Annotated in this window: 51 protein-coding genes and 3 pseudogenes (1 of these 54 running past the window's edge); 24 read left to right on the forward strand and 30 right to left on the reverse strand. The window is 63.4% G+C overall.

Going from position 1 to position 56,306, the window contains the following annotated elements:
* The 9 genes from DGA31_RS03100 to DGA31_RS03140 form a co-directional block, all read right to left on the reverse strand.
* On the reverse strand, window positions 1–1,271 hold a 1,271-nt coding region (locus DGA31_RS03100; RefSeq protein WP_109511516.1), incomplete at its 3' end, for a methyl-accepting chemotaxis protein.
* A 163-nt stretch (window positions 1,272–1,434) separates the two neighbouring features.
* The gene (locus DGA31_RS03105) at window positions 1,435–2,208 is read right to left on the reverse strand and encodes an IclR family transcriptional regulator (protein ID WP_109511517.1); all 774 of its coding nucleotides are present in this window, start codon (window positions 2,206–2,208) and stop codon (window positions 1,435–1,437) included.
* A gap of 165 nt (window positions 2,209–2,373) precedes the next feature.
* A complete protein-coding gene (locus DGA31_RS03110) occupies window positions 2,374–2,949 on the reverse strand; it encodes a sarcosine oxidase subunit gamma (RefSeq protein ID WP_109511518.1) in 576 nt (191 codons plus the stop codon).
* Between the two features lie 2 nt (window positions 2,950–2,951).
* Window positions 2,952–5,858: a 2Fe-2S iron-sulfur cluster-binding protein gene (locus tag DGA31_RS03115; protein ID WP_109511519.1), complete on the reverse strand. Its 2,907-nt coding sequence runs from the start codon at window positions 5,856–5,858 to the stop codon at window positions 2,952–2,954.
* Window positions 5,855–6,157: a sarcosine oxidase subunit delta gene (locus DGA31_RS03120; protein ID WP_056839707.1), complete on the reverse strand. Its 303-nt coding sequence runs from the start codon at window positions 6,155–6,157 to the stop codon at window positions 5,855–5,857. The genes DGA31_RS03115 and DGA31_RS03120 overlap by 4 nt, the downstream gene beginning before the upstream one ends.
* Before the next feature lie 23 nt (window positions 6,158–6,180).
* A complete protein-coding gene (locus DGA31_RS03125; protein ID WP_056839708.1) occupies window positions 6,181–7,422 on the reverse strand; it encodes an FAD-dependent oxidoreductase in 1,242 nt (413 codons plus the stop codon).
* On the reverse strand, window positions 7,404–8,321 hold the full coding sequence (folD, locus tag DGA31_RS03130) for a bifunctional methylenetetrahydrofolate dehydrogenase/methenyltetrahydrofolate cyclohydrolase FolD (protein WP_109511520.1): 918 nt from the start codon (window positions 8,319–8,321) through the stop codon (window positions 7,404–7,406). The genes DGA31_RS03125 and folD overlap by 19 nt, the downstream gene beginning before the upstream one ends.
* Window positions 8,318–9,184: a formyltetrahydrofolate deformylase gene (gene purU / locus DGA31_RS03135; protein WP_056839710.1), complete on the reverse strand. Its 867-nt coding sequence runs from the start codon at window positions 9,182–9,184 to the stop codon at window positions 8,318–8,320. The genes folD and purU overlap by 4 nt, the downstream gene beginning before the upstream one ends.
* Before the next feature lie 352 nt (window positions 9,185–9,536).
* On the reverse strand, window positions 9,537–10,130 hold the full coding sequence (locus DGA31_RS03140; RefSeq protein WP_056839711.1) for a helix-turn-helix domain-containing protein: 594 nt from the start codon (window positions 10,128–10,130) through the stop codon (window positions 9,537–9,539).
* A gap of 289 nt (window positions 10,131–10,419) precedes the next feature.
* Here DGA31_RS03140 and glnT point away from each other — a divergent pair, with 289 nt between their 5' ends.
* The 5 genes from glnT (at window position 10,420) to DGA31_RS03165 (ending at window position 15,489) form a co-directional block, all read left to right on the forward strand.
* Window positions 10,420–11,754: a type III glutamate--ammonia ligase gene (gene glnT, locus DGA31_RS03145; protein WP_056839712.1), complete on the forward strand. Its 1,335-nt coding sequence runs from the start codon at window positions 10,420–10,422 to the stop codon at window positions 11,752–11,754.
* Between the two features lie 128 nt (window positions 11,755–11,882).
* Complete coding sequence (locus tag DGA31_RS03150) at window positions 11,883–12,788, forward strand: class II glutamine amidotransferase (protein WP_056840160.1); 906 nt, start codon at window positions 11,883–11,885, stop codon at window positions 12,786–12,788.
* A 12-nt stretch (window positions 12,789–12,800) separates the two neighbouring features.
* Complete coding sequence (locus DGA31_RS03155; RefSeq protein ID WP_056839713.1) at window positions 12,801–13,484, forward strand: GltB/FmdC/FwdC-like GXGXG domain-containing protein; 684 nt, start codon at window positions 12,801–12,803, stop codon at window positions 13,482–13,484.
* Window positions 13,485–13,499: 15 nt separating this feature from the next.
* Window positions 13,500–14,831 carry an FMN-binding glutamate synthase family protein gene (locus tag DGA31_RS03160; protein WP_056839714.1) on the forward strand — a complete coding sequence of 444 codons (1,332 nt, stop codon included), beginning with the start codon at window positions 13,500–13,502 and terminating at the stop codon, window positions 14,829–14,831.
* Window positions 14,832–15,030: 199 nt separating this feature from the next.
* Window positions 15,031–15,489, forward strand: coding sequence for an REP-associated tyrosine transposase (locus DGA31_RS03165; protein ID WP_109511825.1), 459 nt, complete (start codon window positions 15,031–15,033; stop codon window positions 15,487–15,489).
* Window positions 15,490–15,628: 139 nt separating this feature from the next.
* On the opposite strand, the gene DGA31_RS03170 is transcribed toward DGA31_RS03165, so the two are convergent.
* Window positions 15,629–16,666 carry an LLM class flavin-dependent oxidoreductase gene (locus DGA31_RS03170; protein WP_056839715.1) on the reverse strand — a complete coding sequence of 346 codons (1,038 nt, stop codon included), beginning with the start codon at window positions 16,664–16,666 and terminating at the stop codon, window positions 15,629–15,631.
* Between the two features lie 86 nt (window positions 16,667–16,752).
* The gene (locus DGA31_RS03175; protein WP_109511521.1) at window positions 16,753–17,238 is read right to left on the reverse strand and encodes a flavin reductase family protein; all 486 of its coding nucleotides are present in this window, start codon (window positions 17,236–17,238) and stop codon (window positions 16,753–16,755) included.
* A 619-nt stretch (window positions 17,239–17,857) separates the two neighbouring features.
* Here DGA31_RS03175 and DGA31_RS03180 point away from each other — a divergent pair.
* The 5 genes and pseudogenes from DGA31_RS03180 to DGA31_RS03205 all read left to right on the forward strand — a co-directional run.
* Complete coding sequence (locus tag DGA31_RS03180; RefSeq protein ID WP_056839717.1) at window positions 17,858–19,264, forward strand: purine-cytosine permease family protein; 1,407 nt, start codon at window positions 17,858–17,860, stop codon at window positions 19,262–19,264.
* A 143-nt stretch (window positions 19,265–19,407) separates the two neighbouring features.
* The gene (locus DGA31_RS03185) at window positions 19,408–19,695 is read left to right on the forward strand and encodes a CopG family ribbon-helix-helix protein (protein WP_109511826.1); all 288 of its coding nucleotides are present in this window, start codon (window positions 19,408–19,410) and stop codon (window positions 19,693–19,695) included.
* A 24-nt stretch (window positions 19,696–19,719) separates the two neighbouring features.
* Window positions 19,720–19,968 (forward strand): annotated as a pseudogene (locus DGA31_RS03190) (type II toxin-antitoxin system RelE/ParE family toxin); the annotation flags it as partial.
* A 113-nt stretch (window positions 19,969–20,081) separates the two neighbouring features.
* Window positions 20,082–21,272 (forward strand): CaiB/BaiF CoA transferase family protein, encoded by a 1,191-nt coding sequence (locus tag DGA31_RS03195; RefSeq protein WP_109511523.1) that lies wholly within the window; start codon window positions 20,082–20,084, stop codon window positions 21,270–21,272.
* A 358-nt stretch (window positions 21,273–21,630) separates the two neighbouring features.
* Window positions 21,631–21,951 (forward strand): annotated as a pseudogene (locus tag DGA31_RS03205) (VOC family protein); the annotation flags it as partial.
* Here DGA31_RS03205 and DGA31_RS03210 read toward each other — a convergent pair.
* Window positions 21,917–22,339, reverse strand: coding sequence for a RidA family protein (locus DGA31_RS03210; RefSeq protein ID WP_109511524.1), 423 nt, complete (start codon window positions 22,337–22,339; stop codon window positions 21,917–21,919). The pseudogene DGA31_RS03205 and the gene DGA31_RS03210 sit on opposite strands and share 35 nt — an antisense overlap.
* Window positions 22,340–22,452: 113 nt before the next feature.
* On the opposite strand from DGA31_RS03210, the gene DGA31_RS03215 reads away from it, so the two are divergent.
* Together DGA31_RS03215 and dapA are read left to right on the forward strand one after the other, a co-directional pair.
* The gene (locus tag DGA31_RS03215) at window positions 22,453–23,373 is read left to right on the forward strand and encodes a LysR family transcriptional regulator (RefSeq protein WP_109511525.1); all 921 of its coding nucleotides are present in this window, start codon (window positions 22,453–22,455) and stop codon (window positions 23,371–23,373) included.
* Window positions 23,374–23,660: 287 nt separating this feature from the next.
* Window positions 23,661–24,539 (forward strand): 4-hydroxy-tetrahydrodipicolinate synthase, encoded by an 879-nt coding sequence (gene dapA, locus DGA31_RS03220; protein ID WP_109511526.1) that lies wholly within the window; start codon window positions 23,661–23,663, stop codon window positions 24,537–24,539.
* Between the two features lie 19 nt (window positions 24,540–24,558).
* Here dapA and DGA31_RS30130 read toward each other — a convergent pair.
* Window positions 24,559–25,044, reverse strand: a pseudogene (locus DGA31_RS30130) (GrpB family protein); the annotation flags it as partial.
* A gap of 214 nt (window positions 25,045–25,258) precedes the next feature.
* Between DGA31_RS30130 and DGA31_RS03230 the strand changes: the two are divergent.
* Window positions 25,259–25,843 (forward strand): histidine phosphatase family protein, encoded by a 585-nt coding sequence (locus tag DGA31_RS03230; RefSeq protein WP_109511528.1) that lies wholly within the window; start codon window positions 25,259–25,261, stop codon window positions 25,841–25,843.
* On the opposite strand, the gene DGA31_RS03235 is transcribed toward DGA31_RS03230, so the two are convergent.
* Together DGA31_RS03235 and DGA31_RS03240 are read right to left on the reverse strand one after the other, a co-directional pair.
* Entirely contained in the window at window positions 25,804–26,379 is a 576-nt protein-coding gene (locus DGA31_RS03235) for a P-loop nucleotide/nucleoside kinase family protein (RefSeq protein WP_274604953.1), read from the reverse strand. The genes DGA31_RS03230 and DGA31_RS03235 overlap by 40 nt on opposite strands.
* Window positions 26,380–26,384: 5 nt before the next feature.
* Window positions 26,385–27,890: a methylenetetrahydrofolate reductase C-terminal domain-containing protein gene (locus tag DGA31_RS03240; RefSeq protein ID WP_109511530.1), complete on the reverse strand. Its 1,506-nt coding sequence runs from the start codon at window positions 27,888–27,890 to the stop codon at window positions 26,385–26,387.
* 403 nt (window positions 27,891–28,293) lie between these two features.
* Here DGA31_RS03240 and metE point away from each other — a divergent pair, with 403 nt between their 5' ends.
* Complete coding sequence (gene metE / locus DGA31_RS03245) at window positions 28,294–30,600, forward strand: 5-methyltetrahydropteroyltriglutamate--homocysteine S-methyltransferase (protein WP_109511531.1); 2,307 nt, start codon at window positions 28,294–28,296, stop codon at window positions 30,598–30,600.
* Between the two features lie 235 nt (window positions 30,601–30,835).
* Here the strand turns inward: metE and DGA31_RS03250 are convergent, their stop codons facing one another.
* Window positions 30,836–31,702: a LysR substrate-binding domain-containing protein gene (locus DGA31_RS03250; protein ID WP_109511532.1), complete on the reverse strand. Its 867-nt coding sequence runs from the start codon at window positions 31,700–31,702 to the stop codon at window positions 30,836–30,838.
* A 92-nt stretch (window positions 31,703–31,794) separates the two neighbouring features.
* Here DGA31_RS03250 and DGA31_RS03255 point away from each other — a divergent pair, with 92 nt between their 5' ends.
* Together DGA31_RS03255 and thpR are read left to right on the forward strand one after the other, a co-directional pair.
* Complete coding sequence (locus tag DGA31_RS03255) at window positions 31,795–32,850, forward strand: NAD(P)H-dependent flavin oxidoreductase (RefSeq protein WP_109511533.1); 1,056 nt, start codon at window positions 31,795–31,797, stop codon at window positions 32,848–32,850.
* A gap of 58 nt (window positions 32,851–32,908) precedes the next feature.
* On the forward strand, window positions 32,909–33,526 hold the full coding sequence (thpR, locus tag DGA31_RS03260) for an RNA 2',3'-cyclic phosphodiesterase (RefSeq protein WP_082481628.1): 618 nt from the start codon (window positions 32,909–32,911) through the stop codon (window positions 33,524–33,526).
* Here the strand turns inward: thpR and DGA31_RS03265 are convergent, their stop codons facing one another.
* The gene (locus tag DGA31_RS03265) at window positions 33,527–34,420 is read right to left on the reverse strand and encodes a LysR family transcriptional regulator (protein WP_056839730.1); all 894 of its coding nucleotides are present in this window, start codon (window positions 34,418–34,420) and stop codon (window positions 33,527–33,529) included.
* A 175-nt stretch (window positions 34,421–34,595) separates the two neighbouring features.
* On the opposite strand from DGA31_RS03265, the gene DGA31_RS03270 reads away from it, so the two are divergent.
* Both DGA31_RS03270 and dctA read left to right on the forward strand, forming a co-directional pair.
* The gene (locus tag DGA31_RS03270; RefSeq protein ID WP_056839731.1) at window positions 34,596–35,765 is read left to right on the forward strand and encodes a mandelate racemase/muconate lactonizing enzyme family protein; all 1,170 of its coding nucleotides are present in this window, start codon (window positions 34,596–34,598) and stop codon (window positions 35,763–35,765) included.
* A 77-nt stretch (window positions 35,766–35,842) separates the two neighbouring features.
* Window positions 35,843–37,168, forward strand: coding sequence for a C4-dicarboxylate transporter DctA (gene dctA, locus DGA31_RS03275; RefSeq protein WP_109511534.1), 1,326 nt, complete (start codon window positions 35,843–35,845; stop codon window positions 37,166–37,168).
* Window positions 37,169–37,315: 147 nt separating this feature from the next.
* Here the strand turns inward: dctA and DGA31_RS03280 are convergent, their stop codons facing one another.
* Together DGA31_RS03280 and DGA31_RS03285 are read right to left on the reverse strand one after the other, a co-directional pair.
* Window positions 37,316–37,960, reverse strand: a complete 645-nt coding sequence (locus tag DGA31_RS03280) for a DUF2238 domain-containing protein (protein ID WP_109511535.1) — start codon at window positions 37,958–37,960, stop codon at window positions 37,316–37,318.
* A gap of 126 nt (window positions 37,961–38,086) precedes the next feature.
* Complete coding sequence (locus DGA31_RS03285; protein WP_109511536.1) at window positions 38,087–38,305, reverse strand: hypothetical protein; 219 nt, start codon at window positions 38,303–38,305, stop codon at window positions 38,087–38,089.
* A 273-nt stretch (window positions 38,306–38,578) separates the two neighbouring features.
* On the opposite strand from DGA31_RS03285, the gene DGA31_RS03290 reads away from it, so the two are divergent.
* Window positions 38,579–42,373, forward strand: coding sequence for a response regulator (locus tag DGA31_RS03290; RefSeq protein WP_241509517.1), 3,795 nt, complete (start codon window positions 38,579–38,581; stop codon window positions 42,371–42,373).
* Window positions 42,374–42,571: 198 nt separating this feature from the next.
* On the opposite strand, the gene DGA31_RS03295 is transcribed toward DGA31_RS03290, so the two are convergent.
* Complete coding sequence (locus DGA31_RS03295) at window positions 42,572–43,570, reverse strand: ribonuclease Z (RefSeq protein WP_109511538.1); 999 nt, start codon at window positions 43,568–43,570, stop codon at window positions 42,572–42,574.
* 51 nt (window positions 43,571–43,621) lie between these two features.
* Window positions 43,622–44,020, reverse strand: a complete 399-nt coding sequence (locus tag DGA31_RS03300) for a nuclear transport factor 2 family protein (protein ID WP_056839737.1) — start codon at window positions 44,018–44,020, stop codon at window positions 43,622–43,624.
* A 111-nt stretch (window positions 44,021–44,131) separates the two neighbouring features.
* On the opposite strand from DGA31_RS03300, the gene DGA31_RS03305 reads away from it, so the two are divergent.
* Window positions 44,132–44,725 (forward strand): GNAT family N-acetyltransferase, encoded by a 594-nt coding sequence (locus tag DGA31_RS03305; protein WP_109511539.1) that lies wholly within the window; start codon window positions 44,132–44,134, stop codon window positions 44,723–44,725.
* Complete coding sequence (locus tag DGA31_RS03310; RefSeq protein ID WP_109511540.1) at window positions 44,722–45,603, forward strand: carbon-nitrogen hydrolase family protein; 882 nt, start codon at window positions 44,722–44,724, stop codon at window positions 45,601–45,603. Before DGA31_RS03305 ends, DGA31_RS03310 begins: the two co-directional genes overlap by 4 nt.
* Here DGA31_RS03310 and DGA31_RS03315 read toward each other — a convergent pair.
* The 8 genes from DGA31_RS03315 to DGA31_RS03350 all read right to left on the reverse strand — a co-directional run bounded on the left by DGA31_RS03315 (window position 45,585) and on the right by DGA31_RS03350 (window position 52,927).
* Window positions 45,585–46,022, reverse strand: a complete 438-nt coding sequence (locus tag DGA31_RS03315; protein WP_109511541.1) for a DUF1810 domain-containing protein — start codon at window positions 46,020–46,022, stop codon at window positions 45,585–45,587. The two genes, DGA31_RS03310 and DGA31_RS03315, sit on opposite strands and share 19 nt — an antisense overlap.
* Window positions 46,023–46,434: 412 nt before the next feature.
* Window positions 46,435–47,463 (reverse strand): ABC transporter substrate-binding protein, encoded by a 1,029-nt coding sequence (locus DGA31_RS03320; protein WP_056839741.1) that lies wholly within the window; start codon window positions 47,461–47,463, stop codon window positions 46,435–46,437.
* Window positions 47,460–48,596: an NAD(P)/FAD-dependent oxidoreductase gene (locus DGA31_RS03325; RefSeq protein WP_109511542.1), complete on the reverse strand. Its 1,137-nt coding sequence runs from the start codon at window positions 48,594–48,596 to the stop codon at window positions 47,460–47,462. Before DGA31_RS03325 ends, DGA31_RS03320 begins: the two co-directional genes overlap by 4 nt.
* Window positions 48,593–49,951: an FAD/NAD(P)-dependent oxidoreductase gene (locus DGA31_RS03330; RefSeq protein ID WP_056839743.1), complete on the reverse strand. Its 1,359-nt coding sequence runs from the start codon at window positions 49,949–49,951 to the stop codon at window positions 48,593–48,595. The genes DGA31_RS03325 and DGA31_RS03330 overlap by 4 nt, the downstream gene beginning before the upstream one ends.
* Window positions 49,948–50,247 carry a (2Fe-2S)-binding protein gene (locus tag DGA31_RS03335; RefSeq protein ID WP_056839744.1) on the reverse strand — a complete coding sequence of 100 codons (300 nt, stop codon included), beginning with the start codon at window positions 50,245–50,247 and terminating at the stop codon, window positions 49,948–49,950. The genes DGA31_RS03330 and DGA31_RS03335 overlap by 4 nt, the downstream gene beginning before the upstream one ends.
* The gene (locus DGA31_RS03340) at window positions 50,244–51,038 is read right to left on the reverse strand and encodes an ABC transporter permease (RefSeq protein ID WP_056839745.1); all 795 of its coding nucleotides are present in this window, start codon (window positions 51,036–51,038) and stop codon (window positions 50,244–50,246) included. The genes DGA31_RS03335 and DGA31_RS03340 overlap by 4 nt, the downstream gene beginning before the upstream one ends.
* A 3-nt stretch (window positions 51,039–51,041) precedes the next feature.
* Window positions 51,042–51,911 (reverse strand): ABC transporter permease, encoded by an 870-nt coding sequence (locus DGA31_RS03345; protein WP_056839746.1) that lies wholly within the window; start codon window positions 51,909–51,911, stop codon window positions 51,042–51,044.
* Window positions 51,908–52,927 (reverse strand): ABC transporter ATP-binding protein, encoded by a 1,020-nt coding sequence (locus DGA31_RS03350; protein ID WP_109511543.1) that lies wholly within the window; start codon window positions 52,925–52,927, stop codon window positions 51,908–51,910. The genes DGA31_RS03345 and DGA31_RS03350 overlap by 4 nt, the downstream gene beginning before the upstream one ends.
* Before the next feature lie 248 nt (window positions 52,928–53,175).
* Between DGA31_RS03350 and DGA31_RS03355 the strand changes: the two genes are divergently transcribed.
* Entirely contained in the window at window positions 53,176–54,003 is an 828-nt protein-coding gene (locus tag DGA31_RS03355; RefSeq protein WP_109511544.1) for an IclR family transcriptional regulator, read from the forward strand.
* A gap of 277 nt (window positions 54,004–54,280) precedes the next feature.
* Here DGA31_RS03355 and DGA31_RS03360 read toward each other — a convergent pair whose 3' ends face one another.
* Window positions 54,281–55,180 carry a LysR family transcriptional regulator gene (locus DGA31_RS03360; protein WP_109511545.1) on the reverse strand — a complete coding sequence of 300 codons (900 nt, stop codon included), beginning with the start codon at window positions 55,178–55,180 and terminating at the stop codon, window positions 54,281–54,283.
* Between the two features lie 118 nt (window positions 55,181–55,298).
* On the opposite strand from DGA31_RS03360, the gene DGA31_RS03365 reads away from it, so the two are divergent.
* Window positions 55,299–55,739 carry a VOC family protein gene (locus DGA31_RS03365; RefSeq protein ID WP_421957944.1) on the forward strand — a complete coding sequence of 147 codons (441 nt, stop codon included), beginning with the start codon at window positions 55,299–55,301 and terminating at the stop codon, window positions 55,737–55,739.
* Window positions 55,736–56,306 carry the 5' portion of a glutathione S-transferase family protein gene (locus tag DGA31_RS03370; protein WP_056839750.1) on the forward strand. It continues 17 nt past the right edge of the window, so 571 of the gene's 588 nt are visible here — the first part of the coding sequence; its start codon is at window positions 55,736–55,738; its stop codon lies off the right edge, out of view. The genes DGA31_RS03365 and DGA31_RS03370 overlap by 4 nt, the downstream gene beginning before the upstream one ends.

The following is a 56,306-nucleotide window of genomic DNA, read 5'->3' on the forward strand; positions in this document are numbered from 1 at the left end:
CGGGCGACCTCGTTGGCGGTGGCGACCATTTCATGGAACGCCGTGGAGACCATGTCCACCGCTTCGCGCTGGCGGTTGGCCGCTTCGGCCATGTCACCGGACACGCGGGTGGCGCTCTGCGACGAATCAAGAATGCGCGTGGCGGCCTGGCCGATGTGCTGGATCAGGCTGCGGATGGCGCTCAGGAACTGGTTGAACCAGCCTGCCAGTTGCGCGGTTTCGTCGTTACCGCGCACCGCCAGGGTCACGGTCAGGTCGCCTTCACCCTGGGCAATGCCTTCAAGGCCGGTGGACACGCTGTTGATCGGGCGCACGATCAGGCTGGCAAAACTGGCACCGACCAGGGCAAAGACTACGGCCAGCACGGCGGCGATAATGCCGATCAGCCAGGTCAGATGATTGGCCGAGGCCATGACTTCGTCCTGCCGGATCAGGCCGATGAAGCTCCAGCCCAGTTTGTCGGCAGGGTAGACATTGGCCATGTAGCGCTCGCCATCAAGCTCGACTTCCATCAGGCCTTTTTGGGTTTTGGCCAGTTCATTGAAGCCACCGCCCAGTTCACCGAGCTTCTTGAAGTTATGCTCGGGGTTCTTGGGGTCGACCAGCACGTTGCCGGTGTTTTCCATCAGCATCAGGTAGCCGGTCTCGCCCAGCTTGATCTGCTTGACGATGTTGGTCAGTTGCTTGAGCGTCACATCAATACTCACCACGCCACCTGGATTACCCAAGGCATTGGGAATGGCGCGCACGGTAGCGACCATCACCGCATCGTCCGGCGCCCAGTAATAAGCATCGGTGCGCAGGGTCTTGCCCTGGTTGGCCAGCGCGGTCTTGTACCAAGGCCGTACGCGCGGGTCGTAGTTGCTGAATTTCTGGTCGACCGGCCATGGCACGTAAGTACCGTTGGACAGGCCGTAGGAAATATATGAATAGGAAGGGTGGCTCTTGCCCAGGCCGTCAAAGAGCGCAAGGATGTTCTTGTCGGCCTCGGAGTCCGGCAGGCCTTGCTGCTCAGGCGTCATATAGCTTTTCAGGCCGTTGCCGGCGTTGGTCAGCAGCGGGTTGGCCGCCAGGTATTCGATGTTCTGGCTGATGCCATCGAAGAACAACTGCATGGCGTTCTCGACCTGGCGGATCTCACGACCGCTGTTGTCGACGAAATCTTCCGTGGCCTCGTTACGCAGGTTGACGATCACAATGCTGGCGACAACGACGATCGGCAGGCACGCGATGACCGCGAAGGCCCCTGTCAGCTTTTGCTTGATATTCATTTAGGCTCCGGAATTCTTTTTATACATCGCAAGTCACCACTGCTGATGCACGTCGCGTGCCGGTCTCGGCAAGGCCTTGGGCTGTAACGTACATCTTAGAATTTCGGCGCGACACGTTGATTCTTTAACCGATAAAGACAACTTGACGATTTAAGTCTGAAAATCATTCCCGGTAACCCAGCGACTCACTGATGCGTTCACGACACGCCATCAGCAGATCCTGAAAACGTGCCTGCGCGCCTTGCGAGTCCATGACTGCGTCAGGGCCGGAGAGATTGATTGCCGCCGTGACCGCACCGGTATGATCCTTGATCGAGGTGGCGATAGCCGTCGAGTAATCGGAGCGGTGCAGCACCCAGCCGCGCTCGCGGTCCTCGCTGATCGTGGCTTGCAGTTCGGGCAGGGTGCGCGGTGCCGGCGCCGGGTAATCGTCCAGGCGAATGTGCTGGTACAGCGCGGCCAGGCGGCGGTCATCCAGCTCGGTGAGCAGCATGCGCCCCATGGCGGTGCAATGGCAGGCGATGCGGGTGCCGACCGGAATGTTCACCGACAAGCGCTGGGCGGCGAAGGCCCGGTACAGGTACAGGCTGTCGGTGTGCTCGCGAATGCTCAGGTGGCACGATAACGAGGTCTTGTCGCGCAATTCGTTGAGGTGTGCCATGGCCACCTCGACGATATCGCGGCTGGCCAGGTAGCTGAAACCGTCGCTGATCACCCGTGCACCGAGTTCGTACTGGGTGTTGCGTTTGTTCAGGTAACCCATATGCGTGAGGGTGAACAGGATGCGGTAGATCGCCGAGGTACTGACCCCCAGTTGCTCGGCGATGTCCTGAATGCCCAGCGAGCGCACCTGCGCATTGAACAGCCCCAGCACGCTCAGGCCCCGGGCCAGGGCCGGGACGCTGTAGTCGGTGTCTTTGTCCGCGGTTTCCATCATGTATAACCCCCGTATATACCCCACGTAGGAGCGACCAACGGTCGCGAAGGCCACAGTGGATCATGCCAAGTCTTTTTGCGACCGTTGGTCGCTCCCACAGATCGGGCATCTACTGCGCCGCCCTGGCGGGCCAAGGCGAGGGGTGTTGTTCTGATGATTCAGGTATTAGCTGAACTCGGCCATCGCATCGCTCAGCGCAGCCTTGAAATACGTACGCGAACAGCGGTCGAACAGGATCTGGAAACACGGCGTCAATTGCGCGCCGACATTGATCACGATCACGTTGATCCGCGCCGCCGAGGTCTGCGCCACTGCGCCCGGCCCGAAGGCATGGGGCCGCAGGTCGACACCGCACAGCTTGGCCATGACCTCGCTGATGGCCACACCCGACAGTTGCAGCCAGGCATGACTGTCCTGGCGCGGCAGCAGGTAGTTGGCCAAGTGATCCATTTCCCAGCGCGCTTCTTCGTCGGCGATGCGCATGCCCTGGTCGGCCGCGCTGCCCAGAATGAAGTACTCGGTCTGCGACAGCCGTGCGACATGGCTGCCGTCGGCCTGGGTCACGGCGCGGTTGGGCGCCTCGGGCAACTGGAAGCCGCGCCTGAGCAGGTACTCGGCGCTTTGCGCGCCACGAAAGCCGACCCGGGCGAGGTCAGTCAGGTCCAGCAGGGTGCACAAGGGCTGTGCGCCGGTCTCGACAAGGCGTTGTGGCGCCGGTGTTTCAGTGACAAGGCTGGACATGGTCAAAGCTCCTGACGCAGGTTTTCAGGGTCGAAGAAAGGCAAGGGCACCACGGTGGCCTGGACCACCACGCCGTCCTCGACGCGGATCGGAATCTGCTGGCCGGGCTGGCTCTGGTCGAAGGCCGCATAAGCCAGGCCGATGATTTTGCCCAGGGTCTGCGAGTACTCGCACGAGGTGACGTTGCCGCTGATGTCCGGGCCTTGCAGCACCAGATGGCCTTCCAGTGGTTGCGGGCTGTTCCGGGGCAGGGTGAAGCCCACCAGCTTGCGCTTTTGCGGCTGGGCTTCGAGGATGTCCACCGAGCGACGGCCGACAAAGAACGGCTTGTTGCGGCTGACCGCCCAGCCCATGTCGATTTCGGCCGGGTGGGTCATGCCATCGGTGTCCTGGCTGATGATCACATGGCCTTTTTCCAGGCGCAGCAGGCGCTGGGTCTCGACGCCGAAGGGCTTGATGTCAAAGGCCTTGCCGGCCTCGATCAACGCATCCCACAGCTGCACGGCATGCCGGGCCGGCACGTGGATCTCGTAGCCTAGCTCACCGACGAAGCCGACCCGCAGCAGGCGCGCCTTGATCCCGGCAACCGTGCCCTGGCGCACGCCCAGGTACGGGAAGCCTGCCGCGGACAGGTCCAGGTCGGTGCAGAGCTGTTCCAGCACCTTGCGCGAATCGGGCCCGGCCAGGTTGACCGCCGAGATGGCGGCGGTGACGTTGGCGATGTCGACGTTCAGGCGCCACTGGGCGTTCCACTTGAGCATCTGCTGGTAGATGCGGTCGACGCCGCTGGTGGTGGCGGTCACGTAGAAGTGGTTGTCGGCAAAGCGTGCGCACACGCCGTCGTCGATCACCACGCCGTGCTCGTTGGTCATCAGCGCATAGCGCGAGCGACCCACCGGCTGCTTGAGAAAGGCGAAGGTGTACATACGATTGAGCAGCTCGGCCGCGTCCGGGCCGCGCACGTCCAGGCCACCGAGGGTCGAGACGTCGATCAGGCCGACCCGGGTGCGCACATGGTGGGCTTCGGCCTGCATGCAGGCATCGCGTTCGGTGGCCTTGCCGTAGTAGGCCGGGCGTTGCCAGATGCCGGCGGGCATCATTTTCGCCCCGGCCTGCACATGGCGGCTGTGCATCGGCGTCTGCCGGTACGGGTCGAACGCGCGACCGGCCACATGCGCCAGTTTCTCGGCCTCGAAGGGCGGGCGCGCGGTGGTCACGCCGGTTTCGCTGACGCTGCGCTGGGTCGCGGCGGCCACCAGGCGGGCGGTCGGCAAGGCCGAATGACGTCCCTGCGAAGGGCCCATGCCGACGGTGGAATAGCGCTTGACCAGTTGCACGTCACGGTAGCCGATGCGCGTGGCGTTGATGATGTCCTGCACTTGCAGGTCTTCGTCGAAGTCGACGAAATCCTTGCCCTTGGGGTGCGGGAAGATCGGCCAGGGAAAGTTGACCGGCGCCTCGCCGGCCAGCGGCAGCGGCCGGGTGACGTTGTCCAGGCCCAGGCTGGCAACGATTTCGGCGCTGGCATGAATGGCATCGGCCAACACGTTGTCCAGCGCGTAGTAACCATGCACGGAACCGGCAATGCGCAGGTTGGCCGGCAGACCGCTGAGGGTGAACCCGGCGTTCTGGTCGTTGTAGGCCAGCTTGCCACCGGCCTGGCACAGCAACTGATAGGCCGGCATGTAGCCGCCGGACATGCACAGCAGGTCGCAGTCGACCACCGAGCCGGCGCTGGCCACCTGGCCCTGGCCGGTAATCTTGCGCAACTCGACGCCGCTGACGTGGCGCATGCCTTTTTCGTGCAGGGCTTCATAAACGGTGGTGCTGGTGTGGCAGGTAATGCCGCGCTTTTCCAGCTCGACCAGCAGGGCGCGGTCCGAAGGCTGGTTGCGCATGTCGGCCAGCGCCGCCACCTGTACGCCCTGGTCGTGCAGGTCCAGGGCCGCCAGGTAGCCGTCATCGTTGCCGGTCAGCACCACGGCGCGCTGGCCGGGCTTGACCGCGTACAGCTTCATCAGGCGCTGGGCGGCGCTGGTCAGCATGACGCCGGGCAAGTCGTTGTTGCGAAAGATCACCGGCTGGTCGAACGCGCCGCTGCACACCAGGCACTGGGTGGCGCGCACCTTGTACATGCGCTTGCCCTGAATCACCGGCAGGTAGTTGTCGGTGAACCAGGCGTTGCAGGTGGCCGTTTTAAGCACCTGGATATTGGCGTGGCTTTCCACGGCCGTGACCAGCTCGCGGCGCAGCTGTTCGGCGCGCTGGCCGTGCAGGTCGAAGCGGGCGTAGGTCAGCGAGCCGCCGAGGATCGGCTGCTGCTCGATCAACAGCACCTTGGCCCCGGCATTGGCGGCAGTCAATGCGGCCTGCAAACCCGCAGGGCCGGCGCCGATCACGGCCAGGTCAGTGAACAGGTAGGCCTTGTCGTAATACTCTGGCTGAAAAGTCAGGTCCAGCACGCCCAAGCCCGCTTTCTTGCGGATCACCGGTTCCCAGACCTTCCACATGCCCTTGGGCTTGTAAAAGGAGCGGTAGTAGAAGCCCACTGGCATGAATCTGGAGAACTTGCCGAGCAAGGCGTCCTTGTCGTTGTCCAGCGAGCCGTTGAAGTTCTGCCCGGTCACCTGCAGGCCTGCCTGCAAGGCGAAAGTATCGGCCAGCACGTTGGGTTCGCGGGGCAGTTGCACCAGGGTATTGGCGTCTTGCCCGGCCATGCTCAGCGGACCGCGCGGGCGGTGGTACTTGAACGAGCGCGACAGCAGGTAGCGGCCGTTGGCGAGCAGGGCGCTGGCGATGGTATCGCCTTGCAGGCCCTGGTAGGTCTTGCCGTCGAAACTGAAGGCCAGTGGCTGATCACGGTCGATCAGCAGGCCCATGGGCGCAGGCAGGCGGTTGGCAGTACTCATCCTGCGATCTCCTTGGCAGCGGTGGTGAACTCGACCCGGCGGTCGAACAGTTCGCGAGGGTCGAAGGTGCGCAGGATTTCATCGCTGCCGGTGTGGCGCTCGGCCAGGAACCAGTAGCTGGACGGGGTGTGCATCCACCATTCGCGAACCACTCCCAGGGTGTCTTCGCTGTTGAATACATAGTCGGCCCACTCGGCATCGCTGCAGGTCTGCGGGTCGGGCATGACCTTGAACTCGCCACCGTAGGTGAACTCGCTGATATTGCGCGGCCCGTTGAGGGGGCATGTCATGACTTTCATCGGTTGCTCCTGCTCAAAGGCGGTTAGTGGCTGGCCGCCGTGGCGCCCATTTCATTGACCTGCTGGAAGGTTGAAAACCGCTCCAGGCCGAACGGCTTGATCAACGCCGGCACCTGGCCGCCGCTGGCTACCAGTTCAGCCATGGTCTTGCCGCAGATCGGCGTGGCCTTGAAGCCCCAGGTGCCCCAGCCGGCGTCCAGGTAATAGTTCTTGACCGGCGACAGGCCCATGATCGGGCTGTAGTCCGGGGTCATGTCGGTGATCCCGGCCCACTGGCGCATCAGCTTGGCATTGGCCAGGAACGGGAACATCTCGATGGCGTGGGCCAGCAGGCTTTCCTTAAGATCCAGGGTCGAGCGGGTGTTGAACAGCGGGTACGGATCGGAGCCGCCACCGAACACCACCTCGCCACGGCTGGTCTGCTGCACGTAGCAGTGCAGCGCCGAGGAACTCACCAGCGGATCGAGAAACGGCTTGAACGGCTGGGTGACCATCGCCTGCAACGGAAAGGTCTGGATCGGCGAGCGGATGCCGGCTTTTTTCATCATTTGCGAACTCATGCCCGCCACGGCCTGCACCGCACAGCCGCACTTGATCGTGCCGCGATTGGTCTTGACTGCGGTGATGGTGCCGTTGTCGATGACCAGCTCCTGCACTTCAGTGAGCTGGTGGATCTCCACCCCGCGCTTGGCCGCCTGCTTGGCGTAGCCCCAGGCCACGGCGTCATGCCGGGCGGTGGCGCCGTCGATGTGCCAGAGACCGGCGATCACCGGCAGGTGGCCGGGGTCCAGGTTCAGGCTTGGCACCAGCTCGCGGATCTGCTGGCGGTCGAGCATCTCGGTTCGCCCGCCAAAATGCTTGTTGACCTCGGCGCGCTGGCGGAATGAGCGTACGGTGGCATCGGTGTGCGCCAGGGTCAGCTGGCCGCGATGCGAGTACATGATGTTGAAGTCGAATTCGTTCGACAGGCCCTCGAACATGCGCACCGACTCGGCATAAAAACGCACGCCTTCGCTGGTTAAGTAGTTCGAACGGATCACCGCCGTGTTGCGCGCGGTGTTGCCGCCGCCCAGGTAGCCCTTTTCCAGCACCGCAATGTTGGTGATGCCGTGGTACTTGGACAGGTAATAGGCGGTGGCCAGGCCGTGGCCGCCGCCGCCAATGATCACCACGTCATAGGACGGCTTGAGGTCCTTGGGTGCCGGCAGGTCGACGTCGACCGGATATTCCGAGCTGAGCCCGTATTTCAATAGGCTGAAAGGCATGCGGCCTCCGACGGGCTGTTATGCGGCTGAACCTGGGCCTGCGCCTGCTGGCGGGCGGCGGTCACGGTGTTGTGCATCAGAAAGGCGATGGTCATGGGGCCTACGCCACCGGGCACCGGGGTGATGGCCGATGCCTGGGGCAGGGCGCTGTCGAAATCGACATCGCCCACCAGCCGGCTGCGGTCACCGTCCTGGATGCGGTTGATGCCGACATCGATGACCACCGCGCCCGGCTTGAGCCAGCTGGCGTCGATCATGCGTGGGCGGCCCACGGCGGCCACGACGATGTCGGCCAGTTGGCACAGGGCCCGGGCATCGGTGCTGCGCGAGTGCACCACGGTCACCGAGCAGTGCGCCTTGAGCAGCAGTGCGGCCATGGGCTTGCCGACGATGTTCGAACGACCGATCACCACGGCATGCTTGCCGGTCAGGTCGCCCAGGGTCTGCTCCAGCAGGTACATGCAGCCGGTGGGGGTGCAGGGTGCCAGCACATCGCGACCCTGGCTCAGGCCGCCGACGTTCTCGCTGTGAAAGCCGTCGACGTCCTTGCGCGGGTCGATGGCTTGCAGGGCGCGGGTTTCTTCGATGTGTGCCGGCAGTGGCAACTGCAAGAGGATGCCGCTGACCGCCGGGTCCGCATTGAGCGTGGCGATCAGCGCCAGCAGCCGGTCTTGCGGACAATCGGCGTCCAGGCGATGTTCGATCGAGCGAATGCCGCATTCCTCGGCGCGCAGGATCTTGTTGCGCACGTACACCTGGCTGGCCGGGTCTTCACCGACCAGAATCACTGCCAGCGCCGGGGTGATGCCTTGCGTTTGCAGGGCCAGTACGTCGTGTTTGACCTGCTGCAACACGCGGGCGGCGGCGGCCTTGCCATCAATCAGCTTGGAAATATTCACCGGAAGATCACCGTTCTGTCGGTATTGAGGAAGACGCGGTGTTCAAGGTGGTACTTGACCGCCTTGGACAGGGCCACGGTTTCGGTATTGCGCCCGGCGACCACCAGGTCACCGGGCAGGTAGACATGGTCGACCCGCTGCACTTCCTGCTCGATGATCGGGCCTTCGTCCAGGTCGCTGGTGACGTAGTGCGCAGTAGCGCCGATCAGCTTCACGCCGCGCTCGTAGGCCTGGTGATAGGGCTTGGCGCCCTTGAAGCCAGGCAGGAACGAATGGTGGATGTTGATGGCGCGGCCTGAAAGTTGCTTGCACAGGTCATCGGAAAGAATCTGCATGTAGCGCGCCAGCACCACCAGTTCGGTGCCAGTGTCGTCGACCACCTGCATCAGCGCCGCTTCCTGGGCGGCCTTGTTGTCCTTGGTCACCGGCAGGTAGATGAAGCGGATGCCTTCACGCTCGGCCATGGGCCGCAGGTCGAGGTGGTTGGAGACGATGGCGGTGATGGTCATGTCCATCTCGCCCTTGTGATAGCGGTACAAGAGGTCGGTCAGGCAATGGTCGAACTTGCTGACCATCAGCAGCACGCGCATCGGCTCACGGGTGTCGTGCAGCTCCCAGTCCATGGCAAAGGCCCCGGCGACCTCGGTGAAGCCGGCCTTGAGCTGCTGGATATCGCCCTGATGACCGTCGTTGAAGCGAAACACTGCACGCATGAAGAACCGACCGCTGAACTCGTCATCGAACTGGGCCATTTCACCGATGTAGCAACCATTGCCGGCCAGGTACGACGTCACCGCCGCGACGATGCCGGAGGTCGCCGGGCAACTGATCTTCAGGATGAAATGGTTCTTTTCGTGTTGCATGGCACGTCCTCGGAAAGTGGCGGCAGCTTGGCGCAGGGCGAAAAATTCAAGGGTAAAAATGATTTTCAGGGGTGAATAAAAATTCCTGATAAGAATTAAATATTCTTGAGATCGGTTTTATAGGTGAAAGCAGCCGGCCCGTCCAGATAAATCTGGAAAGTTTTTTTCTTGAAGGGAATTTTCTGAGTCAGACGTGAGGTGACTGTCTGTAGGAGCGCGCTTGCCCGCGACCGGCTGCGTAGCAGTCGTAAATTTTCAGCGTTTTCGAGATTTTTGCGAGCGCTGCGCACTCGGTCGCGGGCAAGCGCGCTCCTACCGGGCCCCATGTTTGCTGTGCGACAGCGTGCCGCCTTTAGGACTCGCCGTAATTCATGATCGACAACAAGCGGATCGGCACCTGCACCAGTTGCTCCGGCCCGTGCGGGATGTCGCCGTCGAAGGTCAGGCTGTCGCCGGCCTGCATGCGATACAGCTGGTTGCCGTGGCGGTAGATCAGCTCGCCTTCGAGCAAGTGCAGGAATTCGGTGCCGGGGTGGGAGAAGGTCGGGAACTCTTCGCTGGCGTCGTCCATGCTCACCATGTAGGCCTCGAAGCTTTTCTTCGGCCCACGGGTGTGGTTGAGCAGATGATAGGTGTGGCCCTTCTCGGTGCCGCGGCGCACCACCTCCAGCCCTTCATCGGCCTTGACCAGCAGCGCGCTGCTGCCTTGCTGGTCGTACTGGCTGAACAGCTTGGACATGGGCATGCCCAGCACGTCGCACAGGCGGCTGAGGTTGTCCAGGCTGGTCGACACCTGGGCGTTCTCGATCTTGCTCAACATGCCCTGGCTGATCCCGGCAATGCGCGCCACGTCGGCGAGCTTGAGTTCCTGCGCCTGGCGCTGGCGCTTGATCTGGATGCCCAGGTATTGCTCAAGCTTGAGCTTGGGTGGGTCTTGGTCGGTCATAAGGCGTGCACGGTTTCCGTTCAATAATTTTTATTTCGCACTGTGAAAGTGCATTGATCCCTGCGCCGTGATCTCGGCCGCTGGATTATTCGCAGTGGGAAAAAGAGTTTCCCATATATACAGAAGAAAAACCCCTTTCAAACCCGTTTCAAGGGTGGGTGGGCAGATTGGCAAGCACCTTGCATTCCTGATGGGAAAGTAAGTTTCCTGAATGGAATAAGATGATTGCCATGCAGTGAAACCGGGTTCCTACCTTCAAGCCTTTGCTTACGACCAGGAGTCAAGCCTCATGTTGCCACCCGAAACACAGCGTCTGATCCAGGAGCACGGCATCAAGTATGTGCTGGCTCAGTTCGTGGACATCCACGGTTCGTCCAAGACCAAATCGGTGCCGGTCAACGGCCTGGAGATGGTGGCCGAGGCGGGCGCCGGCTTTGCCGGCTTCGCCATCTGCGGCATGGGCATGGAGCCCCATGGCCCGGACTTCATGGCCAAGGGCGATCTGGCGTCCCTGACGCCGGTGCCGTGGCAGCCGGGTTATGGCCGGGTGGTCTGCATCGGTCACGTCGATGGCAAGCCCTGGCCTTATGACAGCCGTTATGTGCTGCAAAAGCAGGTCGAGCGCCTCAGTGACCGGGGCTGGACCCTCAATACCGGTCTGGAGCCGGAATTCAGCCTGTTCAAGCGCGACGTGACCGGCAAGTTGCAACTGGTCGACGCCAGCGATGACCTGGACAAGCCGTGCTACGACTACAAGGGCCTGTCGCGGTCCCGCGAGTTTCTGGAGCGCCTGACCGAAGCGCTGCAACCGGTGGGTTTTGACATCTACCAGATCGATCACGAAGACGCCAACGGCCAGTTCGAGATCAACTACACCTACAGCGACGCCATGGAGTCGGCCGACCGCTTTACTTTCTTCCGCATGGCCGCCGGCGAGATCGCCAACGACATGGGCATGATCTGCTCGTTCATGCCCAAGCCGGACCCCAAGCGCGCCGGCAATGGCATGCACTTCCACTTGTCGATCAGCAGCGCCACCAACAAGAACCTGTTCCACGACGCCAGCGACCCGAGCGGCATGGGCCTGTCGAAGATGGCTTATCACTTTGCCGCCGGTCTGCTGGCCCATGGTCCGGCGTTGTGCGCCTTCGCCGCGCCCACCGTCAACTCCTACAAGCGCCTGGTGGTGGGTAACTCGCTGTCCGGTGCCACTTGGGCGCCAGCCTTTATTGCCTTCGGTTCCAACAACCGCTCGGCCATGGTGCGTGTGCCCTACGGCCGCCTGGAGTTCCGCCTGCCCGACGCCGGTTGCAACCCGTACCTGGTCAGCGCCGCGATCATCGCCGCCGGCCTTGACGGCATCGACCGCCAGTTGCAGGTCGACCAGGTGTGCAACGAGAACCTCTACAAGCTGAGCCTGGAAGAGATCGCCGCCCGCGGCATCAAGACCCTGCCGCAATCGCTCAAGGAAGCCTGCGACGCTCTGGAAGCCGACCCGCTGTTCAGCGAAGTGCTGGGCCCGGAAATCGTCGGCGAGTTCATCAAGCTCAAGCGCATGGAGTGGGTGGAATACAGCCGCCACGTCAGTGACTGGGAAGTGAAGCGCTACACCGAATTCTTCTAAGCCCCAGGCTTCAAGCCACAAGCGGCCAGTAACAGCGGTTCGTGGCGTTGCACCTGTTTTCGTATCAACCCGATCAGCTTGCAGCGTGAAGCGTGCAACTGACCTCTGCCGAACAAAGTGAGGCCCGTATGTGTGGGATTGTTGGTTTGTACCTGAAGAACCCGGCGCTGGAGTCCCAGCTCGGCAAACTGTTCGAGCCGATGCTCGAAGCCATGACCGACCGCGGTCCGGACAGTGCAGGTTTTGCCATCTATGGCGATGAAGTGGCCGATGGCTGGGTCAAGCTGACCTTGCAGGCCACCACCGAAGGCTATGATTTCAAGGCCCTGATCAGCGCCTTGCAGGAGCACATCGAGGCCGAGCTGGACTGGTTCCAGAACGCCAGCGCCATCGTCCTGAAAATCAAGGCCCAAGAAGCCCTGGTGCGTGCAGCGCTCACCGAACTGGCACCGACCGTGCGCATCATGAGCGCCGGCCAGAGCATTGAAATCCTCAAGGGCATGGGCTTGCCCAAGGAAATTTCCGAGCGTTTCGGCCTGGCCTCGATGAAAGGCAGCCACATCATCGGCCACACCCGCATGGCCACCGAAAGCGCCGTGACCATGGAAGGCAGCCACCCGTTCTCGACCGGCGCCGACCTGTGCCTGGTGCACAACGGCTCGTTGTCCAACCATTTTCGCCTGCGCCAGGAACTGCGCCGCGAAGGCATCCAGTTCGAGACCGAGAACGACACTGAAGTGGCCGCCGGTTACCTGGCCTGGCGTCTGCAGCAGGGTGATTCGCTCAAGCAGGCCCTGGACAACTCGCTCGAAGCGCTGGACGGCTTCTTTACCTTCGCCATCGGCACCCGCAACGGCTTTGCGGTGATCCGCGACCCGATTGCCTGCAAGCCGGCGATCCTTGCCGAAACCGACGACTACGTCGCCATGGCCTCCGAATACCAGGCGCTGTCGAGCCTGCCGGGCATCGAGAAGGCCAAAGTCTGGGAACCCGTTCCCGCCACCATGTACATCTGGGAACGCGAGTCGGCCTAAGGAGCACGCAGCATGAAAACCATCGATCTATCCGTAGCCACCGTGCGTGACCTCAACCAGGCGCTGCACGACCAGGTCAACAACGTGCAAGACCGCGAGTGGGTGGTCACCCACGCCAACGGCGCCCATAACCTGGCCGTGGGTGTCAACGAAGCGGTGTCCATCGACATCCAGGGGCATGCCGGCTACTACTGCGCCGGCATGAACCAGAAAGCCTCGATCACCGTGCACGGCAACGTCGGCGTGGGCTGCGCCGAGAACATGATGAGCGGCTATGTGCGGGTCAAGGGCAGCGCCTCCCAGGCCGCCGGCGCCACCGCCCATGGCGGGCTGCTGGTCATCGAAGGCGATGCCGGCGCCCGTTGCGGCATCTCCATGAAAGGCATCGACATCGTCGTCGGCGGCAGCATCGGCCACATGAGCTGCTTCATGGGCCAGGCCGGGCGCCTGGTGGTCTGCGGCGATGCCGGCGATGCGCTGGGCGATTCGCTGTATGAAACCAAAATCTTCGTCAAGGGCAGCGTCGAGTCGCTGGGCTCGGACTGCATCGAAAAAGAGATGCGGCCCGAACACATCGAAGAATTGCAGATGCTGCTCAATCGCGCCGGCTTCAAAGAGAACGCTGCCGATTTCAAACGCTACGGCTCGGCTCGCCAGCTGTACAACTTCAAAGTCGATAACGCCAGCGCGTACTGATCCAGGAGCAAGACCATGAGCGATTCCACCACTCCCAAAGCCCCGGTCCTGCGCGAGTCGGCGACCTTTGATCGCCTGACCATCCAGGAAATCCAGCGGGCCGCCGAAACCGGTATCTATGACATCCGTGGCGGCGGCACCAAGCGCAAGCTGCCGCACTTCGACGACCTGCTGCTGCTCGGCGCCAGCGTGTCGCGCTACCCGCTGGAAGGCTACCGCGAAAAATGCGGCACCGACGTGATCCTCGGTAACCGCTTCGCCAAGAAGCCCTTGCACCTGAAGATTCCGGTGACCATCGCCGGCATGAGCTTCGGTGCGCTGTCGGCCAACGCCAAGGAAGCCCTGGGCCGTGGCGCCAGCATCGCCGGCACCAGCACCACCACCGGCGACGGCGGCATGACCCCGGAAGAGCGTGGCCAGTCGCAGCATCTGGTGTATCAATACCTGCCGTCACGCTACGGCATGAACCCCGATGACCTGCGCAAGGCCGACGCCATCGAGATCGTGCTGGGGCAGGGCGCCAAGCCGGGCGGTGGTGGCATGCTGCTGGGCATGAAGGTCACTGAGCGCGTGGCGGGCATGCGCACCTTGCCGATCGGCGTCGACCAGCGTTCGGCCTGTCGCCATCCGGACTGGACCGGCCCCGACGACCTGGCGATCAAGATCGCCGAGATCCGCGAGATCACCGACTGGGAAAAACCCATCTACGTCAAGATCGGCGCCAGCCGTCCTTACTATGACGTGAAACTGGCCGTGAAGGCCGGCGCCGATGTGATCGTGCTCGACGGCATGCAAGGCGGTACCGCGGCCACCCAGGAAGTGTTCATCGAACACGTGGGCATCCCGATCCTGCCGGCCATTCCACAAGCGGTGCAGGCGCTGCAAGAGATGGGCATGCACCGTAAGGTGCAGTTGATCGTCTCCGGCGGCATCCGCAATGGCGCCGACGTGGCCAAGGCCATGGCCCTGGGGGCCGACGCGGTGGCCATCGGCACCGCCGCCCTGATCGCGCTGGGCGACAACCACCCGCGTCTGGACGAAGAACTGAAAAAGATCGGCTCGGCGGCCGGTTTCTACGACGACTGGCAGAACGGCCGGGATCCTGCCGGCATCACCACCCAGGACCCGGAGCTGTCCAAGCGCCTGGACCCGGTCGAAGGCGGCCGCCGCCTGGCCAACTACCTGCGCGTACTGGTGCTGGAAGCCCAGACCATGGCCCGCGCCTGCGGCAAGTCGCACCTGCACAACCTCGACCCCGAGGACCTGGTGGCCCTGACCGTGGAATCGGCGGCCATGGCCCGTGTCCCGCTGGCGGGGACCAGCTGGATTCCGGGTTCGCAGTACTGAGGTGATTGCAGCCTTCGCAGACGCGAGCAGCGTCTGTGACGGGACTGGCATGAACCGGGCATTCACAGTGCCCGGTTTTCCGCATTCGCGACCGATGGTCGCTCCCACAGGACCTGATGTTCATAAATAGAAACGACTGACCGGGATAAGCCTTGCGATGAAGCGGCAGGATGAGCGCTTTCATGGCGAGGACAAGGGAATGTCGAAGCATGCAATGACAAGGCGCCTGAGGCTCGGGCGCCATTCGCAGGTTGGTCAGGTGTATCTGTTGACTTCAGTGGTCAAGGACCGTCAACCGGTGTTCCAGGATTTTCAGTTGGGGCGTCGGGTCGTCAACGCCTTGCGGTATTACGACGAGCAGGGTTGGACCACTTCACTGGCCTGGGTGGTCATGCCCGATCATCTTCACTGGCTGGTGGAGTTGCGGCAGCATTCGTTGCCGTTATTGATGCAGCAGATGAAGTCGCGAAGTGCCAAGGCAGTCTTTCAGGATCAGCCGACGAAGCGCACATTGTGGCAGGCGGGTTACCACGATCGGGCGATGCGTAATGAACAACAGATAATGGTTTCGGCGCGTTACATCGTTGCCAATCCATTGCGTGCAGGGCTGGTGCAGCGGGTAGGTGATTATCCCTTGTGGGATGCGGTGTGGTTGTAACGGTCGCGATGGGCCAGTCAATTATCAAAAATTGTATTGCCTGAACAGGCGTTCGCGACTGCGGTCGCTCCTACGAGAATGCACCTTACAGGGGTACACCGTGGGAGCGACCAACGGTCGCGAAGCGATCTAAAGCCGATTAACGAAACGCCGGCACCACATGCTGGATGAACAACTCCAGCGATTTCTTTTTCTCGGCGTGCGGCAGGCTGTTGTCGCACCAGAAGCTGAACTCGTCGACGCCCAGTTCCTGGTAATAGCGAATGCGCGCAATGATTTCTTCCGGGGTGCCGATCATGGTGTTCTTGCGGATGTTCTCCAGCTCGAACTCAGGACGCTCGGCGAATTTCGATTCCGGGCTGGGTTCCAGGAAGCCGTTGGCCGGTACGGTCTTGTTGCCGAACCAGGCATCGAAGGTGCGGTAGAAGCGGTTGATGGCCGCTGCGCCGACTTTCCAGCCGTCCGGATCGTCCACGGCGTGTACGTGGGTGTGGCGCAGCACCATCAGTTGCGGGCGTGGCACGTCGGGGTTGTTGTCCAGCGCGGCCTGGAACTTGTTCTTCAGGTCCAGCACTTCCTCGTCGCCCTTCATCAGCGGCGTGACCATCACGTTGCAGCCATTGGCCACGGCAAAGTTGTGCGAGTCCGGGTCACGGGCGGCGATCCACATCGGTGGGGTGCTGACCGGCTTCGGTACGCTGGTGGAGGTGGGGAATTTCCAGATCTCGCCATCGTGGGCGTAGTCGCCGGCCCACAGGGCCTTGACCACCGGGACCATCTCGCGCAGGGCCTTGCCGCCTTCGGAGGCGGGCATGCCGCCGGCCATGCGGTCGAACTCGACCTGGTAGGCGCCACGCGCCAGGCCCACTTCCATGCGCCCGTTGCTGATCACATCGAGCAGGGCGCATTCACCGGCCACACGCAGCGGGTGCCAGAACGGCGCGATGATGGTGCCGGCGCCCAGGTGGATGGTCGTGGTGCGTGCCGCCAGGTAGGCCAGGATCGGCATGGGGCTGGGGGAAATGGTGTATTCCATGGCGTGGTGTTCGCCGACCCAGACCGTGCTGAAGCCCCCTTTTTCGGCCAGCAGGGTCAGCTCGGTCAGGTCGTCGAAGAGTTGACGGTGGCTGACTTGCTCATCCCAGCGTTCCATGTGCACGAACAACGAAAATTTCATGACGTTACCTCGGTCTGTCGTGGCGCCCGGCAGTGAATGGGGCGGGGCCTGTATTTGATGTACCGTTTTTGCGTGGGCGAGGCCGCTTATGCGGCGATCGTCAGGCCGCCCATCTTGCCGCGGCAATACACCATCGGCTCGACAGGCTGCGCGGGCAGGATCAGGTTCTTGACGGCGCCGACCATGATGGCGTGGTCGCCACCTTCATATTCGCGCCACAGCTCGCATTCGATGATGGCCGTGGCTCCGGCCAGCAACGGGTTGCCCAGCTCGCTCAGGGTCCAGTCAAGCCCGTTGGCCTTGTCCTTGCCCTTGCGCGCAAAAGCGTAGGCACAGGCTTGCTGGTCCGCCGAAAGCAGATGAATGGCAAAACGCTTGTTCTTGATCAGCACCGGGTAAGAGTCGGAGCTGTAGTTGGGGCAGAACAGCACCAGGGCCGGTTCCAGCGACAGGGCACTGAAGGCGCTGGCGGTCAGGCCGACCACCTCGCCGTCGTCGTCCAGCGTGGTGATGACGGTAACGCCGGAAGGGAAGGAACCCATGACGTTCTTGTAGACATTCGGGTCGATCATTGAGGACCTCTGGGCAGTGCCGAAGCGATTTCTTGTCTGTCTGATGGTATACCGTAATACTTTCTTGGCAAGGATTTTTTCTGGCCAGGCACCTTCACTCTCTCACTGCTCAATAGGCTTCAGGCCTTGCAGCGTAGGCCTTTCAGCCCGATCGGGTTAGGCGCTGAAACGTTTATGTCAGTCTTGCAGCAGGGCCAAGACATGATGAGCGGGGGTTGCAAAAATTTGGCATACCATAATATGGTGTTATCAGCGCGGTGCATGGCATGTTTGACATGGCCCACTGCGACATACTCATTCCGGCCCCCGAATGGGGCGCTGCATGGTTTGGCTCTGCACAACAACAAATTCAGGCGAGACGATGTTTTTTCATATCAAACAAGGGGTGTCCGGCACCCCGCTGCCCAGTGTCACTCGATTTGGCTTCTCTACTGCCAGACGTCTTGACTGCGTCTGTGCGTAAGGCATCGGGCCTGCCGCTTTTCTGATCCCCGTGAATCCGATTTCTGCCTGTCTGCACCGGCAGTGCATCCGTTCACCCTGGAAAAGCCGCAGCGCCCGGTGGATTCGTCATCCGGTGCCTTTACAGGCGCCCGACCATCGGTTTCGAGATCGTCCTATGTCCCAGAACAGCGCAGCAGCTCCGCTCATTGAAAACCACACTGTCGACTACGTGCCGCCGGCCGAACGCCATGGCAAGGCCCGCGACCTGTTTACCCTGTGGTTCAGCACCAACATTGCACCTTTGCCCATCGTCACCGGGGCGATGGCTGTGCAGGTGTTTCAACTCGATTTCCTCTGGGGCCTGATCGCCATCGTGCTGGGCAACCTGATTGGCGGCGTGGTGATCGGCCTGGCCTCGGCCCAGGGCCCGCAACTGGGCATCCCGCAGATGGTCCAGAGCCGTGGCCAGTTCGGCCGCTACGGCGCCTTGCTGATCGTGTTCATCACCGCGTTGATCTACGTCGGGTTCTTCATTTCCAATATCGTGCTGTCGGGTAAATCCATCCAGGGCCTGGCGCCTTCGGTGCCGCTGCCCACCGGCATTATCATCGGCGCGCTCAGTGCCACCGCCATCGGCGTGATCGGCTACCGCTTCATCCACACCCTGAACCGCATCGGCACCTGGGTGATGGGTGCCGCCTTGCTGGCCGGTTTTACCATGATTTTCATGCAGGACTTGCCGGACGACTTTTTCATTCGCGGCGGCTTCAATGCGGCCGGCTGGATTGCCACCTTGTCGCTGGGGATCATCTGGCAGATCAGCTTTTCGCCCTACACCTCGGACTACTCGCGCTACCTGCCCAAGGCAATCGGCATCGGCAAACCATTCTGGGCCACGTACTTCGGCGCCAGCCTGGGCACCATCGCCTCGTTCAGCTTCGGCATGGTCGCGGCCCTGGCGACCCCTGAAGGCACCGAGGCCATGGTCGCGGTCAAGCAGGCCACGGGCTGGCTGGGGCCGATCCTGATGGTGCTGTTTCTGCTCAATATCATCAGCCACAACGCCCTGAACCTGTATGGCGCGGTCCTGTCCATCGTCACCTCGATCCAGACCTTCGCCGGCCAGTGGACGCCGACCATCAAACTGCGGGTGATCCTCTCGGCCATCGTCCTCACCGGCTGCTGCCTGGTGGCGGTCAGCGCCTCGGGCGACTTCATCGGCAAGTTCATCGGCCTGATCCTGGCGCTGCTGATCGTGCTGGTGCCGTGGGCGGCGATCAACATCATCGACTTCTATGTGATCAAGCGCGGCGTATACGACATCGAGTCGATCTTTCGTAACGACGGCGGCATCTACGGGCGCTTCAACCCGCACGCCATCGTCGCCTACGGCATCGGTATCCTGGTGCAACTGCCGTTCGCCAATACCTCGCTGTATGTCGGGCCCTATGCCCACTATATAGAAGGCGCCGACCTGTCCTGGCTGGTCGGCCTGGTGGTGACAGTGCCGCTGTACTATTGCCTGGCAACCCGCGGCCAGAGCGAAGCCCGCCGTGCGGCGCGGTTGCGGTATGGCGATTGAATGAAGGTTGAACGCAAAACGCCCTGCCAGTGATGGCGGGGCGTTTTGCGTTCAGAGTGGGACAGTTGGTTTTCAAGACATTATTTCTTACTGTCGATGAGTATTATTTTGCACCTCACCTGTAACACATAGGTGTGAACATCATGAGCGAAGCTACTTTTACCTTTCGAGTCGATGAGGCACTTAAAGCTGAGTTCTCATCGGCTGCCAAAGCTCGCGACCGCAGTGGCGCGCAACTTTTACGCGATTTCATGCGCGATTTTGTTCGCCAGCAACAGGATGCAGCCGCGCATGACGCCTGGTTTCGTCAGCAGGTGCAAACCGGCCTTGACTCGGCCAATGCAGGTAACCTCATTCCTGCTGAGGAAGTTGAAGCCAGGTTTGCCGCCAAACGTGCATCGACGCGCCGCCGGCTTGATGCTGCCAAATGAGGAAATTGTTCTCTCGAAGCTGTACAAGACCGTGAAGCTATTTATGGCTACATAGAAAGCAACAACCCGACAGCCGCACTGGCCTTGGACGAATTGTTCGCCATGGCGGCTGAACGCCTCATTGATCATCCTGACAAGGGGCGGGCGGGTCGAGTCACGGGGACACGCGAGTGGGTAGCCCAGCAAAATTACATTCTGATTTATGACGTTACAGGTGAGCAGGTTCGTGTGTTGCGGATATTGCACGCTGCACGTCAATGGCCATCTGAATAGACAGGAAGCGGGTTGCTCTGTTGTCTGCAGGTTCTGCCAGCGATGCCCCCTTCACCTGCCACCGGTTTTGGAGTAATGATTCAGCTACACCTCCAATAACAACGGACACCCTCATGAGCCTGCCCCTGGAAGGTATCAAGGTGATCGAAATGGGCCAGTTGATTGCCGGCCCCTTCGCCGCCCGGATCCTCGCCGACTTCGGCGCCCACGTGATCAAGATCGAGCCGCCCGGCAGCGGCGACCCGCTGCGCAAGTGGCGATTGCTGCACAACGGCACCTCGGTGTGGTGGGCGGCGCAGTCGCGCAACAAGCAATCGGTGACCCTCGACCTGCGCCAGGACGAGGCGCACGAGGTGGTTCGGCAACTGATCAAGGACGCCGATATCCTGGTCGAGAACTTTCGCCCCGGCACCCTGGAAAAGTGGGGGCTGGGCTGGGACGCATTGTCGGCCATCAATCCGCGCCTGATCATGCTGCGCGTCTCCGGCTACGGCCAGACCGGCCCGTACCGCGACCTGCCGGGTTTTGGCGTGGTCGGCGAGGCCATGGGCGGGCTGCGTCACCTGTCCGGCGAGCCGGATCGCACCCCGGTGCGGGTCGGGGTGTCGATCGGGGATTCATTGTCGGCCTTGCACGGGGTGATCGGTGTGCTGCTGGCGCTGCGGCACCGCGAACAGAACGGCGGCGCCGGGCAGCAGGTCGATGTGGCCTTGTACGAGTCGGTGTTCAATATGATGGAAAGCCTGATCCCCGAGCATTCGGTATTCGGCACCGTGCGTGCCCCGGCCGGCAGCAGCCTGCCCGGCATCGCGCCCAGCAACGCCTACCGCTGCCAGGACGGCAAGTACGCGCTGGTGGCCGGCAATGGCGACAGCATCTATCGGCGCCTGATGGAACGCATCGGGCGCCCGGACCTGGCCAACGACCCGGAGCTGGCGCATAACGACGGCCGCGTGCGCCATGTGGCGCGTATCGATGCGGCCATTTCCACCTGGACCGCCGAATGGCCGCTCGATGAAGTGCTCACGGCCCTGCAAGCCGCCGACATTCCAGTGGGCAGAATCTACGACGCTGCCGACATCGCCGGCGATGCGCATTACCAGGCCCGCGACATGCTGCTGGCCAGTACCCTGGACGACGGCACGCCGGTGACCTTGCCGGGCATCATCCCCAAGCTGACCCTGACGCCGGGACAGGTCCAGTCGCGCGCACCGACCCTGGGCCAGCACACCGACACGGTGCTGGACGGACTCGGTATCGACGCACCCACCCGCGAGGCGTGGCGGCGTCGCGGCCTTATCTGAAAACAGGAGTGCCTGTCATGATCGATCATCTTGACCATCTGGTGCTGACCACTACACAGCTCGAAGCCTGCAAGGACTTTTATGTGCGGGTGCTAGGGTCTGTTGCCGTTTCATCACGGCCGCGCCGGCGCCCGTTTTGCCGCGAGGCAAGGCAGGAGCCGCGAAGTCTGGTCATTCCAAATGAGTGGCGAGTAACGCAGTCTCGCGGCAAAACAGGCCCGGCCCTTCGGGTTGCGTGCCAAATCTCGCCATGCGGTGTTGGAGGACTTGAAAAGGGAGCGACCCTTTTCTGCGTCCTCCGCCTGGCCTGGCGAGATTTGGCCCAGCAACGCGGCTCGTGCTGAAACGGCAACAGACCCTAGGCATGCGTTTGGAAACCTTTGGCAACGGGCGCCTGGCCTTTTGCTTCGGTCGGCAGAAAATCAACGTGCATGTGCGCGGGCATGAATTCGAGCCCAAGGCGCACCTGCCGGTGCCCGGCGCGCTGGACCTGTGTTTCATCGCCAGCGGCAGCCTCGACGAGGCCATCGCCCGCTTGCATGCCCAGGACTGGCCCATCGTCGACGGCCCGGTGCAGCGCACCGGCGCCACCGGGCCGATTCGCTCGGTGTACGTGCGCGACCCGGACCTGAACCTGATCGAAATCAGCGAGCCGCTTGATCCGGCTGCTCAGGTGTAGCCGGGTCCCTGGCGATCACCTTGATCTCGAAATCGAACCCGTACAGCCACGTCACCCCGACCGCCGTCACGGTCGGGTAGGGCGCCTCGCCCCAGTACCGGGCCACCACTTGCCAGATGGCCTCGAACGTCGACTGCGGGTCGACCATGAACACCGTGACATCCACCACGTCGGCGAAGCTGCCGCCGGCAGCGGCCAGAATGGCATTGAGGTTTTCAAAGGCGCGGCTGACCTGGGCCTGCAGCTGTGGCTCTTTCGAGCCGTCCTCGCGGCTGCCGACCTGACCGGACACAAAGATGAAACCGTTGGAGCGGATCGCCGGTGAATAGCGGTTAATGTCGTACAGGGCCTGGCGGCCGGCCGGGAAAACAACGTCGCGGGTGTTCATGAGGGGACTCTCCATCGTTCAGGAATGAAGAGACTGTAGGGCGCGACGAGAGGCGGATAAGCTCGTCACCCCACCCAACACTGTTTGCCAAATGCAAACAATCAGGAGCTGCCGTGGACCGTTTCGATGCAATGCAGGCCTTTGCCCGAGTGGTGGAGACCGGCAGTTTCACCAAGGCCGCCGACACCTTGCACTTGAGCAGGACCAGCGTCACGCAATTAGTGCAGCAACTGGAAGCGCGCTTGCGGGTGCGGTTGTTCAATCGCACCACGCGCAAGGTCAACGTCACCGCCGACGGTGCTGCCTACTACGAGCGGGTGGTGCGCCTGCTGGCCGACATCGACGATGCCGAGACCAGCCTGTCCAGTGCCTCGGCCGCTCCCCGTGGCCGGTTGCGGGTCGATGTGCCCAGCCCACTGGCGCGCAGCGTGCTGATCCCGGCTTTGCCGGACTTCTATGCCCGCTACCCGGACATCCAGCTGGACATGGGCGTCAGCGACCGCAAGGTCGACCTGATCGACGAAAACGTCGACTGCGTGGTGCGCGGCGGCGAACTCACCGACCTGTCGCTCATGGCTCGCCGCCTCGGCGACCTGCACCTGGGCGTGTATGCCGCGCCCGCTTACCTGCAGCGGGCCGGGGTGCCGGTCCACCCGCGTGAACTGGAAGACCCGGGCCACCGCGTGGTTGGCTATCGCTGGGCGCGCACTGGCAAGGTGTTTCCCTATGTGCTGCAACGCCAGGGTGAAACGCTGAGGATCAGCGGTCATCACGCACTGGTGGTCGATGACGGCAACGCCTACCTCGCTGCCGGGCTGGCTGGCCTGGGGGTGCTGTGGTTGCCGGACTACATGGCGTGCGGGCCAGTGCGCCAGGGCGCGCTGGTGCCGCTGTTCACCGATTGGCAGCTTGAAAGCATGCCGATGTACATCGCCTGGCCACCGAACCGGCATGTCAGCGCCAAGTTGCGGGTGTTCATCGAGTGGGTGGTCGAAGTGGCGGGCGAGTGGCAGCCTGCGCACATGACCCGTTGACAAGCCCATCGCCGATTGCGCATGATCAGCCGGCACTTTGCTATGTACCGGATCAATCCATGCGTTCCAGCCTCGACCTTTCGCCGTTGCAGCCAGGCTTTCCAGCCCAGGCCGGCGTGCGCGTCGCGGTGGCGAATAAATCGAAGAAACAGTCGCTCATTTGACCGGGGCGCGCTGTCCCGTCAGATGGGCTGACAGGACAATCAGGCGCCAGGCAAAGCTCTCCCTCGCACCCCCTCCCGCATCCCTTCTGATGGTGACCCAACGGTTAACCACAGGAGATGTGTATGTCCGCTTTTCGAGGTATCTGGGTGGCCCTGGCCACGCCGTTTTGTGCAGGTGAAGTCGATTTCAATGCGCTGGATGCGCTGGTGGGCAAGCTGCTGGAAGAGGGCGTCCGCGGCCTGGTGGTCTGCGGCACCACGGGCGAAGCCGCCGCGCTCAGCCATGCCGAGCAACTGGCCGTGCTCGATGCGGTGCTCGCACGGGTGCCGGCGCAGCAGGTGATCATGGGCCTGGCGGGCAATAACCTGCGTGAGCTGCTGGCCTTCCAGCAACAGATTCAACAACGCCCGCTGGCCGGCCTGCTGGTGCCGGCGCCTTATTACATTCGTCCCTCGCAACAAGGAATCGAAGCGTTCTTCCAGACCGTGGCCGATGCCGCCACCGTGCCCGTGGTGCTCTATGACATTCCGTACCGCACCGGGGTGCGCATCGAGCGCGAGACCTTGCGCCGTATCCTGCACCATCCGCGCATTGCCGCGGTCAAGGATTGCGGCGGCGACCTCGACACCACCACCGCCCTGATCGCCGATGGCCATGCCGAGATTCTCACCGGCGAAGACCTGCAGATCTTCAATAACCTGTGCCTGGGCGGCGCCGGCGCGATATCGGCCTCGGCGCATGTCCGCGCCGACCTCTATGTGCAGATGCAACGCCAAATCGACAGCGGCCAGCTGACGGCGGCGCGCCAGACGTTCTACCGGCTGCTGCCGTGGATGCGTGTGGCCTTTGCCGAGCCCAACCCGGCGGTGATCAAGGCTGCGCTGGCCTTGCAGGGCTTTGGCCGGGATGAACTGCGTGAGCCGATGCAGCGCTGCTCGGCGCAGACGCAGGAGCGGCTGCGTGCGGTACTGGCCGGGCTGCAGGTGCCGGTGGTGGGGTAGTGGTTGCCGGGGTGACCTGCATAGCGGCGTCGATAAACGGCGCCTTCTGCGCCAGGTATTCACCGATGCCACCGGTATTGCCGGCTTCAAGCGCCAGCTTCAGTGCCTGGTACTGCTGGCGAACCTGCTGATTGCTGCGCAACAGGTCGCGAAAGCGCAGCATCCACTCGATCTGGGCATGGCCTGTCAGGCACACATGGACCTTGTGCGTGCGCACGCCATTGACGTCGCGACGATAGAAGTGATGCCCGACCGACAGGTCGCTGCCGCGCACATAGCCCAGCGCCTGCATGCCGTGGGTGCGTCGTGCCTGATCATCATGCTGCTCGACCACCACCAGGACATCGATTTCCGGCTTGGCCGCCAGCCCTGCGACGGCTGTACTGCCGACATGATGGATGGCCACCAGCCCGTTGCCGAATACTTGAGTCATCTGCAGCCGGGTCGCCAGGAAACGTACAGGCCACTGGTTGTCGTATGGGGAAATCCGGCTGGTCAGGGCCATGGTGTGAGTCATCCTTGAGGGTAAGAGAGCCAGGGCGAGAGGCCTGCCTCGCAGTCGCTTTTCAGGCCCAGGGCTGCGGTATCGGCCGAACGTGCGCAAACCTGAAGGGCTCCCATGGCCTGCATCAGTTATGATCGCGCCCGGCCGGGCAGGATCGTTACGGTCATTTCGCTGCAGCCATTGGCTCGGCTATCAAACCAGGGATGCGATTTCAGTGACCAGAAAAATTATCCTGATGCGTCATGGCCAGCCGGATCTGGCGCCGCTGAGCAAGGTTTCGGCGCAAGGCATGAAGCACTGGATCGAGCAATACGAGTTGTCCGAAATCACCCGCCAACCGGTGCCTGCGACGAGTCTGGCGCTGGCCGTCACCGCCACCGTGGTGGTGTCCAGCAGCGCGCCTCGGGCGCTTGCATCGGCCAGCGCCTTGGGCCTTTATCCCACCCTGGTGGACAAGGTGTTCTGCGAGGCGCAGTTGCCCCATGGTCGAGGGACGCTGCTGCGGCTATCGCCTTTCACATGGGCCTTTATCCTGCGCATCTTGTGGTTATGCGGCTTCTGCGGCACGGTCGAGTCGGCCCGCCAGGCAAAGGTGCGCGCCCTTGAAGCGGCACAACGACTGCAGTCACTCGACAGCCAAGGGCCGGTGCTGCTGCTCGGTCATGGGTTCATGAATCGAATGATCGCAAGGCAACTTGAAGCCGCCGGATGGAGGCGCCAGGTAAACACCGGCAGCCAGTATTGGGGCGCCGTGACCTATCAGTATCCGGGTGGCGCGTTCAAGAACCCAGGCAACTGACGCCTGAAAAACCGCTCGGCCAGCAGCGCCACGGCGTGCTCGACCGAGACCTGCGCCGTATCCAGCGTAAACGGCATTTCTTCCCACGGCTCATACTCATGACGCAGCACCGAGGCCCAGTCGGGTGGCGTGAGTCCCGCAATATCGGCTTTTCGCGTCTCTACCCGGCGCCGGTGTTCGGCCGCATCCGAGCACACGACCTGAATATTCACCAGCGCCACGCCGGCCGCCTGCGCCGTGGTGTGCCAGGCCTGGCGGCTTTCGCGCACCGGGTTCACGCCATCGACAATCACCTGCCGGCCCAGCTGCAGATTGCTCAAGGCCAGCGCATTGGCGACGTCATAGCCGCTGGTGCCGACGTCATGGGCCAACACGGCGGCGGTGCGGATGGCTTGCTCGATGGTATCAATGCGCAGGTAGACGGCCTCGGTGGCCATGGCCAGCCGGCGGGCGAGGGTGGTCTTGCCGGTGCCGGGCAGGCCACTGAAGACGATCAGCATGTCAGGTGAGTCCGCAGTCGTAAGACTGGAGATCATACCGGTTACTGATCGGGATCGGTTTGCGCTGAGCATTCGCCGCTGAAGCGGCTCCTAGGGTTGGATGGAAGATCTTCGGCGGCATCGAACCAGCCGGGCCATGAACTGCGGTGCCGGTGGTCGGCCTCTATGCAAGGAATCAGGCGTTCGGTCAGCACAGCGGTCTGCCCGACGGCCTTGGCCGTGCGGTACTTGATGCTGTGGATGCATTCGCGATCACCGAATTCGCAGCGGTTGAGTGTGGTGCCGCCGCACGGTCCGTTGGCCAGGCCCTTGGGGCAGGTTTCCGGGCAGATGTATAAAGTGTCCTCCAGGCGACACTGGCCACAGGTGTCGCAGCCGACCATGGGCCGCTTGAGGCTGCGCTCGATTCGGTGCAGCGCGCTGGCGCCACCGGGCGTTGACCATAACGAGCGGCGCACGCCCCAACCCAAGGCACGGCTTAGCCAGGTGGTGCGGCTGAACGCCTGGTGATGCAGGCCGGCAAGCAGGTGATAACGGGTTTTTTCCTGAAGCGAGGCGCTGACCGTCGACTGGCCCCATTGCCAGGTAGCGCCCGGCGGGTGAAAGGTCACCGGCGGCTGGCCGGCCGTCTGCCAGCTGGCTTGCCAGGCTTCGGACCATTGCGCCGGCGTGGTGATCTGCGCCTGCCAGTGCTCGATGGCCTGTTCCAGCGCCTGCAATTGCGTCAGGTCATGGATGCCCGACAGCTCGACACCGGCGTAGCCCATCAATTTCAGACCGATCACCTGTAATCCCAAGCGACTGATACTGCGCTGCTGGGCATGCGCCTTGGACACCTCGGCTTCGGCGGCGACCGCCGCACGCATGGACGGGCTGACCACCGTGCCGGCCACATGCTCCAGCATGGTCGCACGCCCATGGGTCAAGGCCATGAGGCAGGCCAATAGCGGCCTGGGCGAAGGTTGCTGGCGCATCCAGGTCAGGGCCTCAAGGTGCTTATGCGCATCGAAGCCCAGTTGCAGGGTCAGGAAATCCGCGCCGGCCGCGAGCTTTTTCCGGGCCTTGAAATACTGCGCGCCGCCTTCTTCTTCACGGTATTTGAACGGGTTGAGCGCCGCGCCCAGCAGCCAGTCGGGGCGTGCCTGGCGCACCTGTTGCAAAGCCGGCACCGACTCCAGGTAGCGCACTGATTGTTGCCCGGGCTCGTGACCGGGCAGGCGGTCGCCACTGATGATGAAAAGCTGTTCCAGGCCCAGGCGGTCCATGCGTTCCAGCTGTTGCAGCAGGTCATGGCGCTCACGGTCCTTGCCGGAAAAGTGCAGCAGTGCAGGCGCAGGATCAGCCAGCCGGTCAAAGGCGTCCAGCGGCGATAGGTCGAAGCGACTGGCGACCCGGTCGGCAATGGTCGCTACCAGTGGCCAGCCGCACAGTGTGCGGCGCTGCATCAACGCCTCAAACGCCGCGAAGCTCTTGGCCGTGGGCTTGGGCACGAATTCCACCAGGCAGATGAAGCGTTGCTCATGCAGCGCCTGTTTCAACAGGTTCATAGGGGCGGGTATCGGAATAAGGTCGCCGGCATTGTGCAGGGTTTGCCCGCGGTGTCCATGCCCCAGAGCGCAGCGCACTGCTCTGAACAAGACATGCACCCAACCTGCAATACAACGCCCAGTAGGAGCGCGCTTGCCCGCGACCGGCTGCGTTAGCAGTCGTAAATTTGTGGCGTTTCCGAGATTTTTCGTCAGTAGCCATAAACTTGCAGCGTTTCACAGATTTTTGCGAGCGCTGCGCACTCGGTCGCGGGCAAGCGCGCTCCTACCCGTGTCCAGCGAACAACAGCGCCGTATTCGAACATGAGAAAATCTTGGGTTGATCTCAAATATTATGAGTTTGTCTCACTGTTCGCCGATGTCCACACTTCGCCCATTGATTATTCCATTGGAGGACGGGCACATGGCCTTGGCACATAACCTGGGGTTTCCGCGTATCGGCGGTGATCGTGAATTGAAAAAAGCCCAGGAAGCCTACTGGAAAGGTGAACTCGACGAAGCCGGCTTGCGTGCCACTGGCCGTCAGTTACGTGCGACGCACTGGCAAGTGCAAAAGGACGCCGGTATCGAGCTGCTGCCGGTGGGCGATTTTGCCTGGTACGACCAGGTGCTGACCCACTCGCTGACCTTCGGCGTGATTCCTGAGCGTTTTCGCAACACGGCTGAAAAGCCAGGCTTGCAGACCCTGTTCGCCATGGCCCGTGGCGCCGCGCAAAGCGGCAACGCCTGCTGCGGCGGGGCCCATGCCCAGGAAATGACCAAGTGGTTCGACACCAACTACCACTACCTGGTCCCGGAATTCACCGCTGACCAGGCGTTCAGCCTGAGCTGGGAGCAGTTGTTCGAAGAAGTGCAAGAGGCCCATGACCTGGGTCACGTCGTCAAACCGGTGGTGATCGGCCCGCTGACTTACCTGTGGCTGGGCAAGACCAAGGGCGCCGATTTCGACAAGCTGGAACTGGTCGATCGCCTGTTGCCACTGTACGGGCAGATTTTCCGGCGTCTGGCCGAGCAGGGCGTGGAGTGGGTGCAGATCGACGAACCCATTCTGGTGCTGGACCTGCCGCAAGACTGGAAAAACGCCTACGAACGCGTCTACAACATCCTGCAGCGTGAGCCGCTGAAAAAGCTGGTGGCCACCTACTTTGGTGGCCTGGAAGACAACCTGGGCCTGGCGGCCGGCCTGCCGGTCGATGGCCTGCACATTGATCTGGTGCGTGCCCCGGAGCAGTACCCGGTTATTCTCGACCGCTTGCCGGCCTACAAGATCCTGTCGCTGGGCCTGGTCAACGGCCGCAATGTCTGGCGTTGCGATCTCGACCAGGCGCTGGCGGTGGTGCGCCACGCCCATGAACGCCTGGGTGAGCGTTTGTGGCTGGCGCCGTCCTGCTCGCTGCTGCACAGCCCGGTGGACCTGGTCCGCGAAGACCGGCTCGACAGCGAACTCAAGAGCTGGCTGGCCTTTGCCGTGCAGAAATGCGCCGAAGTGGCCGTGCTGACCCAGGCCATCAACCGGCCGGATGCCCCTGAAGTGGCCCAGGCGCTGGTGCAAAGCCGCGCTGTGCAGACGGCCCGTGCTGCCTCGACGCGCATTCACAAGCCGCAAGTGCAGGCGCGTGTGCAAGCGATCACACCGGCCGACAGCCAGCGACATTCGGCGTTTGCCGAGCGCATCGTCAAACAGCGCGCGGTTCTGGACCTGCCCGTGTTTCCGACCACCACCATCGGCTCGTTTGCGCAGACCGCGGCCATCCGCCTGGCACGCCAGTCGTTCAAGCAAGGCAGGCTGAGCCAGGCCGATTACACTGAGGCCATGCACAGCGAAATTCGTCATGCCGTGGACGTGCAGGAAAAACTCGGTCTGGATGTGCTGGTGCACGGCGAGGCCGAGCGCAATGACATGGTCGAATACTTTGCCGAACAGCTCGACGGCTATGCCTTTACACGTTTTGGCTGGGTGCAGAGCTACGGCTCGCGCTGCGTGAAGCCGGCCATTATCTATGGTGACCTGAGCCGTCCCAAGGCCATGACCGTAGACTGGATCACCTATGCCCAGGGCCTGACCACCAAGGTAATCAAAGGCATGCTGACCGGGCCGGTCACGATGCTGATGTGGTCTTTTGCGCGTGAGGATGTCAGCCGCGAAACCCAGGCCCGACAACTGGCGCTGGCGATCCGCGATGAAGTGCTCGACCTGGAGGCCGCCGGCATCCGTATCGTGCAGATCGACGAGGCGGCGTTTCGTGAAGGCCTGCCGCTGCGCAACAGTGCCTGGGCGGCGTACCTGCACTGGGCCACCGAGGCCTTCCGCCTGTGTGCTTCGGGCGTGCGCGACGACACCCAGATTCATACGCACATGTGCTACAGCGAATTCAACGATGTGATCAAGTCGATTGCCGCCATGGACGCCGATGTGATTACGATCGAAACCTCGCGCTCGGATATGGAGTTGCTCGCCGCTTTCGAGCAATTTGCCTACCCGAACGAGATCGGCCCCGGTGTCTACGACATCCATTCGCCGCATGTGCCGGACACGGCCGACATGGTCAAGCGACTGCGCAAGGCCGCCCGGCGCATCCCGGCCGAGCGCTTGTGGGTCAACCCTGACTGCGGCCTGAAAACCCGTGGCTGGCCAGAGACCGAAGCGGCGCTGGTCAATATGGTTGCCGCCGCCCGCGAACTGCGCAAGGACCGGGCGCTGGCTCTGTAGGAGCGCGCTTGCCCGCGACCGGCTGCGTTAGCAGTCGTAAATTTGTGGCGTTTCATAGATTTTGAATACGTTCACAATCGTAAATTTGTGGCGTTGCGCAGATTTTGCGAGCGCTACGCACTCGGTCGCGGGCAAGCGCGCTCCTACCCTGCGAGCACCAAAACACAGGGCGGCAAGGCGTTGCAGGTGCATGACCCCTTCGGCAATCGGCTGCGCTTTTGCGAACGCTGACGCTTTACGGCTCCAGCACCGCGCAAAAGTGCTGAAATGCCGGGGCGCTGTAGCCCTGGCGCCAGACCAGCCAGGTGTCGCTCGGGCCGACGTCCAGCACCGGCAGCTCAGCCGGCACCTGGCACAGCTCAAGCACGCTGCGCGGCAGCAGGGTCACACAGGCGCCGGCCGCCACGCAGGCCACCATGGCGTGGTAGGACCCCAGCTCCTGGACCTGCCATGACGAGCCGGCCGCAACGCCCAACTGCGCCTGGGCAATCCCCCGATACACGCAGCCCGGCCTGAACGCGGCCAGCGTGCGCGTGCGCACCTGCCCAGGCTCGCTGACCCCGGCTTCGCTGGCCGGCAGCAGCAGCACCAGCGCCTCCTGCCAGATCGCCATCGCCTGCAGGTGATGGCTGGCCAGTTCCGGCTCGACATCGGCGCCCGGTGGCAGCGCCACGAAGGCGCAGTCGAGTTGCCCGTCACGCAGTTGCCTGAGCAGGATGCCCGATGGCCCGGTGCTGACTTCCAGCCGGGTCGCCGGCCATGCCTTGTTGAACGCCGCCAGGCGCAGGGGCAGGCGGCTGGCGGCGGTGCTTTCCATGCTGCCGATGCGCAAGGTGCCGCCGCTGGCGCCACCGCCGATCACCTGGCGCGCTTCATCTTCCAGGGCCAGCATACGCTGGGCGTACACTCGAAATTGCTGCCCGGCGCTGGACAGGCTGATGCGCTTGCCGGTGCGCACGAACAACTCGGCCCCCAGGTCCGCTTCCAGTTGCTGGATACGCGTGGTCACGTTGGACGGCGCCCGACCCAACAGGGCCGCAGCGCGGGTGATGCTCAGCTCGACCGCCACCATGTCGAAGATTTTCAGGGTATCGAGATCCACATTGGTGTTCTCATAATGAAAATGATGTGGTTATATTATTCTCATATTGATAATTATCAACATCCGATTCCCTGACGCCAAGGAGCCGCACCATGACTGACCCCCACGCTTTTGCAGACAGGCTTGGCATCCAGCCCATCCTCCAGGCGCCCATGGCCGGCGTGGCCACTCCCCAACTGGCCGCGGCGGTGAGCAATGCCGGTGGCCTGGGTGCCCTGGGCATCGGCGCCAGCAGCGTGGCCCAGGCCCGAGCGATGATCGAGCAGACCCAGGCACTGACCGACCGGCCGTTCAACGTCAACGTCTTTTGCCATGCACCTGCCGTGCGTGACCCGGCGCGCGAAAGCGCTTGGCTGGCGCATCTGCGGCCGCTGTTCGAGCAGTTCCAGGCGCCAGTGCCCGCCACGCTGGATGAGATCTACACCAGCTTTGCCCAGGACAATGCGGTATTCGATCTGCTGCTGGACACCCGGCCGGCAGTGGTCAGTTTTCATTTTGGCCTGCCGTCGGCCGCGCAATTGCAGGCCCTCAAGCAGGCGGGCATCTGCACCCTGGCGACGGCCACCTGCCTGGCCGAGGCCTTGCAGATCCAGCAACTGGGTTTCGACGCCATCGTGGCGCAAGGCATCGAGGCCGGCGGGCATCGCGGTCTGTTCGACCCGCAGGCCAGTGATGAGCAACTGAGCACCTCGGTGCTGGTGCGCCTGCTGGTCAAGCACATCGACCTGCCGATTATCGCCGCCGGTGGCATCATGGACGGGCAGGGCATTCGCGCCGCGCTGGACCTGGGTGCAGCGGCGGCGCAATTGGGCACCGCGTTTATCCTGTGCCCCGAATCGGCGGCCAACGAGGGGTATCGGACGCATCTGAAAAGTCCACGCGCCGCCTTCACACGCCTGACCTCGACCTTGTCAGGCCGCCCGGCCCGAGGCCTGCTCAACAGCTTTATCGAGCATGCCGAGCGCGGCGGGGTAATGCCGGCAGCGTATCCGCTGGCTTATGACGCGGCCAAGCAGCTCAATGCGGCAGCGGCTCGGTCCGGCAACCACGAATGTGCCGCACACTGGGCCGGACAGGGCGCTCCGCTGGCCCGCGAAATGTCGGCGCAAGCCCTGGTGGCCACGCTGATCCGCGAATCAGGGCTGTGAACGCGATAGCGGGCCACGGGGTCAAAAGCCATCGAGCCCGAATCAGGAGTGTTGTTTGATGATCAACGAGGCTGTTTCAACCGAGCCGTTCAAGCGGCTGTTCTTTGCCTTGCCGTGCGAGGCGGCGCAGCGCAAGGCCATTGCTCGCTGGCGCACCGACTTGCGTTTACGCAGCGGCCGGCCGGTGCCCACGGAAAACTTTCACCTGACCCTGATGTTTCTCGGCAACGTCGGCAGCAGGCAGATACCTGCCATCCTCGAAACCGCCGCACGGCTGCTTCCGTTGACGGCACCGCTGACCCTGGAACTGGATCAGTTAGACGCCCGGCGCCGCAGCCAGACATTGGCGCTGACCTCGAGCCAGACCTCGCCGGTCTTCCTGCGCTGGGTCTATGACCTGCAACAGGCCATGTTGCCACTGGGGCTGACACCCGATGCCCGCGAATTCATTCCGCATGTGACCTTGATGCGCGATTACCGGGATCCGGTGCCCGAAGCCATGATCGAGCCCGATTTTCGCTGGCAGGCGCGCGAGTTCGTGCTCTACGAGTCCTACAAGGGCCGTTATGAGGCGCTGGGGCGATGGCCTCTGGTCGACGTTCCTGCCGTCAGTACACCGCCAGACACACCGCGCCCGCTGCGTCATCCCTTTCCGGACTTCGACAACCCTTCGTGATCAACCTGCAGGCGCGCTGTAGCTTTCCAGCTGTTCCCAGAACGCTTCGGCAAACGGTGGCAGTTGTGCCACCGGGCGGGCCAGGTGAATCTCCAGCGCAATGTCCCAGCTCTCATCCAGGGCGCGCACCAGCTTGCCATCGGCGCGTTCCTGTTCGGTCAGGCTTTTGGGCAACCAGGCCACGCCCTTGTTCTCCAGGGCCATGGAGGTCAGCACCGCTGCCAGGTGGCTGCTGAACGAGGGTTGCAGGTGCAGGTAGCCGGCCTTGTCCTGCAGTTGCTGCTCCAGGATGCGGCCCAGGCCTGATTCGCGGGTATAGGCCAGGTACGGCAGGGTGTGCAGGTCAGCGCCAAAATCGGCATCGCGGCCCATCAGCGGAATCAGTGTATCGACCCCCACGGCCTTGCTCAGGTACTGGCCGAACGGCAGTTTCGGCGGCACCTGCGGGTGGCGGTGGCTGAGCAGAAACTGCACTTGCCCGTGCATCAGGAGGCGCTCGCATTCGGCCATGCTGTCCGATTGCAGCCTGACCGCCTCGATCGGCGCGCCACGCCCGAGCTGGCGAATCCACTTGGGAAAGAAGGTGAACGACAGTGAATGGGTGGCCGAGAATTTCAGGCTCTTGGCTGCGGTGCCGGCCACTTCACGCGCTTCTTCACGTATCCGGTACAGGCGGGCAGTGGCGTCCTGCATGCTGGCCAGCACATGTTCGCCGGCCAGGGTCAGGGTCGCGCCCTGAAAGGTACGCTGGAACAATTCCACACCCATCCATTGCTCCAGCGCCCGGATGCGCCGGCTGAACGCCGGCTGGGTCACGTGCCGGGTCTGGGCGGCACGAATGAAACTGCCGTGCTCGGCCAGGGCAATAAAGTCTTCAAGCCAGACGAGTTCCATAAGTAATGCTGAGCCTGCATGGGTTTGGCGTTTTATAGCATGGCGGCCTGAAATAACACGCTATCAGTAAGCCAAAAGGCTATGCCGAAATGGCATTGCCTGACTCGATAACAGCATTATCGGATCGTCCTGGATGCGCCTAACGTTGCCTGCATCACAACAAGAGGACAGCGCCATGCGCATCGTTGATATCCGCGAAAAGACCGTTTCCATTGCCTCGCCCATTGCCAATGCCTACATCGACTTTTCCAAGATGACCTGCTCGGTCGTGGCGGTGGTCACCGATGTGATTCGTGACGGCAAGCCGGTCATCGGTTACGGCTTCAACTCCAACGGCCGCTACGGCCAGGGCGCCTTGATGCGCGACCGGTTCCTGGCACGTATCAGCGAAGCGAAGCCTGAATCGCTGATTGATGAGGCCAACGACAACCTTGACCCGTTCGCCATCTGGAAAACCCTGATGACCAACGAAAAGCCCGGTGGCCACGGTGAGCGTTCGGTGGCGGTGGGCACCATCGACATGGCGGTGTGGGATGCGGTGGCCAAGATCGAAGGCAAACCGCTGTACCGGCTGCTGGCCGACCGCTACCGCGAAGGTGTGGCCGACGACAAGGTCTGGGTCTACGCCGCCGGTGGCTATTACTACCCCGGCAAGGACCACAGCCAGCTCAAGGCCGAGATGCAGAGCTACCTGGACCGCGGCTATGACGTGGTGAAGATGAAAATCGGCGCGGTGCCTCTGGCCGAAGACCTGTCACGCATCGAGGCGGTGCTGGAGGTGGTCGGCAGCGGTCGGCGCCTGGCGGTCGATGCCAATGGCCGTTTCGACCTCAAGACGGCCATCGCCTACGCCGAAGCCCTCAAGCCGTACGACCTGTTCTGGTACGAAGAGGCCGGCGACCCGCTGGACTACGCCTTACAGGCCGAGCTGGCCAACCACTATGACCTGCCGATGGCCACCGGCGAAAACCTGTTCTCCCACCAGGATGCCCGCAACCTGCTGCGCCACGGCGGCATGCGCCCTGACCGTGATTTCGTGCAGTTCGACTGCGCGCTGTCCTACGGTCTGGTCGAGTACCTGCGCACCCTGGAAGTGATGAAAGAGCTGGGCTGGTCATCGCGCCGGGTGGTGCCGCACGGCGGTCACCAGATGTCGCTGAACATCGCCGCCGGCCTGCATCTGGGCGGCAACGAGTCCTACCCGGATGTGTTCCAGCCGTTCGGCGGCTTTGCCGACGGCATTCGTGTCGAGAACGGCTACGTCGGCCTGCCGGACATCCCGGGCGTCGGTTTTGAAGCCAAGGCCGCGCTGTATGAGGTGATGCGCGAGCTGGGTGAGCGTTAAGCCGTTGTGTGGCGGCCGTCTCGATCGAGGCGGCCGCTTTTTGCCCTCTACACAAAAACAACACGAGGTGCGACACCATGGAAAAGTCTGCAACGCGCTGGTACAGCCAGCTCTATGTACAGGTGCTGATCGGCATCGTGATCGGCGGCATCCTGGGTTACTTCGAACCCGGTTTTGCTGCCAGGCTGCAACCGCTGGCCGATGGCTTCATCAAGCTGATCAAGATGCTGCTGGCGCCGATCATCTTCGGCACCGTGGTGGTCGGCATGGCCAAGATGGGCAGCATCAAGGAGGTCGGGCGCATCGGCGTCAAGGCGCTGATCTACTTTGAAGTGCTCTCGACCATCGCGCTGGTCATCGGCCTGGTGGTGGTCAATGTCATCAAGCCCGGCGTGGGCATGAACATCGACTCGGCCAAACTCGACGGCAGTGCCATCAGCAAGTACACCCAGGTGGCGCATGATCAGGGCGGCACTGTCGATTTCTTCCTCAATATCATCCCCAGTACCTTCATCGACGCTTTTGCCAAGGGCTCGATGCTGCAGGTCATTCTGCTGTCGGTGCTGATGGGCGTGGCGCTGGTGCAGATGGGGCCGGTCAGCAAACCGCTGATCAACATCATCGACCTGCTGCTGCAGGGGCTGTTCAAGATCGTCGCGATGGTCATGCGCCTGGCGCCCATCGGTGCCGGCGCAGGCATGGCCTTTACCATCGGCAAGTACGGCATTGGCACCTTGTTGTCGCTGGGACAGTTGCTGATCGCGCTGTACCTCACCACCCTGGTGTTCATCGTGGTGATCCTCGGCACAGTGGCGCGCTGGTCCGGCCTGCCGTTGATGCAGTTCCTGCGTTACTTCAAGGATGAAATCCTGATCGTGCTGGGCACCTGTTCCACCGAATCGGTGCTGCCGCGCATGATGGCCAAGCTGGAAAAGCTCGGCTGCGAGAAATCCGTGGTCGGCATGGTGCTGCCCACCGGCTTTACCTTCAATGCCGACGGTACCTGCATCTACCTGACCATGGCGGCGATTTTCGTGGCCCAGGCCACCAACACACCGCTGACCTTCATGGACCAGTGTGTGCTGCTGGGCGTGTTGCTGCTGACCTCCAAGGGCTCGGCCGGGGTGGCCGGTGCCGGTTTTGTCACGCTTGCCGCCACCTTGACCACCATCCACACCATCCCGTTGGTGGGCCTGGTGTTGCTGCTGGGCATCGACCGCTTTCTCAACGAGGCGCGCGCGGTGACCAACCTGATCGGCAACGGCATCGGTACCATCGCGATTGCCAAGTGGGACAATGCTTTCGACCTCAAGCAGGCCCAGCGTGAAATCGCCGCGCTGGATCACGCGCCGGTCGTGCCTGCGTCGGCGTCGGCTCAAGCACCGGGTATCGAGAAGGGATGATGGCCGTCAGATAACGGCGCAAATAGAGACGCTGGGCAAGACAGCGCCTCTTTGTGGGAGGCAGCTCTGCTGGCGATGGCTGTGTGACCGACGCCGCAGATGAGTCGGCCTTGCTGGCCTCATCGCGGGATAGCACCCTCCCAAAGGTCATGTATTGGAAGACTTGACCGGCGCCGTCAGGGCATCACGAACCTGGTGCCCGCGCAACATCAGTACCACCAAGGCGCCGACCGTGGCCAGCGCCATGTCTTTCTGCGCATCCCAGACGTCACCTTGTGCACCGATGAATGAGGTCCCGGCACCGAACAGGTCGCCGCCGACCCATTCCATCAGTTCATACAGCAGTGAGGTGGCCAGCACCAGCGACCAGGCCAGCAGTGAGGCCCAGGCCCCTTGCAGGGCGCACTGGCGAACAAGGATTTCACGACAAGGCAAGGCCATCAGCACCCCGAAGGCCAGGTGCACGAAACGGTCGTATTGATTGCGCTCCCATTGCAACAGGTCATTGAGCCGTATACCTGTGAGCTGGGCCAGCCCGGCGTCATAGGGCACCCGCGGGTAAGTGAAATGCGTGCCCACTTCGTGCAGGCAACAAAACAGCAACACCTGAGCCCAGGAACGCGGCGACCAGTAGAACCGCAGGCGAGCCCGCCATACCGCCATGGCGCCGATCAGTATCAGGCCATTTTCCATCAGCCAGGTCTGGCGGTCGAACGGCGCCCACGCGCAGAGCATGAACACGCCGACAAAACCGCCCTGCATCCAGCGTATGGTGGATAAACCCTGACTCATGGATCACCTGCTGCTGACCGTGAAAAACCTTGCCTCAAGACCGCGCCAGTGGCTCTGGCACGCGCTTATGGGCTAGACGGCAGCGGCTTTGGCAAAGTTCAACCTGTTGCAGTATGCGCAGCGAGGTCAACTGATCTCGAACAGCCCGTCAATGTATTTCAGGGCTTTCTTGCCGTCGGCCGCATACAGGTCCAGCAGCGCAGGTTGATCGCTGAGACGGTGCAGATTGAAGTGGTTATAGAACGCCTGCCCCAGCCGCTGCGCCTTGAAAGCACCGGCCTCCCAGTGCGCCATGAACACGTCGACGGCCTCGCGCTCGATGTGCGGTTTTACAGGTCGGTTCATACAGCCATTGCACCTTGTCGGGCCGGAACGTTTGCCGGGTGATTTGTGTAGCGCTTGGTTTACACTTGGCGCTTCTCGCCACTGAGACAGGCGACTACCCTGGTAGTTGCCGGCGAAGAGCAATCGCTTGCACGCCGACACGCCATAGCGTCCTGGTTGCAACAACCCACGTCTGCCTCACGCTTTTCCGGTCGCGCAGCCACCGGTACAGAACAACCCTTTCGGCGGTGCATATCTTTGAAGGCTCATTCCTTTTTGTCAGGCGGCGGCGAGATGGCGGCCCTTATCCAGCACAAGGATTGGGCGGCAACGCCATTGGGACCTATCGATCAATGGCCCCAGAGCCTGCGCACCACGGTCAGCCTGTGCCTGGCATCCAACTTCCCGATCAATATCATCTGGGGCCCGGAAAACACCCAGATCTACAACGACGGTTATAAAGTCGTGTGTGGTGAGGCCCATCCGCGTGCACTGGGCGAGGGCTACCACATCACTTGGGCGAGCGCCTGGCCGGCGATTGGCGAACCTTTCGAGCGGGCTCTGGCCGGGCACACCAGTTTTCTTGAAAACCAGCGCATGTTCCTGGCCCGCAACGGCTACCTGGAAGAAACCTTCTTTACTTTCTCGACCTCACCCATCCGCGATGAAAGCGGCGGGATCGGCGGGCTGTTTCACCCGGTGACCGAAACCACCACCACGATCCTGGCCGAGCGGCGCACGCGTGCCTTGCGCGATTTGACCGCCCGGCTGGGCGGCGCTGCCGACATCCCGGCGCTGATCGAGTTGACCGTCGAGACGCTGGCGGACTTTGCGTTCGATATTCCTTTTCTGCTGTTCTACGAACATGAGCCACAGACGCAGGGGTTTCGACTGGTGCGCCACAGCGGCGTGGCCGCCGATTGCCCGGCCATCGCCCGTCGGGTCGACGCGCACAGCCAGCATCCCTGGCCGTTAAGTGCCGCGTTGGCGCACAAGGGCTCATTGCAGGTCGATGACATTGCCACGCTGTTCGCCGAGACGAATTGTGGTCCATATCCGGAGCCGCCCGCTGCCGCGTTCGTGCTTGCGGTGATCCCGAGCGGCGACGCAGGCGCCTCGTTGATGATCGTGGCGGGTGCTTCGCCGCGATTGCCACTGAACGATGTCTACCGCGGCTTTTACGAATTGCTGGGGGCGGCGGTGTCGGCGGCCATGGCCACGGTCCTGGTCCGGACGCAGGAGCGCGAGCGCGCCGAAGCACTGGCGGCGATCGACCAGGCCAAGACGCTCTTTTTTACCAATATCAGCCACGAATTTCGTACACCCCTGACCTTGATGCTCGGCCCCCTGGAGCAATCGCTGGCGCTGGCCGAGCAATTGCCGGCAGACGAAGTCGAGCGGGTGCGGCTGGCTTATCGCAATGGCCAGCGGTTGCTGAAGCTGGTCAATTCGCTGCTGGAGTTCTCGCGCATCGAGGCGGGTCGGGCGCAGGCGCGTTACGTACCGGTGGACCTGGTGACCCTGACCACCGACCTGGCCTCCAGTTTTCGCTCGGCCTGCGAGCGTGCCGGCCTTGAGCTGATCATCGAAACCACGCCCTTGCCCGACACCGCCTGGGTGGATAGGGACATGTGGGAAAAGATAATCCTCAACCTGGTCTCCAATGCCTTCAAGTTCACGATGGCCGGGCATATCCGCATTACGGTGAACGCGAGCGAGGATGGCCGGCAGGCACGGGTGGCCGTCGAGGACACCGGGGTCGGCATCGCCGCCCGCGAACTGCCCCGGCTGTTCGAGCGTTTTCATCGGGTCGAGGGCGTCAAGGGCCGCTCGTTCGAAGGCTCGGGTATCGGCCTGGCCATGGTGCAGGAGCTGGTCCGCCTGCATCAGGGCACCCTTGAGGTCAGCAGTGAGGTCGGGCATGGCAGTACCTTTGTCGTCAGCCTGCCGTTGGGCCGGGCCCTGGCGCCGGTCAGCGTCCAGGGCGCCGAGGTCTTTCCGGCCTCGACCGCTGCGGTGGCCGAGGCGTTTGTGGAGGAGGCGCTCAGCTGGCTGCCCGAGACGGTGACAAGCGAGGCTGAGAGTGAAGCATTGCCGGGCGTTGCTCGAGGACGGGTCTTGCTCGCCGATGACAATGCCGACATGCGCGCCTATATCACCCGCCTGCTGCGTGCTCAAGGATTGACGGTTGAAACCGCAATGGACGGTGAAATGGCGTTGGCCGCTGCCCGGCGGCGTAAACCCGACCTGATTCTGACGGATGTGATGATGCCGGCGCTGGACGGTTTCGGCCTGCTGCGTGCCGTGCGCGAAGACCCGGCGCTGCAGACTGTTCCGGTCGTGCTGCTGTCGGCGCGTGCCGGTGAAGAAGCCCGTGTCGAAGGCCTGTCGGCCGGTGCCGATGACTACCTGATCAAACCGTTTTCGGCCCGCGAACTGCTGTCGCGGGTCACCTCGCACCTGGAACGTGCCCGCGACAGGCGCATTGCCACGCTGCGCGACAGCGAGGCCCGGCTACGCCTGGCGGTCGAGGCCGGGCAGATCGGCGAGTGGGAGCTGGAGGTCGAAACCGACACCTCTGTGCGTGCCTTGCGCCATGACCAGATATTGGGCTACGAAAAGCCGGTGGCGCAGTGGGGCTTCCAGACGTTTCTCGAGCATGTGCTGCCCGAAGACCGGGACGCGGTAGAGGCGTCCTATCGGCAGGCCAATGCCCAAGGCACAGGATGGAATATCCAGTGCCGGATCCGGCGGGCCAATGACCAGGCCATTCGCTGGGTCCTGATCCGCAGCACGCCGTTGACCAACAAGCAGGGCCAGGCCGTCAGGATCTTCGGTCTGTTGCAGGACATCACCGAGCAGAAACAGCTGGAAATAGGCCTGCAGGAACTCAATGACACCCTGGAGCGACGTATTGCCGAGGCGATTGAAGAGCGCAGCAAGGCCGAGGAGCACCTGCGCCAGGCACAAAAGCTCGAAGCGCTCGGACAACTGACCGGCGGGGTTGCCCATGATTTCAATAACCTGCTGACCGTGATCCGCTCCTCGGTCGACCTGCTGGCGCGACCGAACCTGTCCGATGAGCGACGCGTGCGCTATGTGACCGCCATTTCCGAAACGGTGAACCGGGCTGCGCGACTGACGGCCCAGTTGCTGGCGTTTGCGCGGCGTCAATCGCTCAAGCCCGAGGCGTTCAATGTCGGCCAGGCCATCGCGGCACTCGTCGACATGCTCGACACCCTGACTGATTCGCGCATCCAGATCACCACGGCGATTCATGGCCAGCCCTGTTACGTGAATGCCGACCCCAGCCAGTTCGACACGGCGATGGTCAACCTGGCGATGAACGCACGTGATGCCATGTGCGGAGAAGGGCGCCTGAGCCTGAGTGTGTACCCGGTCGATGAAATTCCTGCGGTGCGTGCGCACCCGGCGGTGCCTGGCGAGTTCATCGCCATTGCCGTGACTGACACCGGGGCCGGCATTGCGCCTGAGCACCTGGAGCGCATCTTCGAGCCTTTTTTCACCACCAAGGGCGTCGGCATGGGCACCGGCCTGGGCCTGAGCCAGGTGTTTGGCTTTGCCAAGCAATCCGGGGGCGAAGTGCGCGTGATCACCGAGGTGGGCCGGGGCTCGACCCTGACCCTGTACCTGGCGCGCGTTGCAGGCGCATCTTTGGTCCGTGACGCTGAGCCGGCCCCCTTGCCGGAAGGCCACGGTACACGCGTGCTGGTGGTCGAAGACAATGCCGATGTGGGCGCTTTTACCGTGCAAACCCTGACTGAGCTGGGTTACCAGACACGCTGGGCGCTCAACGCCGAAGAGGCGCTGCAGGCCTTGCAAGCGGCGGGCGGCGGTTTTGACGTGGTGTTCTCGGACGTAATGATGCCGGGCCTGGATGGGGTCGAGCTGGCCAGGGAGATCCGCCGCCGTCATGCCGGTCTTCCGGTTGTGCTTACCAGTGGTTACAGCCACGTCATTGCCCGGCACGGCACCCACGGCTTTGAACTGCTGCACAAGCCGTATTCCATCGACCAGCTGTCGCACGTACTGCGCAAGGCCATTGTGCAGGGCGTGCGCTTCTCCTAAAAAATAACTCTTTGATTTTATTGGCTATTAAGTTCAACCCCGTAGGAGCGCGCTTGCCCGCGACCGGCTGCGTTAGCAGTCGTAAATTTGCAGCGTTTCCGAGATTTTGCGAGCGCTACGCACTCGGTCGCGGGCAAGCGCGCTCCTACACCACCTCATGTTTGCTGCGCGACAGCGCTCTGCGTCCGGCCAGGCTGATCATGACCTGTCGGCTTGCTGTGCGGGCGCCTGCGCCAGTGTTTCAACCGGCACCAGCCCGCCATCCCGGGCCAGGTGGTAGCGCTGCAGGTCAGCGGCCAGGGCCAGTCGACCGTTGTAGTGTGCCGCCGCTTCCTGGCGGACATCGTCGATGCTCGGGCGGCGCTGCGGGTTGTCCTGGAAGCGCGCACTGAAATGCGTCAGCACCAGGTTGGGCACGCCGGCGGTCTCGGCAAACTTCGCCACGGCCGCTGCGGTGCTGTGACCGTAGGTGCTCTGGGCGCGGGCGAGCACCGATTGGGTGAAAGTGGCTTCGTGCACCAGCACATCGGCGCCTTGGGCCGCGTCAGCCAGCAACCCGGGTTGGTCGTTGTCGCCACAGACGATGATGCGCCGCCCAGGCAGGCCGGCCAGCAGGTAGTCGGCCGGGTCGATCAGGCGCCCGTCATGTTCGACGCTATGCTGGCGCGCCAACCGGCCCCACAGCGGCCCACGAGGAATGCCGGCCGCCAGCAGGCGCTCGGTGTCCAGGCGCGGCTCGGTGTCGGCTTCGGTGAACACATAGCCGTGGCACGGCACGCGGTGCGACAGTTCGACAGTGCCCACTTCAAGGGTGCCGCTGCGCCAGGGGCCGAGGGTTTCGACAGCATGCAGGCGCAGCTCGAACGGCAGATGGCTTTCGCTCACTGCCAGGCTCTGGCGTACCCAGCCGTGCAGGGCGGCCGGCAAAATCAGGTCCAGCGGCTCGGTACGCCCGGACATCCCGGCACTGGCCAGCAGGCCGGGCAGGCCGAAGCAGTGATCGCCGTGCACATGGGTGATGAAAATGCCGCGCAGGTCACGCACGGACAAGGGGCTATGCAACAGTTGATGCTGGGTGCCTTCGCCGCAGTCGACGAGGTGCCAGGCTTTGCCGGACGCCTCGATAATGGCGGTGGCGCTGACATTGCGGGTCTTGGTCGGTGCTCCGGCGGAGGTACCCAGAAAAAGCAGATCCATGCTGAAGGTCTCGCAGGCAAAAGCGCAGTGTGCCAGCCACCGGCGACCGGGTCACGCCACCTGTTCGAGCCAGTCGTTGAGGTTGTAGTAGTTGCTGATGCGCGCGACCTTGCCGTTGACCACATAGAAGAAGGCACCGGCCGGCAATATGTACGTCTGCCCGTTGGCCGGTGGCAGGCCCTCGTCGTCGGCCAGGTACTGGCCATGCACGACAAACTCGGCGGCTGCCCGCAGGCCGTCCGGGGTCTGCATGACCACGATATCGCTCAGTTGCTCGCGGTAGCTGCGGTTCATCTTGATCATGAACGCGGCAAAAGCGGCCTTGCCGATCTGCCGTTCGCCCTGGTTGATGTCATGCACCACATCCTCGGACAGCAGTTCGAGAAAGGCCGGCATGTCGCCGGCGTTGAAGGCGGCGTAGTAGGCCTGGATCAGTTCGGTGGTGGTCATGAACAGGTTCCTGTGAGGGGGCATTGACGAAACGGGCTGCGCGCATGATAAGTTCGGCGCCGGTCGCTGGCCTGTCTGCCAGCGTCACTTGTTTGCTGGCGAGCGTATCCCATGCACATTCAATTGCTCAAGGGCGCGCAGATCGAGCCCTTTATCGACGCGCTGGCGCACCTGCGCATCACGGTGTTTCGCGAGTTCCCGTACCTGTACGACGGCACCCTGGCCTACGAGGCCGAGTACCTGTCGATCTACCTGCGCAGCCCGGACAGCCTGTGTGTGCTGGTGCACGATGACGCAGGCGAAGTGGTGGGCGCCAGCACCGGGCTGCCGTTGGCGGATGAGGCCGAGGCGTTCCGGCGCCCGTTCGGGCAGGCCGGCCTCGACCCGCAGCGGGTGTTCTACTGCGCCGAATCGGTGGTGTTGCCGGCCTGGCGTGGCCGTGGCCTGGGCGTGCGCTTTTTCGACGCCCGCGAGGCCCATGCCCGGGCGCTGGAGCGTTTCGACCTGTGTGCCTTCTGCGCCGTGCAGCGCCCTGTCGATCATCCGCGCCGCCCGGCCGGCTACCAGCCGCTGGATGCCTTCTGGGCTCGTCGCGGTTACCGCCATCACCCCGAACTGCACACCGAGTATCACTGGCGCGACCTGGATGAAACCTGTGAGTCGGCCAAACCCATGTCGTTCTGGCTCAAGGAACTTGCCCAATGATCACCGTCGCCGCGTGCCAGTACCACATCGACCTGCTGGAAACCTGGGACGCCTACGCCGCTCATCTCACCGGTCTGTGCGAGCAGGCCGCTGCACAGGGCGCGCAGTTGCTGCTGTTGCCCGAATACGCAGGCCTGGTACTGACCGGCCAGTTGCCGGCTGCCGAGCGCAGCGACCTGCAGGCCTCGATTGCCGGTATCCAGCCGTTGCTGCCGCGCTGGCTGGAGCTGTGCCAAGGCCTGGCCAGGCGCCTGAACATTCACCTGCAACCAGGCAGCGTGGCGGTGCTGGACGACGACGGCCAGTACCGCAATCGCGCCTGGCTGTTCGGGCCGGACGGTTGCCTGGGCCGCCAGGACAAACTGACCATGACCCGTTTCGAACGTGAGCAATGGAACATCGTGCCCGGCCAGGGGCTGCGGGTCTTCGACACGCCCTTGGGCAAGCTGGGCATCCTGATCTGCTACGACAATGAGTTTCCAATGCTGGCACGGCGGCTGGCCGAAGGCGGGGCCGACCTGATCCTGGCACCCAGCTGCACCGACACCGAGGCCGGTTTCTACCGCGTGCGCATCGGCGCCCAGGCCCGCGCCCTGGAAAACCAGATCGCGGTCCTGCAATCGCCCACCGTGGGCCTGGCGCCCTGGTCGCCGGCGCTGGATGAAAACATCGGCCGTGCAGCGTTGTACGTGCCTTCCGATTACGGCATGCCGGCCACTGGTGTGATGGCCGAAAGTGACACGCTATGCCCGGCGGCCAGCCAATGGTTGATCACCACGCTGGACCTGGAAGAAGTGCGCCGCCTGCGCGAGCAGGGCCAGGTGTTGACGCGCCGGGACTGGCCGCAACAATTCGAGTGTCAGCTGATCGAGGCCTGATTGAGCAGGGTCAATGTCCTGGGGTCGGGTTCGCCCTGGTAGAACTGCCGCAAGGCCTGCTCGAACACCGCAGGCGCCGGCGCGACATGGGCGAACAGGGTCAGGCAGGAGCGAAACTTCAGGTCATCGGGAGAGCCCAGGATGTGCAGGGCGCTTTTATCGGTGTGCTGCAGCATGGCCTCGACCGCCTGCACAAGCCTGGAGCCGAGCCGTTCATGGGCCAGGTAAGCCCGGGCTTGCGCGCCGTCGGCCAGGCCGAAGTGCTCGGCTGTCGAGCTACGGCCCAAGCCCTTGAGTTGCGGGAACACGAACCAGATCCAGTGGCTCGTCTTGCGCCCGGCGTGCAGCTCGCTCATGACCTGATCGAAGACCGGATCCTGAGCGTCGATGAAGCGTTGCAGGCTGTCGGTGGCGGGCATGGAAACACCTCCTGAGATTCAAAAAACACTGTTGGAGCGACCAACGGTCGCGAAAGGGCCAACACATTCGACATTTTCAGCGCCTGAGCCTCTGCATTCGCGACCGGTGGTCGCTCCCACGGGTTCTGTATTGGCGCTCTATTTCGCGCACGACACAGGTCTTGTAGGAGCGACCAGCGGTCGCGAAAGGGCCGACACATTCGACATTTTCAGCGCCTGAGCCTCTGCATTCGCGACCGGTGGTCGCTCCCACGGGTTCTGTATTGGCGCTCTATTTCGCGCACGACACAGGTCTTGTAGGAGCGACCAACGGTCGCGAATGCGGCAAACCCGATCCCATAGATCCGGATCATGGAGGCACTTTCGCGACCGGGTGGTCGCTCCCACACGTTATCTGCCTGTACGTCAGGTCCTACCGTTCGATCTGCCGGTTCCAGCGTGCGTTCCATTCCGGACGCAGTTTGTTGACTTCATCCCAGTTGATGGTCACCGCGGTCTTCAGGTAGGTCTGCATGGCCTCGACCTGGCCACGGGTCTTGTCGGTGGTCGGGGTGGTGGGGTTGGACGGGATCTGGTCGCCCAGCTCCAGCGCCGGCGACTGGGCTTCTGGGCTCAGCAGGAACTGCGCCAGTTTCTGCGCCAGTTCCGGCTGGTCATTGTTGGCCACCACGCATTCGGCCTGGTTGAGCACCACGGCGCCCTCCTTGGGCGCGGCGTATTCCACCGGGATGCCCTTGAGCTTGAGCGCGGTCACCTGCGTCGGGGTCAGCGGAAAGAGGGCAGCTTCGTCGGTCTGGACCATTTCCGACAGCTTGGCCGAATTGGGAATGTACTCCAGCACGTTCGGGCCGACCTGCTTGGGCCAGGCGGTAAAGCCCGGGTCGACGTTGGTCTCGTCGCCACCCTGCAGGCGGTTGTACATCAGAAAACCGTGCAGGCCGAAGGTCGAGGACGCCAGCGACTGGAACACCACCTTGTTCTTGAAGCGCGCATCACTCAGGTCGCTCCAGGACGTCGGCGCCGCCCAGCCTTTTTCCTTGAACATACGGCTGTTGTAGGCCAGCCCCGTGACCCCCAGGCTCACGGCGGCGGCCTTGTCCTTGATCAGCGCCTTCTCCGGCAACTGCGCCAGGGTCGGGTTGGGCGTCAGGGTGCTGCACAGGTTCATGCCGATGGCGCGGTACATGATGCCGTCGTCGAGCACCATCACATGGATGGCCGGCTTGTTCGGCGTGGCCTGCACCTTGGCCAGGATATCGGCCGAGGTGCCCGGCACGATCACCACCTTGACGCCGTTGGCTTTCTCGAAGGCGGGCAGAATGTTGTCAGTGAACAACCGCTCCATGGTGCCGCCGTTCATGCCCAGGTACAGGGTGGGCTCGGCCATGGCCACGGCGGGCAGGCAGCAGAACAGAGCGAGCAGACGATGCTTGTGCGTCATGACAGGTGTTCCTTCTGGGTGGGAATCGTGTGAAAACGACCAATGGAAAAGGCGGCCAGGCTGAGCCGTGGCGCACCGAGCAGAATGCATTGCGCCAGGGCCTCACCGGCCGCCGGGCCGATCTGGAAGCCGGCGCCGGCAAAGCCGAAGCCGTGCAGCAGGCCGGGTTGGGTCAGGCTGGGTCCGATCACCGGTTCGTCATCGGGCAGGTAGCCCTCGGTGCCGCTCCAGGTCCGGATGGCCTGGGCGCCGGTCAGGGCCGGGTACAGTTCGGTGGCGTTGCGCAGGATGTCCAGCACGGCGGCTTGACCGGCACGCGCAGTGGTGGGCCCCAGGGCAAAGCCGCGTCCGCCGCCCAGCACACAATTGCCGCGGCTGACCTGGCGGGCATAGATGCCACCGCCCTCGACCCCGGTGCTGGCAGTCATGAACAGGGGCAAGGGTTCGGTCACCAGCATGGCCGGGTGCGCGGCGGTCAGCGGCACCGGCTCACCGAAACGCTCGGCCAGTTGCGCCGACCAGGCACCGGCGCAATTCAGCAGCCAAGGGGCGCGCAGCGTCAGGCCATTGCTGCACTGCACGCTAAAGCGCTGGCCATCGTGCGTCACTTCCAGCACCTGGCATTGTTCAAACACCTGCGCGCCGCTGCGCTGCGCCGCCTGGGCGAAGGCCGGCGACACCAGGCGCGGATTGGCATGGCCGTCCTCGGGGCAGTACGAGGCGCCGACGGCAATGTCGCCGACCCAGGCAAAGCGCTCGCGCAGGGCGCGCCGGTCCAGCAGTTGCAGGTTCAGGTCATAATCCCGGGTCTGGCGCTCATAGGCCTGCAAGGCGGCAAAGTCCGCGTCGCTGCGGGCCAGCTTCAAGTGCCCGGAGCGGGTGTATTCGCCGTCCACGCCGATCCAGTCGCGCAACTGGCCCCAGATGGCATGAGCGCGGGTCGACAGCGGCAGTTGCACCAGGGTCCGGCCCTGGCGGCGCACGCCGCCGTAATTCACGCCGCTGGAATGCGAGCCGCAGAAGTCCCGCTCGACCAGCGCCACGCGCTGGCCGCCGCGTGCCAGGTTCAGCGCCGCGCTGCTGCCGACGATGCCGCCGCCGACCACCACGACGTCCACTTCGATGAGGCTCATGGGGCGATCTCCAGGCCAAAGGGCAGCGGCTTGACCGGCGCCTGGCCGCGCAAGCGCCCGACCTGATCAACCGGCCGGCCGCTTTCACAGGCAATCAGTTCCATGGCGGCGGCGCCGCAGACCCGGCCCTGGCAGCGGCCCATGCCGACCCGACATATAGCCTTGACCCGGTTGATCTCCCAATGCCCGGCGCGCACGGTGTCGCGGATGTCCCCAGCCGTCACTTGCTCACAGCGGCACACGGTCAGGTCATCTGGTGCCTGCCGGGCCCAGTCTTGCGGGAACGGAAAAGCCTGTTCCAGGCCGTGGCGAAAGCGCTGCAACCGGGCCAGGCGCTTTTGCAGCTGCGCGCTGCGCACGGTGTCGATGGGCAGGCCTTGATCGGCCAGCAGTGTCAGCGCCGCCAGTTCGCCGGTCATTTCCGCGCCATCGGCCCCGAGGATACCGGCGCCGTCGCCGGCCAGGTACACGCCTTCGCGGCTGGCGCGACCCAGCGCGTCACGTTCGGGCAGCCAGGCGCGATTGAGCGGGCTCCAGGCGAAGGTGCAGCCGAGCAGGTCGGCCAGTTGCGTTTCGCAGCGCAAGGCATGGGCGAAGGCCAGCGCGTCGCAGGCCAGTGTCTGTACCTGGCCGGCTTTGCTCCAGCGCACCGCGCTGACCCGCTGCTGGCCTTCGACGCCCAGCAAGGTGACGCCCTGATGCACCGCGATGCCGTGGGCGGTGAGCCAGGCGCGGTAATACAGGCCCTTGGCGAAGGTGCCAGGTTGCCAGAGCAAACCGGGCAGGGCGCGCACCTGGGCGCTGAATGGCGAGGTGTCGAGCACGGCACACACAGTGGCACCGGCCTTGGCGTATTGGTACGCCACCAGGTACAGCAATGGCCCGCTGCCAGCCAGCACCACGCGCTCGCCAATGGCACAGCCCTGGAATTTCAGCGCAATCTGCGCCGCGCCCAGGGTATAGACGCCGGGCAGGGTCCAGCCCGGAATCGGCAGCACTCGGTCAGTGGCGCCGGTGGCGACGATGAGGCGTTGGTAGTCAAGCTGGCCGGCCTGGGAGCCCTGGTGCAGGGTGTCCAGAGTCTGGTGCTCGGCGTTCCACACCAGCGTGTCGGGGCGGTAGTCGATATGAGGGCGCAACTGCTCCAGCGTGCCATGCAGCGCCTGGGCCTTGCCAGCCTCCAGGCCATACAAGACCCTGGCGCTGCGGCGAAAGTTGGCCGGTTGCTGGCGGTAAATCTGCCCGCCGCCACGGCTGGCTTCATCCAGCAGCACCGGGCGCACGCCATGGGCCACCAGGGTCTGCGCCGCACGGATACCGGCAGGACCGGCACCGATGATGACGGTCTGGCTCATAGGCACCGCCCCGGATCACGGGTCACGCACAGGTCCGGTTCGACAAAGGTCGAGCAGGCGCGCACGCGGCGGCCGTCGGCCAGGCGCACCCAGCAGTCCTGGCAGGCGCCCATCAGGCAGAAGCCGGCGCGGGGTTCGGCATTGAAATCGCTGCCGCGCAGGTGTTGATCGCAGGTCAGGATGGCGGTCAGCAGCGTGTCGCCGGCCAAGGCCTGGGCGGGCTGGCCGTCGAGCACAAAGGTCACCGGTTGCCGGTCGTGCTCGGCCAGGCGTTTGAACAAGGGCGCACGGTTCATTGTTTGCCCACCAAGACCCGGTCCAGGCCGTAGACACGATCCAGGGCAATCATGGTCAGCGCCGTGACCCCGATCACCAGCGCCGACACCGCCGCCATCATCGGGTCGATGGATTCGGTGGCGTACACGTACATGCGCACCGGCAGGGTCTGGGTGGCTGGCGAGGTGATAAAGATCGACAGCGTGACTTCGTCGAAGCTGTTGATGAACGCCAGCAGCCAGCCACCGGCGACCCCCGGCAGGATCATCGGCAGGGTGATCCTGCAGAACATCGTCACGCGACCCGCTCCCAGGCTTTGCGCGGCCTGTTCGGCGCTGCGGTCAATACCGATGGCGGCGGCCAGCACCAGGCGCAGCACATAAGGCGTAATGACCACCACGTGGGCCAGCACCAGCCAGGTGAAGCTGCCGTTGACACCCAGCAGGGCGAACAGGCGCAGCATCGCCACCCCCAGCACCAGGTGCGGAATGATGATCGGCGACAGCAACAGGCCGTTGAGAAAACCCTGGCCGGGGAAGCTGTAGCGGGTCAGGGCCAGCCCCGCCGGCACGGCGATCAGGGTGGCCAGCGTTGCTGACAGCGCGGCCAGTTGCAGGCTGTTATAGAACGCATCGAGAAAGTCAGCGCGCTCGAACACCGCCGCGAACCAGCGCAGCGACAAGCCGGAGGTCGGTAGGCTCAAGGTGTTTTCCGGGGTGAAGGCCACCAGGCACACCACCGCCAGGGGCGCGAGCATGAACAGCATCACCAGGGCATGAAAGGACAGGGCCAGCGGGCCGTTACGGGTCATGGCTCAGACTCCAAGGGTGCGTTTGTAGCGGCGTTCGACCAGCCGGTTCCAGCTGAGCATCACCAGCAGGTTGATCAGCAGCAGGGCCACGGCGATGGTGGCGCCCATGGGCCAGTTCAGCTCGGCCAGGTACTGGTCGTAGATCATGGTGGCGACCATTTTCAGGCGCCGTCCGCCCAACAGGCCGGGAATGGCAAAGGAGCTGGCCGCCAGGCCGAAGACGATCAGCGTGCCGGACAAGACGCCGGGCATGATCTGTGGCAGCACGATGCGACGAAACACCGTCCACTGGCTGGCCCCCAGCGACAGGGCCGCCTGTTCGCCGGCCGGGTCGAGTTTTTGCAGCGAGGTCCACACCGGAATGATCATGAACGGCAGCATCACGTGGACCAGGCCGATGATCACCGCAAACGGGGTGTACAGCAGTTTCACCGGTTGCCCGCCCAGGGCGGTGATGCCCTGGTTGATCAGGCCGTCGGCGCCCAGCAGCAGGCTCCAGCCGAAGGCGCGCACCACCACCGAGATCAGCAGCGGGGTGAGGATCAGGATCAGGAAGATCGAACGCCACGGCGCGCCCATGCGGCTGAGGATCATGGCCTCGGGAATGCCGATCAGCACGCACAGCAGGGTCACCAGCGCGCTGATCCAGAAGGTGCGAAAGAAGATTTCGTAGTAGTAGCTGTCGGTCAGCAGGTTCAGGTAATGGCCGAAGGTGTATTCGCCGGTCTTGATGCCGGTGGCGTAGTCGAAGGCGTTGAACGACAGCACCACGGTCAGGCCCAGCGGCAGCACCAGCAGGATCAGAAACAGCAGCATGGCCGGGCTGCTCAGGCCGTAGCCCCAGACGCTGTTGCGCGGTCTTGTGTCGCTCATGCCGCCACCTCGCTGGCGTCAAGTACGCGCAGCAACGCGTCGTCCCAGTCCAGGCTCACGGCATGACCTTCAGGCAGCGGTGCGCTGCCGTCATTGGCGCGCACCACGGCGACTTCGCCCAGGGCGGTGTCGATGCGGTACAGCCACTGGCTGCCCAGAAAGTAGCGGCAGTTGACGGTGCCTTGCAGCTTGCCGCTGCCGGCCGCCACCAGGGTGATCTTTTCCGGGCGCAGGCTCAGGGTCAACGGCCCTTCGGCGGCCACCTGCACGCTGCCGTCGGCGGCGCTAATGCCGTAGAGGCGGTTGGCCTTGCCGACAAAGTCGGAGATGAACGGCGTGCGCGGGTGTTCGTAAAGACGGTAGGGGTCGTCGACCTGGGTGATGCGCCCGGCTTGCATGACCACCACGCGGTCGCTGATCGACAGCGCCTCGGCCTGGTCGTGGGTGACCATCAGGGTGGTGATGCCCACTTCGTGCTGGATGCGGCGGATCTCGAACTGCATCTCTTCACGCAGGTGCGCGTCCAGGTTCGACAGCGGCTCATCGAGCAGCAGCACCGGCGGTTCGATCACCAGCGCCCGGGCCAGGGCCACACGCTGGCGCTGGCCACCGGACAATTCGCGCGGGTAGCGTTCGGCGTGCGGGGTCAGGCGCACCAGGGCCAGGGCGCGGTCGACCCGCTGGCCGATCTCGGCACGCGGCACCTTGCGCATCTGCAGGCCGAAGGCGACGTTGTCGCGCACACTCATGTGGGGAAACAGCGCGTAGCTCTGGAACACCACCCCCAAGCCACGGCTGGCCGGCTTGGCATGGGTGATGTCGCGGCCGTCGAGCACGATGGTGCCGCTGGTGACTTCGATGAAGCCGGCAATCATCTGCAAGGTGGTGGTCTTGCCGCAGCCTGAAGGCCCGAGCAGGGAGACAAATTCGCCTTTTTCGATCGCCAGGCTGGAGCTGGCCACCGCCTCCATGGCGCCGTAGCGCTTGCAGAGTTTGTCGATCAACAAAAAAGTCATGGCTGTGCTCCAACGTCAACACCGCCGGCAAGACCGGCAGTTTTCAGGGGGGGCAGGCGCCAACGGCGAAAAGCAATGCTAGACGGACGTTGGCGCTCGCTTCGATGGCGGCGGCCGATGTTGTGGTATCGCCCTATGGACCCGAGAGTAGGGCAAAGCTTAGGATGGCGACAAGGCAGTAATTTCACTGAGCGGTAGCTATTTTGAAATTATTCCACTGAATGAAATTTTTGGAGGTTTAAAGCGAAATGGATTCCATTGAGCGAAATAGTGAGCCCAGAGAAACCGGTGTCAGTGCAGTGTCGCGGCTGTTTGCCGTGCTGCGCGCCCTGGGCGATTGCAGTGGCGAGGGGGAGCGGGTCAGCCAATTGGCGCTGCGAGTAGGCCTGGCACAACCGACCACCCACCGTCTGCTGCGCAGCCTGGTCGAGGAAGGCATGGTCGATCAGTGTGCAACCAGCAAGCGTTACCGCCTGAGCCTGGATTTCTTTGCCCTGGCGGCCAAGGCTGGCCAGGCCGGCAACTTGCGCGATGTGGTGCGTCCCAGCCTGCTGCGGCTGTCGGCTTCGCTGGGCGATTCGCTGTTTCTGCTGGCGCGTTCGGGGTTTGATGCGGTGTGCCTGGACCGCAGTGAGGGGCCGTACCCGATCCGTACCTTCACTGGCGACATTGGCGGGCGCGTGGCGTTGGGCGTGGGCCAGGGCAGCCTGGCGATCCTGGCGTTCCTGCCGGAGCTGGAGCGCGACGAGGTGATCCGCTACAACCTGCCGCGGCTCAAGGAGGTTCATCATTACGACGAAGTGCTGCTGCGTGCCGAAATCGACAACGTGCGCAGCCTGGGTTATGCCGGGCGCAACACCGGCGTGCTCGACGGCATGGCCGGGCTGGCGGTGCCGATCCTGGACCGCAACGGCCATGCTGTCGCCGCCCTGAGCGTGGCAACCATCAGCGACCGCCTGGGCCCGGCGCGCATGCCCACAGTGGTCGAGCTGCTCAAGCGCGAAGCCCGGGCCATCGGGCTGCAAGTCAACCCGTTCGACCCGGTCCTGCACCGGCCCTCGCATGTGTTTGGCTGATCACAGGCACAGAGCGCTGTAGGAGCGCGCTCTGCCGGAATGCCGGACCACCGCGACCGGCTGCGTTAGCAGTCGTAAAATTGCAGCGTTTCGCAGATTTTGAGTGTGTTCACAGCTGTAAATCTGTGGCGTTTCGCAGATTTTGAGTGTGTTCACAGCTGTAAATCTGTGGCGTTGCATCAATTTTGCGAGCGCTGCGCACTCGGTCGCGGGCAAGCGCGCTCCTACCTCCCGCGGTTTCGTGCCGTCCGGGCCAGCGACCTGTGGGCGCAATCGATCAGCGAGGGTCCGGCAACTGTGCTTCCAGGCGCGGGCAGGTCCAGTCGATGAAGGCTCGCACGCGTGGCGCCAGCATCTGCGCGTGGGGAAAGACCAGTTGTACCGGCAGCGCCTCGGGCTCGAAGGCTTGCAGGATTCGCTGCAGGCGCCCGTCCTGCAGTTCTTCCCAGACCTGATAGTGCAGCAGCCGGGCAATGCCCAGGCCCTGCACGCAGGCCAGGCGCACGGCGTGGGTCTGGTTGGTGACCAGGCGTGCCTGGACCTCCTCGACAAGCTCGGTCTTGCCACTGCGAAAGTACCAGTGCCGGCCCCGGTCCTTCTGGTTGATGCATGTGTGCTCGTGCAGGGCGCGCGGGCTGTCGGGCGTGGGGGCGCCGCGCAGGTAATCGGGGCTGGCGCAGGTGATCAGGCGTGTGTGTCCCACCGTGCGGGCGACCATCGAGGAGTCAGGCAGGCGACCGATGCGCACCGCCAGGTCCAGGCCCTCGTCGAGCAGGTCGTTGATACGGTCGTCAAGCATCAGCTCGACGCGCATCTCGCGATGGGCCTTGAGAAAGTCATTGACCAGCGGAGCGATGTAGCGCTGGCCGAACTCCACCGGCGCGGTCAGACGTAGCAGCCCGGCGGGCCGGTCATGACGGGCGTTATCGAAGTGCTGCTCCATGAGCTCGACCTCGGCCAGCATGCGCCGGCTCCAGGCCAGGTACTGTGCGCCTTCTTCGGTCAGGGCCATGCGCCGGGTGCTGCGGTTGAGCAGGCGCACGCCCAGGTGCTGCTCCAGTGCCGCCAATGAACGCACCAATGAGGCCACCGACTGCCCGCTGCTGTCGGCCGCTGCGCTCAGGCTGCCGCTGTCGTTGATACGCACGAAATTGGCCATGGCCTTGAGCCTGTCCATCGATTCTCTCTGTCTGATCTGTGCGGTTAATGCACAAGTGTTGTCAGCCGCGCCCCCTAGGTGCGCAGCCTGCCTGGGGCGACACTGTACGGGACTTGAACGCCACGGAGCCAAGCCCATGACACTGATTGCCCCAGGCGCCAACCCGGCGCGTATCCAGGCTTACGATCACATCGGCATCCGCGTCAGCGACCGGCCGCGCGCCCTGGGTTTCTACCAGGCGCTGGGCTTTGTCGAAAGCGCCCGCTTCGCCGAACATGAAGCCAACGAAATGCTCAGCGCCGATGGCGTGCGCATCAACCTGATTTTCAACGGTGCCCGGATGCCCGAGGCGCATAACGTCCTGCTCGACGCGCCGATCAAACTGCCGGGCATCACCCACCCGGCCTTTATCGTCGATGACCTTGAGGCGTTGCAGCACTGGCTGGGCGAGCAGGGCATTGCTATCACCCAAGGCCCGCATCGCATCGGTCCGCGCCGCATCGCGCTGTTTATCCGCGATCCGGACGGCAACGTGCTGGAATTCAACCAATTGATCCCTGAAGGAAGCGCCGCATGAAACTGCATGACCTGACCCTGTCCGGCAACTGCTACAAGGTTCGCCTGTTTGCCGCTCTGGCCCGTATCGACCTGGACCTGGTGCCAGTGGACCTGGCCGGCGGCGAGCACCGCCAGGCGCCGTTCATGGCGCTCAACCCACTGGCCCAGGTGCCGGTGCTGGAAGACGGCAAGCACGTGGTGCGCGATGCCCAGGCGATTCTGGTGCACTTGGCCGGCACCTATGGCGGCCTGGCCTGGTGGCCGGGCGAAGCCGCTGCCCAGGCGCAGATCGTGCAATGGCTGTCGTTTGCCGCCAACGAAGTGCAGCACAGCGTGTGTGCGGCCAGGCTGGTCGAGCTGTTTGGCTATGAACTGGACAAGCCCGCCGCCCTGGAAAAATCCATCCGCGTCCTGACGCTGCTCGACGCCCACCTGCAGCAGCATGACTGGCTGGCCATCGGCAGGCCCACCATTGCCGACTGCGCGGTGTACCCCTATGTGGCGCTGGCGCCCGACGGCGGCGTCGATTTGCAGCCTTACCCGCAGGTGCAACGCTGGCTGGCACGCATCGAGGCCTTGCCGGGTT

Source organism: Pseudomonas ovata, assembly GCF_003131185.1.
GTDB classification, from domain to species: domain Bacteria; phylum Pseudomonadota; class Gammaproteobacteria; order Pseudomonadales; family Pseudomonadaceae; genus Aquipseudomonas; species Aquipseudomonas ovata.

Coding starts and splice junctions, on each gene's coding strand:
- DGA31_RS03105 (WP_109511517.1), bottom strand. CDS start 2,208: ATGATGGAAACCGCGGACAAAGACACCGACTACAGCGTCCCGGCCCTG.
- DGA31_RS03110 (WP_109511518.1), bottom strand. CDS start 2,949: ATGTCCAGCCTTGTCACTGAAACACCGGCGCCACAACGCCTTGTCGAG.
- DGA31_RS03115 (WP_109511519.1), bottom strand. CDS start 5,858: ATGAGTACTGCCAACCGCCTGCCTGCGCCCATGGGCCTGCTGATCGAC.
- DGA31_RS03120 (WP_056839707.1), bottom strand. CDS start 6,157: ATGAAAGTCATGACATGCCCCCTCAACGGGCCGCGCAATATCAGCGAG.
- DGA31_RS03125 (WP_056839708.1), bottom strand. CDS start 7,422: ATGCCTTTCAGCCTATTGAAATACGGGCTCAGCTCGGAATATCCGGTC.
- purU (WP_056839710.1), bottom strand. CDS start 9,184: ATGCAACACGAAAAGAACCATTTCATCCTGAAGATCAGTTGCCCGGCG.
- DGA31_RS03140 (WP_056839711.1), bottom strand. CDS start 10,130: ATGACCGACCAAGACCCACCCAAGCTCAAGCTTGAGCAATACCTGGGC.
- glnT (WP_056839712.1), top strand. CDS start 10,420: ATGTTGCCACCCGAAACACAGCGTCTGATCCAGGAGCACGGCATCAAG.
- DGA31_RS03150 (WP_056840160.1), top strand. CDS start 11,883: ATGTGTGGGATTGTTGGTTTGTACCTGAAGAACCCGGCGCTGGAGTCC.
- DGA31_RS03155 (WP_056839713.1), top strand. CDS start 12,801: ATGAAAACCATCGATCTATCCGTAGCCACCGTGCGTGACCTCAACCAG.
- DGA31_RS03160 (WP_056839714.1), top strand. CDS start 13,500: ATGAGCGATTCCACCACTCCCAAAGCCCCGGTCCTGCGCGAGTCGGCG.
- DGA31_RS03165 (WP_109511825.1), top strand. CDS start 15,031: ATGTCGAAGCATGCAATGACAAGGCGCCTGAGGCTCGGGCGCCATTCG.
- DGA31_RS03170 (WP_056839715.1), bottom strand. CDS start 16,666: ATGAAATTTTCGTTGTTCGTGCACATGGAACGCTGGGATGAGCAAGTC.
- DGA31_RS03175 (WP_109511521.1), bottom strand. CDS start 17,238: ATGATCGACCCGAATGTCTACAAGAACGTCATGGGTTCCTTCCCTTCC.
- DGA31_RS03180 (WP_056839717.1), top strand. CDS start 17,858: ATGTCCCAGAACAGCGCAGCAGCTCCGCTCATTGAAAACCACACTGTC.
- DGA31_RS03185 (WP_109511826.1), top strand. CDS start 19,408: ATGAGCGAAGCTACTTTTACCTTTCGAGTCGATGAGGCACTTAAAGCT.
- DGA31_RS03195 (WP_109511523.1), top strand. CDS start 20,082: ATGAGCCTGCCCCTGGAAGGTATCAAGGTGATCGAAATGGGCCAGTTG.
- DGA31_RS03210 (WP_109511524.1), bottom strand. CDS start 22,339: ATGAACACCCGCGACGTTGTTTTCCCGGCCGGCCGCCAGGCCCTGTAC.
- dapA (WP_109511526.1), top strand. CDS start 23,661: ATGTCCGCTTTTCGAGGTATCTGGGTGGCCCTGGCCACGCCGTTTTGT.
- DGA31_RS03235 (WP_274604953.1), bottom strand. CDS start 26,379: ATGATCTCCAGTCTTACGACTGCGGACTCACCTGACATGCTGATCGTC.
- DGA31_RS03240 (WP_109511530.1), bottom strand. CDS start 27,890: ATGAACCTGTTGAAACAGGCGCTGCATGAGCAACGCTTCATCTGCCTG.
- metE (WP_109511531.1), top strand. CDS start 28,294: ATGGCCTTGGCACATAACCTGGGGTTTCCGCGTATCGGCGGTGATCGT.
- DGA31_RS03255 (WP_109511533.1), top strand. CDS start 31,795: ATGACTGACCCCCACGCTTTTGCAGACAGGCTTGGCATCCAGCCCATC.
- thpR (WP_082481628.1), top strand. CDS start 32,909: ATGATCAACGAGGCTGTTTCAACCGAGCCGTTCAAGCGGCTGTTCTTT.
- DGA31_RS03265 (WP_056839730.1), bottom strand. CDS start 34,420: ATGGAACTCGTCTGGCTTGAAGACTTTATTGCCCTGGCCGAGCACGGC.
- DGA31_RS03270 (WP_056839731.1), top strand. CDS start 34,596: ATGCGCATCGTTGATATCCGCGAAAAGACCGTTTCCATTGCCTCGCCC.
- dctA (WP_109511534.1), top strand. CDS start 35,843: ATGGAAAAGTCTGCAACGCGCTGGTACAGCCAGCTCTATGTACAGGTG.
- DGA31_RS03280 (WP_109511535.1), bottom strand. CDS start 37,960: ATGAGTCAGGGTTTATCCACCATACGCTGGATGCAGGGCGGTTTTGTC.
- DGA31_RS03285 (WP_109511536.1), bottom strand. CDS start 38,305: ATGAACCGACCTGTAAAACCGCACATCGAGCGCGAGGCCGTCGACGTG.
- DGA31_RS03290 (WP_241509517.1), top strand. CDS start 38,579: ATGGCGGCCCTTATCCAGCACAAGGATTGGGCGGCAACGCCATTGGGA.
- DGA31_RS03295 (WP_109511538.1), bottom strand. CDS start 43,570: ATGGATCTGCTTTTTCTGGGTACCTCCGCCGGAGCACCGACCAAGACC.
- DGA31_RS03300 (WP_056839737.1), bottom strand. CDS start 44,020: ATGACCACCACCGAACTGATCCAGGCCTACTACGCCGCCTTCAACGCC.
- DGA31_RS03305 (WP_109511539.1), top strand. CDS start 44,132: ATGCACATTCAATTGCTCAAGGGCGCGCAGATCGAGCCCTTTATCGAC.
- DGA31_RS03310 (WP_109511540.1), top strand. CDS start 44,722: ATGATCACCGTCGCCGCGTGCCAGTACCACATCGACCTGCTGGAAACC.
- DGA31_RS03315 (WP_109511541.1), bottom strand. CDS start 46,022: ATGCCCGCCACCGACAGCCTGCAACGCTTCATCGACGCTCAGGATCCG.
- DGA31_RS03320 (WP_056839741.1), bottom strand. CDS start 47,463: ATGACGCACAAGCATCGTCTGCTCGCTCTGTTCTGCTGCCTGCCCGCC.
- DGA31_RS03325 (WP_109511542.1), bottom strand. CDS start 48,596: ATGAGCCTCATCGAAGTGGACGTCGTGGTGGTCGGCGGCGGCATCGTC.
- DGA31_RS03330 (WP_056839743.1), bottom strand. CDS start 49,951: ATGAGCCAGACCGTCATCATCGGTGCCGGTCCTGCCGGTATCCGTGCG.
- DGA31_RS03335 (WP_056839744.1), bottom strand. CDS start 50,247: ATGAACCGTGCGCCCTTGTTCAAACGCCTGGCCGAGCACGACCGGCAA.
- DGA31_RS03340 (WP_056839745.1), bottom strand. CDS start 51,038: ATGACCCGTAACGGCCCGCTGGCCCTGTCCTTTCATGCCCTGGTGATG.
- DGA31_RS03345 (WP_056839746.1), bottom strand. CDS start 51,911: ATGAGCGACACAAGACCGCGCAACAGCGTCTGGGGCTACGGCCTGAGC.
- DGA31_RS03350 (WP_109511543.1), bottom strand. CDS start 52,927: ATGACTTTTTTGTTGATCGACAAACTCTGCAAGCGCTACGGCGCCATG.
- DGA31_RS03355 (WP_109511544.1), top strand. CDS start 53,176: ATGGATTCCATTGAGCGAAATAGTGAGCCCAGAGAAACCGGTGTCAGT.
- DGA31_RS03360 (WP_109511545.1), bottom strand. CDS start 55,180: ATGGACAGGCTCAAGGCCATGGCCAATTTCGTGCGTATCAACGACAGC.
- DGA31_RS03365 (WP_421957944.1), top strand. CDS start 55,299: ATGACACTGATTGCCCCAGGCGCCAACCCGGCGCGTATCCAGGCTTAC.